The sequence below is a fragment of the Leptospira ainlahdjerensis genome (assembly GCF_016919175.1).
Taxonomy (GTDB): domain Bacteria; phylum Spirochaetota; class Leptospiria; order Leptospirales; family Leptospiraceae; genus Leptospira; species Leptospira ainlahdjerensis.
On sequence record NZ_JAFFPU010000012.1, the window covers coordinates 1 to 57671 of the forward strand.

The 57671-nt window shown below is 42.7% G+C and carries 56 protein-coding genes and 1 pseudogene; 34 read left to right on the forward strand and 23 right to left on the reverse strand.

What is annotated here, in order from left to right; translation table 11 throughout:
- The first annotated feature begins 197 nt into the window (after nucleotides 1-197).
- The 17 genes from JWG45_RS02675 to ilvD all read left to right on the forward strand — a co-directional run bounded on the left by JWG45_RS02675 (nucleotide 198) and on the right by ilvD (nucleotide 9920).
- Nucleotides 198-497, forward strand: coding sequence for a type II toxin-antitoxin system HigB family toxin (locus JWG45_RS02675; RefSeq protein WP_205278246.1), 300 nt, complete (start codon nucleotides 198-200; stop codon nucleotides 495-497).
- The gene (locus tag JWG45_RS02680) at nucleotides 498-893 is read left to right on the forward strand and encodes a helix-turn-helix domain-containing protein (RefSeq protein ID WP_205278247.1); all 396 of its coding nucleotides are present in this window, start codon (nucleotides 498-500) and stop codon (nucleotides 891-893) included.
- 324 nt (nucleotides 894-1217) lie between these two features.
- The gene (locus tag JWG45_RS02685; protein ID WP_205278248.1) at nucleotides 1218-1478 is read left to right on the forward strand and encodes a ribbon-helix-helix protein, CopG family; all 261 of its coding nucleotides are present in this window, start codon (nucleotides 1218-1220) and stop codon (nucleotides 1476-1478) included.
- Nucleotides 1456-1872: a type II toxin-antitoxin system VapC family toxin gene (locus JWG45_RS02690; protein WP_205278249.1), complete on the forward strand. Its 417-nt coding sequence runs from the start codon at nucleotides 1456-1458 to the stop codon at nucleotides 1870-1872. The genes JWG45_RS02685 and JWG45_RS02690 overlap by 23 nt, the downstream gene beginning before the upstream one ends.
- Before the next feature lie 277 nt (nucleotides 1873-2149).
- On the forward strand, nucleotides 2150-2386 hold the full coding sequence (locus JWG45_RS02695; RefSeq protein ID WP_205278250.1) for an AbrB/MazE/SpoVT family DNA-binding domain-containing protein: 237 nt from the start codon (nucleotides 2150-2152) through the stop codon (nucleotides 2384-2386).
- Nucleotides 2380-2721 carry an endoribonuclease MazF gene (gene mazF / locus JWG45_RS02700; protein WP_205278251.1) on the forward strand — a complete coding sequence of 114 codons (342 nt, stop codon included), beginning with the start codon at nucleotides 2380-2382 and terminating at the stop codon, nucleotides 2719-2721. Before JWG45_RS02695 ends, mazF begins: the two co-directional genes overlap by 7 nt.
- 299 nt (nucleotides 2722-3020) lie before the next feature.
- Nucleotides 3021-3266 (forward strand): CopG family ribbon-helix-helix protein, encoded by a 246-nt coding sequence (locus JWG45_RS02705; protein ID WP_205278252.1) that lies wholly within the window; start codon nucleotides 3021-3023, stop codon nucleotides 3264-3266.
- Nucleotides 3266-3685, forward strand: a complete 420-nt coding sequence (locus tag JWG45_RS02710) for a putative toxin-antitoxin system toxin component, PIN family (protein WP_205278253.1) — start codon at nucleotides 3266-3268, stop codon at nucleotides 3683-3685. The genes JWG45_RS02705 and JWG45_RS02710 overlap by 1 nt, the downstream gene beginning before the upstream one ends.
- Nucleotides 3686-4032: 347 nt before the next feature.
- Nucleotides 4033-4314, forward strand: coding sequence for a type II toxin-antitoxin system RelE/ParE family toxin (locus JWG45_RS02715; protein ID WP_205278254.1), 282 nt, complete (start codon nucleotides 4033-4035; stop codon nucleotides 4312-4314).
- A gap of 11 nt (nucleotides 4315-4325) precedes the next feature.
- Nucleotides 4326-4628 carry a HigA family addiction module antitoxin gene (locus tag JWG45_RS02720; protein WP_205278255.1) on the forward strand — a complete coding sequence of 101 codons (303 nt, stop codon included), beginning with the start codon at nucleotides 4326-4328 and terminating at the stop codon, nucleotides 4626-4628.
- 290 nt (nucleotides 4629-4918) lie between these two features.
- The gene (locus JWG45_RS22080) at nucleotides 4919-5179 is read left to right on the forward strand and encodes a type II toxin-antitoxin system HicA family toxin (RefSeq protein ID WP_205278256.1); all 261 of its coding nucleotides are present in this window, start codon (nucleotides 4919-4921) and stop codon (nucleotides 5177-5179) included.
- Nucleotides 5176-5532 (forward strand): type II toxin-antitoxin system HicB family antitoxin, encoded by a 357-nt coding sequence (locus tag JWG45_RS02730; protein ID WP_036097050.1) that lies wholly within the window; start codon nucleotides 5176-5178, stop codon nucleotides 5530-5532. The genes JWG45_RS22080 and JWG45_RS02730 overlap by 4 nt, the downstream gene beginning before the upstream one ends.
- A 281-nt stretch (nucleotides 5533-5813) precedes the next feature.
- Nucleotides 5814-6104 carry a BrnT family toxin gene (locus JWG45_RS02735; RefSeq protein WP_205278257.1) on the forward strand — a complete coding sequence of 97 codons (291 nt, stop codon included), beginning with the start codon at nucleotides 5814-5816 and terminating at the stop codon, nucleotides 6102-6104.
- A 4-nt stretch (nucleotides 6105-6108) separates the two neighbouring features.
- The gene (locus JWG45_RS02740; protein WP_003007010.1) at nucleotides 6109-6309 is read left to right on the forward strand and encodes a hypothetical protein; all 201 of its coding nucleotides are present in this window, start codon (nucleotides 6109-6111) and stop codon (nucleotides 6307-6309) included.
- Between the two features lie 146 nt (nucleotides 6310-6455).
- Nucleotides 6456-6647 (forward strand): type II toxin-antitoxin system VapB family antitoxin, encoded by a 192-nt coding sequence (locus JWG45_RS02745; protein ID WP_205278258.1) that lies wholly within the window; start codon nucleotides 6456-6458, stop codon nucleotides 6645-6647.
- Nucleotides 6644-7030 carry a PIN domain-containing protein gene (locus JWG45_RS02750; protein ID WP_205278259.1) on the forward strand — a complete coding sequence of 129 codons (387 nt, stop codon included), beginning with the start codon at nucleotides 6644-6646 and terminating at the stop codon, nucleotides 7028-7030. Before JWG45_RS02745 ends, JWG45_RS02750 begins: the two co-directional genes overlap by 4 nt.
- Before the next feature lie 1033 nt (nucleotides 7031-8063).
- Nucleotides 8064-9920 (forward strand): dihydroxy-acid dehydratase, encoded by a 1857-nt coding sequence (gene ilvD, locus JWG45_RS02755; RefSeq protein WP_205278260.1) that lies wholly within the window; start codon nucleotides 8064-8066, stop codon nucleotides 9918-9920.
- A 51-nt stretch (nucleotides 9921-9971) separates the two neighbouring features.
- Here the strand turns inward: ilvD and JWG45_RS02760 are convergent, their stop codons facing one another.
- The 3 genes from JWG45_RS02760 to JWG45_RS02770 all read right to left on the reverse strand — a co-directional run bounded on the left by JWG45_RS02760 (nucleotide 9972) and on the right by JWG45_RS02770 (nucleotide 11654).
- Nucleotides 9972-10547 (reverse strand): DUF4256 domain-containing protein, encoded by a 576-nt coding sequence (locus JWG45_RS02760; protein WP_205278261.1) that lies wholly within the window; start codon nucleotides 10545-10547, stop codon nucleotides 9972-9974.
- A gap of 308 nt (nucleotides 10548-10855) precedes the next feature.
- Complete coding sequence (locus tag JWG45_RS02765; protein ID WP_205278262.1) at nucleotides 10856-11338, reverse strand: SRPBCC family protein; 483 nt, start codon at nucleotides 11336-11338, stop codon at nucleotides 10856-10858.
- Entirely contained in the window at nucleotides 11325-11654 is a 330-nt protein-coding gene (locus JWG45_RS02770) for an ArsR/SmtB family transcription factor (RefSeq protein ID WP_205278263.1), read from the reverse strand. The genes JWG45_RS02765 and JWG45_RS02770 overlap by 14 nt, the downstream gene beginning before the upstream one ends.
- 860 nt (nucleotides 11655-12514) lie before the next feature.
- On the opposite strand from JWG45_RS02770, the gene JWG45_RS02775 reads away from it, so the two are divergent.
- Complete coding sequence (locus JWG45_RS02775; RefSeq protein ID WP_205278388.1) at nucleotides 12515-13105, forward strand: YdeI/OmpD-associated family protein; 591 nt, start codon at nucleotides 12515-12517, stop codon at nucleotides 13103-13105.
- Between the two features lie 150 nt (nucleotides 13106-13255).
- Entirely contained in the window at nucleotides 13256-13684 is a 429-nt protein-coding gene (locus JWG45_RS02780; RefSeq protein ID WP_205278264.1) for a hypothetical protein, read from the forward strand.
- Between the two features lie 128 nt (nucleotides 13685-13812).
- On the opposite strand, the gene JWG45_RS02785 is transcribed toward JWG45_RS02780, so the two are convergent.
- The 3 genes from JWG45_RS02785 to JWG45_RS02795 form a co-directional block, all read right to left on the reverse strand.
- Nucleotides 13813-14283 (reverse strand): SRPBCC family protein, encoded by a 471-nt coding sequence (locus JWG45_RS02785; RefSeq protein WP_205278265.1) that lies wholly within the window; start codon nucleotides 14281-14283, stop codon nucleotides 13813-13815.
- A gap of 61 nt (nucleotides 14284-14344) precedes the next feature.
- A complete protein-coding gene (locus tag JWG45_RS02790) occupies nucleotides 14345-14815 on the reverse strand; it encodes an SRPBCC family protein (protein ID WP_205278266.1) in 471 nt (156 codons plus the stop codon).
- Nucleotides 14778-15089 carry an ArsR/SmtB family transcription factor gene (locus tag JWG45_RS02795; RefSeq protein ID WP_232380484.1) on the reverse strand — a complete coding sequence of 104 codons (312 nt, stop codon included), beginning with the start codon at nucleotides 15087-15089 and terminating at the stop codon, nucleotides 14778-14780. The genes JWG45_RS02790 and JWG45_RS02795 overlap by 38 nt, the downstream gene beginning before the upstream one ends.
- 495 nt (nucleotides 15090-15584) lie before the next feature.
- Between JWG45_RS02795 and JWG45_RS02800 the strand changes: the two genes are divergently transcribed.
- The 5 genes from JWG45_RS02800 to JWG45_RS02820 all read left to right on the forward strand — a co-directional run bounded on the left by JWG45_RS02800 (nucleotide 15585) and on the right by JWG45_RS02820 (nucleotide 20445).
- On the forward strand, nucleotides 15585-16067 hold the full coding sequence (locus JWG45_RS02800; RefSeq protein ID WP_205278268.1) for a GyrI-like domain-containing protein: 483 nt from the start codon (nucleotides 15585-15587) through the stop codon (nucleotides 16065-16067).
- 331 nt (nucleotides 16068-16398) lie between these two features.
- A complete protein-coding gene (locus JWG45_RS02805) occupies nucleotides 16399-17583 on the forward strand; it encodes an MFS transporter (protein WP_205278269.1) in 1185 nt (394 codons plus the stop codon).
- Between the two features lie 100 nt (nucleotides 17584-17683).
- On the forward strand, nucleotides 17684-19240 hold the full coding sequence (locus JWG45_RS02810; RefSeq protein ID WP_205278270.1) for an NAD(P)/FAD-dependent oxidoreductase: 1557 nt from the start codon (nucleotides 17684-17686) through the stop codon (nucleotides 19238-19240).
- Nucleotides 19241-19391: 151 nt separating this feature from the next.
- Nucleotides 19392-19844 carry a transporter gene (locus JWG45_RS02815; protein ID WP_205278271.1) on the forward strand — a complete coding sequence of 151 codons (453 nt, stop codon included), beginning with the start codon at nucleotides 19392-19394 and terminating at the stop codon, nucleotides 19842-19844.
- Between the two features lie 31 nt (nucleotides 19845-19875).
- Nucleotides 19876-20445 carry a DUF6817 domain-containing protein gene (locus JWG45_RS02820; protein WP_205278272.1) on the forward strand — a complete coding sequence of 190 codons (570 nt, stop codon included), beginning with the start codon at nucleotides 19876-19878 and terminating at the stop codon, nucleotides 20443-20445.
- On the opposite strand, the gene JWG45_RS02825 is transcribed toward JWG45_RS02820, so the two are convergent.
- The 4 genes from JWG45_RS02825 to JWG45_RS02840 form a co-directional block, all read right to left on the reverse strand.
- Complete coding sequence (locus JWG45_RS02825) at nucleotides 20440-20679, reverse strand: hypothetical protein (RefSeq protein ID WP_205278273.1); 240 nt, start codon at nucleotides 20677-20679, stop codon at nucleotides 20440-20442. The genes JWG45_RS02820 and JWG45_RS02825 overlap by 6 nt on opposite strands.
- 55 nt (nucleotides 20680-20734) lie before the next feature.
- On the reverse strand, nucleotides 20735-21148 hold the full coding sequence (locus JWG45_RS02830; protein WP_205278274.1) for a DoxX family protein: 414 nt from the start codon (nucleotides 21146-21148) through the stop codon (nucleotides 20735-20737).
- A 183-nt stretch (nucleotides 21149-21331) separates the two neighbouring features.
- Complete coding sequence (locus JWG45_RS02835) at nucleotides 21332-23269, reverse strand: long-chain fatty acid--CoA ligase (protein WP_205278275.1); 1938 nt, start codon at nucleotides 23267-23269, stop codon at nucleotides 21332-21334.
- A gap of 464 nt (nucleotides 23270-23733) precedes the next feature.
- Entirely contained in the window at nucleotides 23734-25536 is a 1803-nt protein-coding gene (locus JWG45_RS02840) for a sensor domain-containing diguanylate cyclase (protein WP_205278276.1), read from the reverse strand.
- A 414-nt stretch (nucleotides 25537-25950) separates the two neighbouring features.
- Between JWG45_RS02840 and JWG45_RS02845 the strand changes: the two genes are divergently transcribed.
- Nucleotides 25951-28890, forward strand: coding sequence for an adenylate/guanylate cyclase domain-containing protein (locus tag JWG45_RS02845; protein ID WP_408611591.1), 2940 nt, complete (start codon nucleotides 25951-25953; stop codon nucleotides 28888-28890).
- On the opposite strand, the gene chrA is transcribed toward JWG45_RS02845, so the two are convergent.
- From chrA to JWG45_RS02875, 6 genes are all read right to left on the reverse strand, one after another.
- On the reverse strand, nucleotides 28881-30215 hold the full coding sequence (chrA, locus tag JWG45_RS02850) for a chromate efflux transporter (protein ID WP_205278389.1): 1335 nt from the start codon (nucleotides 30213-30215) through the stop codon (nucleotides 28881-28883). The genes JWG45_RS02845 and chrA overlap by 10 nt on opposite strands.
- Nucleotides 30212-30958 carry a class I SAM-dependent methyltransferase gene (locus tag JWG45_RS02855; protein WP_205278277.1) on the reverse strand — a complete coding sequence of 249 codons (747 nt, stop codon included), beginning with the start codon at nucleotides 30956-30958 and terminating at the stop codon, nucleotides 30212-30214. The genes chrA and JWG45_RS02855 overlap by 4 nt, the downstream gene beginning before the upstream one ends.
- Nucleotides 30959-31002: 44 nt before the next feature.
- Entirely contained in the window at nucleotides 31003-32439 is a 1437-nt protein-coding gene (locus tag JWG45_RS02860; protein ID WP_205278278.1) for a polysaccharide deacetylase family protein, read from the reverse strand.
- A 74-nt stretch (nucleotides 32440-32513) separates the two neighbouring features.
- Nucleotides 32514-33080, reverse strand: a complete 567-nt coding sequence (locus tag JWG45_RS02865) for a tetratricopeptide repeat protein (protein ID WP_205278279.1) — start codon at nucleotides 33078-33080, stop codon at nucleotides 32514-32516.
- Between the two features lie 24 nt (nucleotides 33081-33104).
- Nucleotides 33105-33620, reverse strand: coding sequence for an LB099 family protein (locus JWG45_RS02870; protein WP_205278280.1), 516 nt, complete (start codon nucleotides 33618-33620; stop codon nucleotides 33105-33107).
- Nucleotides 33621-33786: 166 nt separating this feature from the next.
- A complete protein-coding gene (locus JWG45_RS02875) occupies nucleotides 33787-34788 on the reverse strand; it encodes an NDR1/HIN1-like protein (RefSeq protein ID WP_205278281.1) in 1002 nt (333 codons plus the stop codon).
- Between the two features lie 1089 nt (nucleotides 34789-35877).
- Between JWG45_RS02875 and JWG45_RS02880 the strand changes: the two genes are divergently transcribed.
- Genes JWG45_RS02880 through JWG45_RS02905 form a run of 6 tightly spaced genes read left to right on the forward strand, consistent with a single transcriptional unit; the run spans nucleotide 35878 to nucleotide 43188 of the window.
- A complete protein-coding gene (locus tag JWG45_RS02880) occupies nucleotides 35878-36342 on the forward strand; it encodes a DUF1564 family protein (RefSeq protein ID WP_205278282.1) in 465 nt (154 codons plus the stop codon).
- A 42-nt stretch (nucleotides 36343-36384) separates the two neighbouring features.
- Nucleotides 36385-37362, forward strand: a complete 978-nt coding sequence (locus JWG45_RS02885; RefSeq protein ID WP_205278391.1) for an ArsR/SmtB family transcription factor — start codon at nucleotides 36385-36387, stop codon at nucleotides 37360-37362.
- 1 nt (nucleotide 37363) lies between these two features.
- Nucleotides 37364-38674, forward strand: a complete 1311-nt coding sequence (ahcY, locus tag JWG45_RS02890; protein ID WP_205278283.1) for an adenosylhomocysteinase — start codon at nucleotides 37364-37366, stop codon at nucleotides 38672-38674.
- 57 nt (nucleotides 38675-38731) lie between these two features.
- Nucleotides 38732-39031, forward strand: coding sequence for a DUF362 domain-containing protein (locus JWG45_RS02895; protein ID WP_205278284.1), 300 nt, complete (start codon nucleotides 38732-38734; stop codon nucleotides 39029-39031).
- Nucleotides 39032-39074: 43 nt separating this feature from the next.
- Nucleotides 39075-42815, forward strand: a complete 3741-nt coding sequence (metH, locus tag JWG45_RS02900) for a methionine synthase (RefSeq protein WP_205278285.1) — start codon at nucleotides 39075-39077, stop codon at nucleotides 42813-42815.
- Between the two features lie 43 nt (nucleotides 42816-42858).
- Complete coding sequence (locus JWG45_RS02905; RefSeq protein ID WP_205278286.1) at nucleotides 42859-43188, forward strand: hypothetical protein; 330 nt, start codon at nucleotides 42859-42861, stop codon at nucleotides 43186-43188.
- Between the two features lie 571 nt (nucleotides 43189-43759).
- On the opposite strand, the gene JWG45_RS02910 is transcribed toward JWG45_RS02905, so the two are convergent.
- A complete protein-coding gene (locus JWG45_RS02910) occupies nucleotides 43760-44707 on the reverse strand; it encodes an LIC_20087 family outer membrane protein (protein ID WP_205278287.1) in 948 nt (315 codons plus the stop codon).
- A 109-nt stretch (nucleotides 44708-44816) separates the two neighbouring features.
- Between JWG45_RS02910 and JWG45_RS02915 the strand changes: the two genes are divergently transcribed.
- Nucleotides 44817-46112, forward strand: coding sequence for an ATP-dependent 6-phosphofructokinase (locus tag JWG45_RS02915; protein ID WP_205278288.1), 1296 nt, complete (start codon nucleotides 44817-44819; stop codon nucleotides 46110-46112).
- A 531-nt stretch (nucleotides 46113-46643) separates the two neighbouring features.
- On the opposite strand, the gene JWG45_RS02920 is transcribed toward JWG45_RS02915, so the two are convergent.
- Nucleotides 46644-48392: a GAF domain-containing SpoIIE family protein phosphatase gene (locus JWG45_RS02920; RefSeq protein WP_205278289.1), complete on the reverse strand. Its 1749-nt coding sequence runs from the start codon at nucleotides 48390-48392 to the stop codon at nucleotides 46644-46646.
- 274 nt (nucleotides 48393-48666) lie between these two features.
- Nucleotides 48667-49539, reverse strand: coding sequence for an acetylglutamate kinase (gene argB / locus JWG45_RS02925; RefSeq protein WP_205278290.1), 873 nt, complete (start codon nucleotides 49537-49539; stop codon nucleotides 48667-48669).
- A 78-nt stretch (nucleotides 49540-49617) separates the two neighbouring features.
- Between argB and JWG45_RS02930 the strand changes: the two genes are divergently transcribed.
- A complete protein-coding gene (locus JWG45_RS02930; RefSeq protein ID WP_205278291.1) occupies nucleotides 49618-50373 on the forward strand; it encodes an SDR family NAD(P)-dependent oxidoreductase in 756 nt (251 codons plus the stop codon).
- 74 nt (nucleotides 50374-50447) lie between these two features.
- Here the strand turns inward: JWG45_RS02930 and JWG45_RS02935 are convergent.
- From JWG45_RS02935 to JWG45_RS02945, 3 genes and pseudogenes are all read right to left on the reverse strand, one after another.
- Nucleotides 50448-50985, reverse strand: a pseudogene (locus JWG45_RS02935) (DUF1564 domain-containing protein).
- Nucleotides 50986-51273: 288 nt separating this feature from the next.
- A complete protein-coding gene (locus tag JWG45_RS02940) occupies nucleotides 51274-52995 on the reverse strand; it encodes a M61 family metallopeptidase (RefSeq protein WP_205278292.1) in 1722 nt (573 codons plus the stop codon).
- Entirely contained in the window at nucleotides 52996-53475 is a 480-nt protein-coding gene (locus JWG45_RS02945; RefSeq protein ID WP_205274873.1) for a peroxiredoxin, read from the reverse strand.
- A 206-nt stretch (nucleotides 53476-53681) separates the two neighbouring features.
- On the opposite strand from JWG45_RS02945, the gene JWG45_RS02950 reads away from it, so the two are divergent.
- Nucleotides 53682-55859 carry an adenylate/guanylate cyclase domain-containing protein gene (locus JWG45_RS02950; protein WP_205278293.1) on the forward strand — a complete coding sequence of 726 codons (2178 nt, stop codon included), beginning with the start codon at nucleotides 53682-53684 and terminating at the stop codon, nucleotides 55857-55859.
- 17 nt (nucleotides 55860-55876) lie between these two features.
- On the opposite strand, the gene JWG45_RS02955 is transcribed toward JWG45_RS02950, so the two are convergent.
- Nucleotides 55877-57112, reverse strand: coding sequence for a hypothetical protein (locus JWG45_RS02955; RefSeq protein WP_205278294.1), 1236 nt, complete (start codon nucleotides 57110-57112; stop codon nucleotides 55877-55879).
- Between the last annotated feature and the right edge of the window lie 559 nt (nucleotides 57113-57671).

A 57671-nucleotide genomic window follows, 5' to 3' on the forward strand; every position in this document is an offset into this window, starting at 1 on the left:
TTTTCAGAAATAGAAGTTCGCGACCCTTTCGCGCGCAGGCGCTCCGGGACGCGACGTCGTCAAGCTTCTGTCGTTAGCCGCAAGTTTTGGGCCCAATTCTCACTAGTCTTTCAGCGAGCTTCCGTGCTCGCGCTTCATGGAATAAAATATAGAAAAAAGAATTGTTCCCAATGTGGTAACATTGTATATTTGTTCCTGTGAGGGTTATTTCCAGGAAGATTTTGAGAGATTTCTATGAAAATCCGAAATATTCCGATTCCAGAACGTCCATTGAAATCTGGTATAAAGATGCTTCGAAATCTATCTGGGCTTCGCCAAGTGTAATCAAAGAAAAGTATCGAAACGCGAGTATTTTAAAAGATAATAGGGTTGTCTTTAATATTCACGGAAACAAATACAGACTAATTGTAAAAATACATTATAACTTACAAACTGTCTTCATTCGCTTTATTGGGACACATGAGCAATATGATAAAATTAATGCAGAGGAAATTTAAATGGAAATCAAACCGATAAAATCTGCTAAAGATCACGACTTAGCTCTTAAAGAAATTGAGAAGCTCTGGGATTCCAAGAAGAATACACCTGAGTATGATAAATTAGATATTTTAATCACTCTTGTGGATTCGTATGAGAATAAGCATTTCCCGATCGAGAGTCCGGATCCGATAGAAGCCATTAAATCAGTAATGGAAGAAAAGAACTTAAAAAATGTAGATTTGGGAAACTGGATAGGTGGTCGGAGTAGGGCGACTGAGGTTCTTAGCAAGAAGAGAAAATTGACGTTAGAAATGATTAGGAAGATCAATAAGAACTTAGGAATTCCTACAGAGATTTTGATAAAGGATTATAAAATCAAAGCCGGCGCTTCAAAAGCCAAAGTTAGAGCTTAGTAGAGGCGCCATCCTTGGCTTAATCTTTTGCAATTTGGGCCCAAAACCAACGGCTAACTTCGGCTTCTCGCTCCGTTCGTCACTCACGGTTCCCGCTCGGACTCACTTCGGGCTTCGCCACATTCGCTTTGCCGTTCGGCTTGTTATCGCTCGCTAAGGCTCGCTCAAGCCTCCGTCAATCCCACCGCGCACAAGCGCTTCGGGAGCGCAAACGTCGAGAAGCCTCTTTCGTTAGACGCAAGGTCGCAAATCGCTTAGGAATAAAAGTATTTTAATTTAAATAAGCTTCTTGACTGTAATACTTATCTGTGATACATATTTAATATGATAAGTTTACGTTTACCACCGGAATTAGAAAGAAAATTAGATTCTTTTGCGAAATCTGAAGGTAAAAGCCGTTCAGAAATAGTTAAAGATTCTATCTTGGAGTATATTAAGAATCATGGGAGTTTAAAAACTCCATTTGAATTAGGGGAGGATTTATTTGGAAAGCATTCATCCGGAGTTCCAGATTTAGCTCAAAATCGGAAAAAATATCTTCATCAATCAATTAAGGGAAAGAATGCAAAACGTCGCTCTAATTGATTCCGGTCCGATTGTCGCTTTATTTAATTCTAACGATAAATTTCACAAAACAACTTACAAATTTATTAAATCCTATAAAGGTTCGCTATTCTCGTCATGGCCAGTAGTTACGGAAGTTGTTTATTTGCTTTCATTTTCGATAGAAGCTCAATCTGATTTCTTAGAATGGATTGAAAGAGGAAGCATACAAATTTTAGATATAAATTTAGAAGATCTTCGATATATAAAAAATCGTATGAAAAAATATTCCGACTTACCTATGGATTTAGCTGATGCTTCTTTAATGTGTATTGCAGAAAGGGAAGGGATTGAACGGATTATTAGTATCGATTCTGACTTTTCTATTTACAAAACATTAAAAGGAAAGTTTTTACAAAACTTGTTAAAAGTATAAACGCGACCCAGCGTCTAACTTCGGCTTCTCGCTTCATTCGTCACTCACGGTTCCCGCTCGGACTTACTACGGCCTCCGGCACATTGCTTTGTCACTTCGGTTCGCGAGCCGGCGCTAAGGCGCCTCGAACCTCGTGTCAACCGCGTCGCGCACAAGCGCTTGCGGACGCAACGTTGAGAAGCCTCTTTCGTTAGTTGCCATAGCCCGGAAATTAATTTTCATATTAACGCATTTAAAAAAATGCTGACAAGATTTTAATGGTATATACAATGTATATATGGAATCAATTGTTCAAAAATGGGGTAATAGCTTAGGAATTAGAATTCCAAAAGCAATGGCGATTGAATTAGAAATAAATGACGGTAGCCACGTTGAATTGCAATATGAAGGCGATAAAATAGTTATTTATCCGATGCGAAAGGCATCTCTTGAAGAAAAGCTTTCAAAAATTACTAAACAAAATCTTCATTCTGAAATTTCAACAGGTAGCTCAGTAGGTAATGAAGCTTGGTAAAGAGTAGTAAGTATATTCCTGAAAAAGGAGATATTGTCTGGCTAAATTTTACTCCGCAAGCTGGCCATGAACAAATGGGTCGAAGACCAGCGCTTGTGTTATCGCCGAAAGAATATAATTCAAAAACTGGTTTGGCCATATTTTGTCCAATAACAAGTAAAGTAAAAGGATATCCTTTCGAAGTGGTTATTAAATCTAAAAAGCTAAACGGAGTAATTCTTTCCGATCAAATAAAGAACTTGGATTGGACTATTCGGGAAGTAGAGTATATAGAGTCGGTAAGTAAACCTTCTTTGAAAGAAGTTTTAGATAATATTAAACTATTAATATTTTGATAACGGGCTACAGCAACTAACTTCGGCTTCTCGCGGCGCTTCGAGATTGCTATCGCAACTCTCGCTTGCCCTTCGGCACATTTGCTTTGTCACTCGGCTTGTGATCGTTCGCTAAGGCTCACTCAAGCCTCGCGCCAATTCTTCCGCGCGTTTAGCGCGCTCCAGAAACGCAAACGTCGAGAAGCCTCTTTCGTTATGCGCAATTGCGGGGAAGACGCCACATCCATGTGGCGAGAAGTAGGGGCGAAAAGGATAAAATTAGGTTGACAAGCATACAATCTTTGTATATTATTTAGATTATGAATCAGACTGTTAATATTTCCTTTGAAAAAGCACTTTTAAAAGAAATCGATAAAATTGCAAAGAGGGAACACAGGTCCAGGTCAGAATTGATTCGTGAAGCCGCTAGAACGTATATTGAGAAAAAAACTAGATGGCAAGCCATCTTTGACTTCACTTCAAAAGTTACTGATCGAAGTAATGTTTCTGAAAAGGATGTTTTTAATGAAATTAAATCCGTTAGAAATAAAAGAAATGCTTCTTAATGTTGAAGGTATTATTAGATACTAATATTTACATCTCTGCTATTTTATTTAAAGGAAAACCAAGGCTTGTTTTCCAAGATTTAATTGATGAAGTTTTTACAGGATATATTTCGAAGGAAATATTAGCTGAGATTGAATCTACGCTCTCTAAACCAAAATTCAAACTTGATGATAATTTTATTCAGATTGTCTTATCTGAAATCAGAGATATTACTGCGCTTGTTAAAAATAAACCTATTCAAGATTATTTAGAGTTAAGAGATAGAGATGATTATCACATTCTGGAGTCTGCTTTTGCAGCAAAAGTAGACTATTTAATCACTGGAGACAAAGATTTATTAACTCTTCAGAAAATTAAGAACTTTAACATCATTACTCCAGATGAGTATTTAAGTATTAAAGAAAGAAACGAAACTTAATTCAGCGACATCCGTGTCGCGAAATCCCGCAACTACGCCTAACTTCGGCTTCTCACGGCGCTTCGAGATTGCTTCGCAACTCTCGCTTGGCCTTCGGCACATTTGCTTTGTCACTCGACTTGCAAGCCGTTCGCTAAGGCTCACTCAAACCTCGTTCCAATCCCTGCGCGCACAGGCGCTTCGGGAACGCAAACGTCGAGAAGCCTCTTTCGTTAGACGACATTTTGAGAACATTTCCCGGATTAAAGATCCCGACCGGGGAATCTTAGATTGATAAATTATAGCTAAAAGGCAACGTAAGGAATAATATCGATTGACAATACTCTTGGCTTCCAGTAATATTAATTGTGATTAGCTCTTTTAAATCCCAAGAAACAGAAAAAGTCTGGAATCAGGAATTTTCTAAGAAATTACCTAATCAAATTCAAAAGATTGCGTATCGAAAACTAGTAATGATAGCACGATCAAAGAGTATCGAGGATTTAAAGATTCCACCTTCGAATCATTTAGAAAAACTGTCAGGTAACAGATTAGGTCAATATAGTATTAGAGTTAATGATCAATGGCGTATTTGCTTTAAATGGAAAGAATCAAATGCTTACGAAGTTGAAATAGTAGACTATCATTAGGAGAATACTATATGAAAAAGATTTCAAATGTTCATCCAGGTGAAATATTAAACGAAGAGTTCTTACTTCCAATGAATATAACTGCCTATCGCTTAGCAAAGGAAACGAAAATAAATCCGACTCGAGTGAGTGAAATAATTCATGGGAAGAGGGGAATAACTGCTGATACTGCTTTGAGATTTTCAAAATTCTTTGGAAATTCAGTAGAGTTTTGGATGGGCATTCAAGACGAATTCGAAATTAGAGAAGAGCGCGATAAAATATCAGCTGAACTTAAAGAAATTAGAAATTATAAAGAGCTTATTAGCGCTTAGATATCTCAAAACGTCGTCTAACGTCGACTTCTCGCTTCGTTCGTCACTCGCGGTTCCCGCTCGGACTCACTCCGGGCTTCGCCACATTCGCTTTGACGTTCGGCTTGCGAGACGGCGCTAAGGTCGCTCGAACTTCGTCCCAACCGCGTCGCGCACAAGCGCTTGCGGGCGCGAACGTCGAGAAGTCTCTTTCGTTAGCCGAAATGTGGCTTCCTTTTGCATTCGAAATCGGACTGAAAATGTCACTAAAAATTAGTTGCAATTCTGAGAATTTACTTTAAAATAGGATTGTGTCGAAGGGCGAAAAGTTAGTAGAAAGATTCAAAGGAAAACCAAGGGATTTCTCTTACGATGAGCTTAGAAAACTACTCTCTATCTATGGATATAATGAAAACAATTCCGGCAAATCCTCTGGTTCAAGAGTCGCTTGGATTCATTCAGAAACCAAACATATAATAAGACTTCATAAACCTCATCCTAAAAATATTTTGAAGTCGTACCAGATAAATCAAATATTAGACGAATTAAAATCGGAGGGCTATATAAAATGAAAGATATTATCGAATATAACGGCTTCTTAGGCTCTGTTCATTTTGATGCAGATGATGAAATATTTTTTGGAAGAATAGAAGGAATTGAAGATTTAGTTTCCTTTGAAGGTGAATCAGTTAAACAATTAAAGAAGGCATTTCAAGAATCAGTAGATGATTATTTAATTTTATGTCAAAAAGCTAAAAAAAGTCCAGAGAAATCTTTTAAAGGTTCATTTAATGTTCGCATACCGACAGAGCTTCATAGACGCGTCTATAGAAAATCTTTGAGAGAAGGTATCTCTTTGAATCAATTAGTTCAGAGAGCTTTAGAAAAAGAAATTACTGATCTCAAAACGCCACACTTCGGCTAACTTCGGCTTCTCGCTGCGTTCGCGACTCACGGTTCCCGCTCACTCCGGGCTAAAGCCTCATTGCTTTGTCACTTCGGTTCGCGAGACGGCGCTAAGGCGCCTCGAACCTCGTGCAAACCGCGTCGCGCACAAGCGCTTGCGGACGCAACGTCGAGAAGTCTCTTTCGTTAGGCGACAGTGGCGGATATCAAATCTTTTATACGGCAATCTTTAAAGTAAATCAATTGGGACACCGAAAATAAAGACTTTACATATATATAGTATCATTATTAATTATTTAAGTGCGTTTTGAATGGGATATCGAAAAAGAAAGAATAAATATTCAAAAACATGGCCTCTCATTTGGAGAAGCCTCATTGGTTTTTGCGGACCCAAGAACTATTTACATTTCTGATCCAGATCATTCCATTGGCGAAGTCAGAGAAATTGCACTTGGCACGATTGAAAATATTACTATTGCAGTTGTAATTTTTGTTGATCGAACGCAAAATGATGGAGAAATAATAAGGATTATATCAGCGAGACCGGCTTCGACTTCAGAGAAAGCTCAATACTACTCAACTGATATTTAAAGATATGAGAGAAGAATACGATTTTTCAAAAGGGAAGCGCGGTGTTTATTCACGAGACTTAAAAGATCTCCATTTTCCTGTATACCTCGATCCTCAATTGGAAGAATATTATAAAAAAATAGCTCTTAAAAAGAATAAAGATCTTAGCACGATTATTAATACAATTTTGCAAAAAGAAATGGAATTACACGATTCCTTAATCTAATTTTTTAAAACGCCACCATCGTCTAACTTCGATTATTTTTTCGAAGGGAATTTTGTAAGAATTAATTTGGTTTACTTACCAAAAGCATACGGCAACCTGAAAATAAGATTTGACGATGTATACAAATTAAACACTTTACGCGTATTGTGAGAACAACAGTAGATATCCCAGAAGAATTGTTTTTAGAGGCGATGAGATTAACTCGTTTGAAGACTAAGACGGATGTAATTAAGGAAGGGCTTGCTTCTTTAATCAGAAGAGAAAAATTGAAAGATCTGGAGAAATTCAAGGGATCCGTTCCTCTTGGAATTAATTTAGATGATTTAAGGAAGCCATGAGCCGTATTCTATTGGACTCATCTGTTTGGATTGAGTATTTTGGGAACAGGAATGCTTCAATTTCGTTCAAAGTCGACGAGTTAATTGATGCGGAGAATATTTATACAAACGATCTTATTTTGTCAGAGTTGATTCCTTTTCTAAAATTGCGAAAACATCCAAAAATAATCGCTTCCTTAAGATTTTTAGAACGGCTCCCATTAGAAATTGATTGGGAACAGATCATTGAGTATCAAAACTCTAACCTCAGAAATGGGATTAACAAAGTTGCGATTCCTGATTTGATCGTTGCTCAGAATGTAGTTCAAAATAGGGCGATGCTCTTTACGCTAAATAAGAACTTGAAACTTATGAGCAAGAACATTCAACTAAAAGTATATTGACTTATCGACATTACGTTAACTCCAGAAATCCATTTCTTGAAACTAAAAATCATTCTTCGGAGAAGGAATGGAAAGATGGGAGTCGAACGAACCGATCAATTCTGCAAGAATCAATGAAATACAAAAAGAAATTTGGAATTCTCTACTTTGAACAAGGAGATATTAGAATTTTTAAATCCTGAAAAAACCTCCGAAAGAATGCCAGAGAATTCGTTTAACTTCATCTTTTTTCCACAAACGGTTTCGTATAATGTTAAGTCTGGGGTTCTTATAAGTCTTCTCCGAACACGAAGGCGTTTTAAACCTCAGTAAACATTCTTCTTTCAATTCTCCAATCCGTCGTTGTATCTTTAGCCAGAATTCATCTTCGAAATCCAAACTCCCTGAACTTCTGACCGAGAGATTGGCGCTTCCATACACGTGCAAATCCGGTCTTCACCTGCTTGGGATCTCATATTTTTTCCGAAACTTCTCCGTTTCAAAGGCAGGAGCTACCGAACGAACTACAGGTGAATCACTTTTTTGCAGAGGATCTAAAAAAGAAAAAATTCACCCTCTGTTTTACAAGACTCAAATCGATCTCGTAAATAAGTGTAAGGATCGAACTTGAGACCTTTGCATTTTAAAATGAAGAATAAAATCCAAAGCGCCTGCGGTTATCATTTGCGGACAAACCGAGAAAAGCCGGTTCTCTCTTACGATTCGAAAGGGTGAATCTCATTCTCAACGAAGTTCGTTTCAAGTTGCAACAGGAGAGAATCCGAAAAGATCGGAACTTTTTTCCCTGGACCGGAAAGAATCACCAAGGCCCTTTTCCAGTCGAAATTTGAATTAACTTTCATTCTATGTTTGTACATCCAAGAACGAGCCTAGTCAACGATACAGTTTACTTTGTTAACCCGGCTGGCCTCCGAACACCTTTTCTTCCCGGACGAAAAACTCCTAAAAAAAAATTCCAGAGACAGGACAATCAATCTCTGCCTGGACGGTGGAAATTACTCGACGTCTCCTATTTGTCCGAAAAAGGTTAATTATGCCTCAGTATAGATCCCGTACCTCCACACATGGACGCAATATGGCCGGCGCAAGAGCCCTTTGGCGCGCGACCGGCATGAAAGATAATGATTTTGGAAAACCGATCATCGCCATCGCCAACTCTTTCACCCAGTTTGTTCCCGGTCACGTACATCTAAAAGACTTGGGTCAACTGGTTGCCCGCGAAATTGAAAGAGCGGGGGGAGTGGCAAAAGAATTCAATACCATCGCCGTAGACGACGGCATCGCGATGGGTCACAGCGGAATGTTATATTCTCTTCCTAGCCGGGATCTAATTGCTGACTCCGTGGAATATATGGTAAACGCGCATACGGCCGATGCGTTAGTCTGCATCTCAAATTGCGATAAAATCACTCCGGGGATGCTGATGGCAGCTCTCCGCTTGAATGTCCCGACCGTCTTCGTTTCCGGCGGTCCGATGGAAGCCGGAAAAGTGACTTGGGAAGGAGAAGTTCGCAAACTCGATCTGATAGACGCGATGGTGGAAGCGGGGAATCCGAATGTCTCTGACGAAAAAGTAGCCGAGCTCGAACGTTCCGCTTGTCCTACCTGCGGTTCCTGTTCCGGAATGTTTACCGCAAATTCTATGAATTGCCTAACGGAGGCTTTGGGTCTTTCGCTTCCGGGTAACGGTTCCACTCTTGCCACTCATTCCGACAGAAGACAATTATTTCTTACCGCAGGCAACCTGATCGTCGAACTTGCGAAACGATACTATGAGCAAAATGACGAATCGGTTCTTCCCAGAAACATTGCAAGTTACGAGGCATTCCAAAATGCGATGAGTCTAGACGTCGCCATGGGAGGATCCACAAACACGGTTCTTCACATCCTTGCGGCCGCAAACGAAGCTGGTATTCATTTTAAGATGGAAGATATCGATAAAATTTCCAGAAGAACCCCCTGCATTTGTAAGGTTGCCCCCGCGAGTCAGAAATATCACATGGAAGACGTACATAGAGCGGGTGGAGTCATCGGAATTCTTGCAGAATTGGATCGAGTCGGTCTGATCAATCGAGACGTTCCTACGGTTCATTCTCCTACATTAGGAAAAGCTTTAGAAGAATGGGACATCGTTCGTCAGGCTTCCGGGTCCAAGGCTTTCGCTCTATTCTCCGCGGCTCCGGGAGGAATTCCCACCACGGAAGCGTTCTCCCAATCCAAACGTTGGCCGGAGCTCGACTTAGATCGAGTCAACGGTTGTATCCGCGAAGTGGAACACGCGTATTCTAAAGAAGGTGGACTCGCTGTTCTTTATGGAAATATCGCTCCCGAAGGTTGTATCGTCAAAACCGCCGGGGTGGACGAATCGATCTGGAAGTTCAGAGGAAGAGCCCGCGTCATGGAAAGTCAGGAAGAGGCAGTCTCCAAAATTTTAGGAAACGAAGTTGTGGAAGGTGATATTGTCGTAATCCGCTTTGAAGGTCCCAAAGGCGGTCCGGGGATGCAAGAAATGTTGTATCCTACCACGTATTTAAAATCCAAAGGTTTAGGAAAAGCTTGTGCTCTTCTTACCGACGGAAGATTCTCCGGAGGAACTTCCGGGCTTTCGATCGGCCATGTTTCTCCGGAAGCCGCCGAAGGCGGGGCAATCGGCCTTGTGGAAGAAGGAGACACGATCGAAATCGACATTCCCGATCGATCCATTCATCTTAGAATCTCCGACGCCGATCTTGCAAAACGCAGAGAAGTGATGGAAGCCAAAGGTAAAAACGCTTGGAAACCGCAATCTCGGAAGAGAGTCGTTTCACCCGCGCTCCGCGCGTATGCTGCGATGACAACTTCCGCGCATACGGGTGCGGTGAGAGACGTAAGTCAGGTAGAACCTAAGTAAAAAACACCGAGGAACGACCTTCACTTCTTTCGTAAGGTTCGCTTTGCAGATTCAGACCCTGAGGGAACCACGGAACGCCCTTACCGCGTAATAGGAAGGAGCGCCGTTGTGATACACAAAAACTTTGCCGTATCTGCGGTCTGCAAAGAGCGCTCCGCCGAGCTTTCGTATATCCGATGGAGTTTTGATCCAACTTGATGTTTTCTGATCAAAACTCCCGAGTTTTTGTAGCTCTCTGTATTCTTCTTCCGTTAAAAGTTCGATCCCCATCTCAGCCGCCATCTCGACCGCGCTATTTTCCGGTTTATGTTCTTTTCTGGATTCGAGACCTTCTTGATCGTAACAAACACTTCTTCGACCTTTGGGGCTTTCCTCCGAACAGTCATAAAAAACGTATTCGCCTGTCTTTTTATCTTGAGCGACCACATCCGGTTCTCCTCCGGTCCTTTCCATTTCCTGGAGGGACCATAGTTTTTCGGAATTCGCTTCCAACCTCGCTTTTACTTTGATCCACTCCAAATCCTTATGGCGTTTCCTGTTTTTCTCAAAACGGACTTTCAGGATTTCAAGCAACGCTTCGCGTTGTTCCGTTGGCAATTCTTTCCGATTTCGATGGGCTTTGTTCATAGTGGAATAGGATCTCTCTCAGTTGCGGAAACTTGTCAAGCGTATCCGGATCGGGATTCTGCTTCGAGCTTTCGATACGATCCGTTGGGAGGGACCGTTCCGATAACTTCCTCTTAAGAATGCTTCGCTCCATTGCAGTGCCTTAAAAACGTTATCGTTCTCGTCGCCATCCCAACATTCTCTCCGAAAACTTGTATCGTCTCATCGTTGTATTCGGGTCTGGTGATTGAGACAAAGAACGTTTTTGCGGATGGAATTTTAAAAATTTTCCGGAATCCATCGACGGGATACCGCAATGACTCTTTTTCCTATTTTAAGGTTTCTAGATATTTGCTCAGATTTTCGACGTGTTGTTTACCGCCTTCGATCGCGCCGTATTTTTTATTCACTCTTTCCAGTTCTTCTTTGCTCGGGAAAATTTGTTCCATGGTTAAGTTTGTTCCTTCCCCGGCTTCTTCAAAGATGATTTTCGTTTGAAAGTCTACGTCTTCGGTTCCTTCGCCGTCACCAAGATGTTTGTAAAAGATGAGACGAGGCTTCTGGATGTCTATGAATTGAATTCTGTTTTTGTAGTCATGTCCGTCCGGACCGTGCATGATAAAATCCCAGATTCCACCGTTTGTAAAATCCAAACTGTGACTCGTCAGAGTAAAACCGTCAGGTCCCCACCATTCCGAAAGATGCTCTTGAGACGACCAGGCTTCAAAAAGAAGATCAATCGATACATCGAAGTATTTTTTATAGATGACCTTGTTGCCATCGATGATTGTTTCCAAGTTATTTTTTATCACGAGATTTCTCCTTTTTAATTTTTAGAACATATTTCTCCAGTTTATCCAAACGTTTCGCCCACAGATCCCGAATATCCCGCAACCAATCTTCCATTTCCTCGATCCCCGAATCATTCAGTTTGTAGATACGTTTTTGAGCCTCTTTCTTCATAGAAAGAACTTTCGCCTCTTTTAGCACTTTTAAGTGTTGCGAAATGGCGGGAGGACTCATACGAAAATTTTGGCTTATCTCGGTCGACGTAAGTTCTCCGTTTTTGGCCACCAGCCTTACGATTTCCCTTCTCGTGTCGTCTGCAAGAGCGGCAAATGCGTTCATGCTTTATATTTAAGAAATAACTTAATTAAGTCAATACTTAAATAAAGAGAAAAACAAAATTCTCATAGAATTTTGATAGGTTTTCAAGAAAAATCCCGTGGGAAAAACCTAATCTTTTTTAACATGACCCTCCCATACGCTGCCTGGATCTTCAGAAGAACCTGTCGGAACTACGACGCCCTTCCGTGAAAGTCGCGCGCCCCGCCCAAATTTCGGGTGGAGGGGTGGGTGGCGGGAAAAACCACTGCGGACTTTCCTATATCACAAAATTCTAATTTTCCAAGCGCAAATTCCCGTGTAGGAACTCACACAAAATCTTTTATAGCAGAACCATTCCTGTTTCCGTTTTGTTACAACTTGCGGGCAAGGTTATGCTTTTTAAGGGAGATTCCGAGATTTTTGAAAATCGGGAATACAAATTCATTCCCGAAAAAAAGCTTTGAAATCCGAATCGGAAAAATGAGAGAAGTAGAATCCGCTTTCCCGCCTAATAACAAATATTGATCGTGTCCTTCGTCTTTTGGGAGAATCGGAGTGGATTCTAAATCCCTGAGAAAGTCCGAGTTTGTTTGAACGATGGAGAAAAATTTCCTATCTAAAAAAGGCGGCGACAATCAAAGACAACGTGCGATCAAGGAACTCAAGCCGTCCGAAGGGAATAGACCGAGTCGGAATCGTCAAAATCATAAATTTTAGAATTCAGTTGCACACGGAGATTCCATTCCGTAAATAGGTATTGCCCAAAGACAAGATCTCACTTCGGAACTCAGTGTAGGGTTTGAAAAATCAAAACGACTCGACCTCGTGATATTTTTGAGCTGCGGAGAAAATAGGATTTCAGTGAATTCAAAATGAAACAAATGAATCCAAAGGTGAATTTTTATTTTGACAAAGCCGAGAAGTGGCAAAAAGAATTGGAGAAGTTGAGAGCGATCGTTCTAGATTCTAAACTAACCGAAGAATTAAAATGGGGCTCGCCTTGCTATACATTCGAAGAAAATAATATAGTTCTCATACACGTATTCAAAGAATATTGTGCGCTTCTTTTTTTCAAAGGCGCATTGTTAAAGGATCCGGAAGGGATTCTTATACAACAAACAAAAAATACACAAGCCGCGAGGCAGATTCGGTTCACCGATGTCCGCGAAATCGTAAAAATGAAATCGATCTTAAAGACCTATATTCGGCAAGCGATTGAAATAGAAAAAGCGGGATTAGAAGTTAAGTTTAAAAAAACTCAAGAATTCGATATTCCTGATGAATTCAAACGTAAATTGGAGGAACTCCCCGAACTAAAAACCGCCTTTGAGCGTTTGACGCCGGGAAGACAAAGGGCTTACATTCTTCATTTTTCCGCACCCAAACAGTCCAAAACCCGCGAGGCACGGGTGGAAAAATGTATGGAACAGATTATAGGCGGGTTAGGTTTGAATGATCTTCGAAGGCGATAGAAAAAATCAACTCCTACAGGTTGAAAAACGACTAAAAATGGCAAGGAGTTCGGAAAAAAAATTCGCATAACGTTCCTATTGGATCGTTTTTCCCGTTCTCTTTTGAATGTGAACCTTTTCTAAAAAACCATCCGAGTCGATTTTCAAAGTATGCATTCACATATTACGGTAATCATTCCCAATTTTACGAATAACATTTACGCGGAGCTGAAACGGATCATCGAGCCGCATCGCCTTGACGACGATGATATCAAGTCGATTCGTTCCCGCCATTTCGATGCTTGGTATTTCCCTTCCGATCCTCTTATCGACCAAGAGCTAAAAACGAACTATCCAAAAGATCATGAGGAAATTCTTAATCATTCTTGTTACGTCAGAAACTTACCTGAAATTTATCATACTTCCGGAGTGATTCTTCCCAACGGTTCCTGGATCGATCTTCAAGACTTCGGGTGGCGTCTGCTCCACGAACCCTCGCAAAAAAACGAATCTGCATGGAAACAATGGTTAAAAAAGTTTCAACAGCTGATCGACGTTCATAAAGAACAGATCTGCACACAAATCATCGTTCATAGTTGAAGCCCGTGATGAAAAAACCATTCTCTCCACGAGTCGAAACGGTCATTTAAAAAAAGAAGGATTAGCGTGATGATCGATAGGACGGAGTTTTACGCATGGAAGAGAATCCGACCATGCGTCTTTGAGCTCTAATTCAAATCGTCAATTTTCAAATCGTCCGGAGCAGGTCGGCCATGCCCGACCTCAACTAGGTCTTTTAGACTGAGTAAGAACGTCGCCCATTTCATACTACAGTGAGCCGTGAACTCGCTTTCCTGTTTCCAATCCTGATGCCGAAAATAAAGAATCGTCAGTCCTTCTCCATCCGGAGCTTTACCCGCATTCCATTTAAAGTCGATCCGAGAACCGATCCAGTCGTCCGGTCCGGAAGTGCATTCCCAAAGAACTCTTTGTGGAGCGACATCTTTCACTTTCATTTCCATGTTCGCCTTGTGTCCGAATCCGAAACGAATCGATTCTCCCAAACCGGAAACTCCTCCGGAAAACGGTCCTTCGACTTCTCTGGTCCACCATCCGGCAAGGCCGGCTTGTGTCGTTAGAGCCCGGAGCACTTCTTCCGCTCCGGAACGTATTCCAATTTTGTGATAGATTCCGTTCATATTTTTATCCTTCCTCATTCCTTTAATTTTTCTTTCCGGCTTTGCCGATAAAAAATTCGTTTTAAACTTTCTCGTTCAACCATTCCGAATAGGCGTCGAGAATATGGGTCCAGCCGTAAGTGTGGGATTTGATTTCCGCTTCGTTTGCGAGGCGCTCGTGAATCAAAGTTACGAGTGTCTGCGGTTTTTGAAGCACGCCATTCGGACCTTCCACAGTCGTTTCCGGCAATGCGGTAAAAGTGATAGTAACCAGAGTGTCACGGCCTCCGGTCGCATGAGAACGCCAAGTGAAGACCAACTTGTTCGGCTCTTCGATGGTTTTGTATTCTCCTTCGTGCGGGAGATTTGTTCCGTTGAGGGCCATATCGATTCGAAATTTTCCCCCGGGACGAGGATCGATAGTGACCGATTCTACGATCGGATCCCCGCTTAAAAACCAGCGGGTAAAATTTTCAGCGTCGAGCCAGGCGCGAAACAATCTGGTTCGATCCGCGTTAATTTTTTTTTCTATTTTTAGGACGGGTCCGTTCATTCTTTTGATCCTCTTCTTCTATAAATGTTTCGAGTCGGTCGAGTTTGTGAGTCCAAAACTCCTGATGGTAGGTAAGCCATGCGAAAGCTTCGGAGATAGTTTTGTTTTGCAACTCGAGCCTGAAACTTCTTCCGTCCTCCGGCGCTTTTACCTTGCGAACGAGCCCGGCCGCGTTCAAAACATCGATATGTTTGGCGACTCCGGCGAATGACATGGAAAACGGCTCCGCCAGCTCTGAAATCGTAAGCGAGCGTTCTCGTAAACGTTCCAGCATCTGCCGTCTCGAGTGATCCGCAAGCGCAGAGAACACCCGATCTAACTTCTCTTCGTTTTCAATTAATTCAACCATCTGGTTGAGCAAATGAGATTATCAGAATTTGTCAAATATTAAACCGTTTTGTTGAATACTTTTTGGAAGTTTTAGCCTCGATCTCGACTTCGAGGTTCTATGTCCTTTCAGAATCAGCGGCCGGATGGATTCTAAAGAATCCGTAAAATCTCGAAAAGTGTAGGAACTGCTACAAAGATTAAACTACAGAAATGCCGGATTCTTAGGAGCTTCTACAATGAATTCAATTTCTAAATTGCGTTTGAACCAATTCATCGAACTTTCGAGACAAGCTCGAAATCCCGATCTTGGATGAGAAGGAAAAGAATCGAAAAAGCGGACCTTTCTCGAAATCGAAGGAGGATCTATTTTTTTTTGGAAGATTGGGATTCTTCTGAATTCAATCTTGAAATCGATTGAAGGAGAAGAATTCTAAACTGAATGCAATTTCGTATCGAAACCTTAACCGAAAAAAAACTTCTCGGAATGAGAATTCTTTTGTCCCTTTCCGAAAATAAGACCCGAGAACTTTGGAAGAGTTTTATAACAAGAAAGGGCGAAATTCGGAATCGAATCGGGACCGAATTCTATTCGATGCAAATCTACGATGATTCTTATTTTAATAATTTTAATCCGAATACAAAATTTGAAAAATGGGCGAGTGTGGAAGTCCCCGATTTTGATCACGTTCCAAAGGATATGGAGACCACCATTCTTCCCGCCGGTCTTTATGCGGTCTTTTTCTACAAAGGTTCTTCCGCAGAGGCGCCGAAAATCTTTCAGTATATTTTTGGGACTTGGCTACCTGAATCGGATTTTTCCTTGGACAACAGACCTCACTTTGAGGTGTTAGGAAATCAATACCACAATGACGATCCGAATTCGGAAGAAGAGATCTGGATCCCGATTCGGTTGAAATCTTAGAAATCAATTCTGAATTCAAAATCACTTGCAGTTTTTATAATATTTCTCCCCGAATGTCGGAAAGGAGATGCGTGATTGCCATACAATATCCCGACTTGGGCCGAGTTTTAACAACGTAGACCAAAAACGGGGAGTCTCCGTCTTTGCAGAGAACGTTCCGCGTAAACGATTCCGCTTTGTAGGATTCGTGTCGAGATCAAGGGAGACGGAATTCATTGTTTTATAATTGTATGGATTTTTGATCGTTATTTGCAAACGAATTGGTTGCGCTCCGAGAAAGTTCTTCATTTTTGGAAATCAAACCCTTGGATCCGTGTAAGGAACGATTTTTATGTTTAAAGATCAAAAACATCCTCTTTTTGTCTGTATTCTTTTGGGCTGTAGTACCGTTCTCGGTCTTTCGGGAATCGACTTGGTGCTTCCCAGTATTCCCAAACTTCCCGAATTTTTGGGAGGGGATCAAACTCTTTCGCAGTTTGTCATCGCGTCCTTCGTGGCCGGAACCGCTTTCGGAATGATTCTTTTCGGAAACGTCACTTCTCGCGCGAGCACTTCATCCATTCTTTTTTTATCTCTTTCCGCTTATTCGATCACGTCCTTTCTTTGTTCCTTTTCACCTAATATGAATACGTTGATTGTACTTCGATTTTTCCAGGGACTTTCCTCTTCGGCTGCTGCGGTTTTAGCTCCTGGGATTTTCAAAAGTCTTTTTGATGAAAAGGGGGCAGCAAAAGCCTTGGGGATTTTAGGAAGTGTGGAATCGTTGGTTCCAGCCTTGGCGCCCGTTTTAGGAGTTTGGTTTTTGACAATCGGCACTTGGAAATATTCATTTTTTGTAACGTCTTTTTTTGCCTTTGTATTCGCGATCGTATTCTTAACGATTCGTTTGAACGGTTCGATACAAACCTCTTCCGTTGTAAAATCGGGATCGTATAAAAAACTTCTTCTTTCCCCCGTCTTTCAAAGATATTCTCTGAGCCAGGCTCTCAATCTGGGCGGTCTTCTCGTTTTTGTTTTCGGAGCACCCGTCATAATCGTCAATACTATGAATTCTGATATTCAGAAGTTTGCCCAGATGCAGACGATCGGCGTCGTCTTTTTTATCATCGGCGCGGTTTTATCTTCTTCTTATCTCAATCGCAAAATCGACTCGGAACTTCTCGTTTCGATCGGAACCGGGCTTTGTCTTCTGTCCTCGCTTTTACTAATTTTGGTCTCGGTTCTAGGGGAGAATCATCCGACTTCGATTCTTCTTATTTTTCCGCTCATGAATTTCGGACTGGGGCTTCGAGGCCCGAACGGTTTTTTAAAGGGAATCATCGCCGCTAACGGGGACGACAATCGCGGCTCATCTCTGATTCTTCTTTCTATCATCTCTGTTTCAGCCGGAGGCACGGCGATCATCGCTCCTTATCTGAATCATGGTCTTTTTGCTTTGAGCTTGTTTGTCGCGATTCTCCATACGATCGCGTGTTTCCTTCTGATCTTTCTTCCTCCATTGGCTTCCAAGTCCTAACAGAGAGGAGCTTCGATCGATTCGGAAGACATCGCGCAAAAAGGATTGACGCACCCGGTTCGGAATCGAACTCTTTGGTAAGAGAAGTTTGATTCCGAATATGATCCATGAACTGCAACTTCGTGTCGCTCCTTCTGTTGCGGGACAAGAAGAAGAACTTCGAGCCTTTGTTTCAAAAACTCTCAAAATCAATTCTCAAGAAATTCGTCATATAGAAATCGTAAATCGTTCGATCGACGCGAGACAAAAAACGATCTATGTAAATCTCAAAGTATTGGTTTTCATTCACGAAAGCTTTGTAGAAAAACCGATTTTTCTTCCCGATTATCCGAACGTCGCAAACGCGGAGGAAGTAATCGTCATCGGAGCCGGCCCGGCCGGACTTTTTGCATCTCTTCAATTGATCCTCTCCGGAAAAAAACCGATTCTCCTGGAAAGGGGAAAGGACGTAAAAAACCGTCCGCTTGATCTCAAAGAAATCAACATTCATCACAACGTAAACGAGGATTCGAATTATTGTTTTGGGGAAGGAGGAGCGGGAACCTATTCGGACGGAAAACTCTATACGAGATCCAAAAAGAGAGGCAATGTCCGCGAAATCTTAGAACTCCTCGTAGGTTTTGGCGCGAGCCGAGACATCTTGATCGAAGCCCATCCTCATATCGGCACCAATAAACTTCCGAAAATCGTCCGAAATATACGGGAAAAAATCATAGAAAGAGGCGGGGAAGTTCATTTTAACCAAAGAGTTACCGACTTTTTGTTGAATGGAAATCGAATCGTAGGAGTGGAAACCAAAAACGGAGATAAGATACATGCAAAAAATGTAATTCTTGCGACCGGACATTCCGCGAGGGACATTTTCGAGTTGTTAAACCGAAAACAGATCGAAATCGAACTTAAACTTCTCGCCGTCGGAGTAAGGGTGGAACACAAACAATCCCTAATCGACTCGATTCAATACAGATGTGAAACCCGCGGACCTTATCTTCCGCCTTCTCCTTACAGCATCGTAAAACAGATCGAAGGAAGAGGGGTTTATTCTTTTTGTATGTGTCCCGGAGGAGTTGTAGCGGCGTGTGCGACCAAACCGGAAGAGATCGTCACCAACGGATGGTCTTCTTCCAAAAGAGCTAGGCCTTCCGCAAATTCCGGAATCGTAGTCGAATTAAAACACGAGGACTTTAAACCCTTCTCCAAATACGGAGCGTTAGCCGCGATGGAATTTCAAAAGTCGATCGAACACAACGCTTGGGTCGCGGGTGGAAAAAGACAAACGGCGCCGGCTCAAAGGCTCGTCGATTTTGTTGAAGACAAATACTCCACGGATCTTCCGAAAACTTCCTACACTCCAGGAATTACTTCCGTAGAATTAAAAAACGTACTTCCCGATTTTATCGTTCGATCCTTACGACTCGCATTCAAAGAATTTGATAGATCCATGCGCGGTTATCTCACGAACGATGCCGTAATACATGCCCCTGAAACCCGCACATCCTCTCCCGTGAGCATTCCGAGAGATCCGGAAACTTTACAACACGTTAGAATCCGGGGTTTGTATCCTTGCGGAGAAGGCGCGGGTTATGCGGGGGGAATCGTTTCGGCGGCGATGGACGGAATTCGCTGTGCTCTTGCCTGCGCTCAAACCGAATTCTAAAACTCATCTATTTATAAGAATCGGCCTTTCGGTCGGTTCGTTCTCTTTTGATGTGTCTCAGGAACGGTCGGAGTAAAAAGTTAGAATTTTGTTTCTTCCGGCGATGTAAGATCCATTTATGGAGAATCAGATCCTTCGGAGATTCCATAGAATGAAATTTAATACGGCGTTTTATCCGTTCCTATTTGCTTCGATCGCCGCGATCGGAAATGCGTTCTTTGCTTACGGTCAAAAAAAATCCACGGCGATCAACGCTCCGTTCCTGTTTTTAGTTCCAACTCTTTTGATTTGTATCTTTCTTTTGATCTTTTCGCTTTTCTTTTACAAACCCGAAACTCTCAAAGAATATCTTTTTCAGAATTGGACTTACTTTATCATCAGCGGCGTAGGATTGTATTTTACTTTTTTGGGATTTTATCTTCTCTACAGTCGTTTTGGAGCTTCGTATTACATTTTATATGCGGTATTTTCGATTCTTACCACTTCCATTTTCGTAGGGGTGATCGTATTTTCAGAAAAGATCAATCTTTTTCATTATCTTTCGATCCTCTCCGCATTAGTCTCCATTTTCTTTTTCAACTACGGTCAGAACGCAACGAAGTAATATCAAAAGTATCTTTTAGAACGGGAAACGGATGACCGAGCCGGACGGAATTCTTTTGGATCGACTTCGAAAGTTAAACGCGGAGAAGTTCGAACACATACACGGGGATTTACTAACCCATCTTATAGGTACGTTTCGAATTTTGGCGGATTGGGGCTCCCCGCCGGTTTTGTATAACGCCGGTCTCTATCACGCGGTTTACGGAACTTTCGCTTATCAAAATCCTCTGATTGGTACGGAAGCAAGAAAGGAAATCGCTGAAATTTTAGGGGAAGAATCGGAAACGTTAGTCTTTCTTTACGGCTCTTCTGACAGAGATTATTTTTATTCCCAGTTCGGAAAAAACGAAACCGTAAAACATAAGAATTGGGCGACGAGGGAGATCCAAATTCTCACCAGAAAAGAAACCGAAGATCTCTGCGAATTGACCGCCGCCAACGAATTGGAGCTCGCTTTGGCAAACGATTCCTTCTTAAAAAAATACGGCGAAGAACTGAAGAATTTGTTTGAAAGAATGCATCCTTACCTTTCGAACGTAGCTTTTTCAGAATGTAAAAATGTGTTTCGATCGAATACATTCCGAAACACCGGTCTATTATAAATTCATAAACTGTTTGTTGAGTGTTTCCAAATCCCGGATGAGATCTACAGGCTTTGGTTGAATCATTTTCGCCAATTTCATCCCGTCGTCGATTAGATCCAAAATCAACTTTTTCTCCGCGATCGCACGCGCGTTCGGCATGGACTTTCTTTCGTTTTTATAGATAGAAGCCTTTTCATCTATGATGGAAACGATCTTGTTCAACGCGTGAATCTTTGCTTGTTCTTCTCCCATGAAAATTCCTCCTCTTTTTGGAGAGACGTTAGAGAAAGGGAAGGAATAGGAAAGCTTATTTTTGCATCCTTTTTTGTAAGATCTCCGTCAACTTTTGTCTTTCCATCCAAAGAAGTGAGAAACAAGCCGCCGCGCTTGCCAGCGCAAGGATGAATAAAAATCCTCCGTCGCTTTCCTGTTCGATTCCGATCGCAAAAAGGTGAGAAAGAATCGCACCGGACATGAGTCCCGCTCCGAGCAAGGCCCCAGACCAACCAAAACCTGGAATCAAAAGAAGAACGGAGGCGATCAATTCGAGAACTCCGGTTCCAATTCGTCCCCAGGGTTCCGCACCTAACTTTGAAAAGATGGCCACCGATTCCGGTGCGCCCGAAAATTTAAAAAACAAAGTCTGAAGAAAGATCAACGCGACGAAAATCCGCAAACCGAAGAGAATTAATTTTTTTTTGGGAAGATGGAATGGTGACAAGAAAACGCTCCTAAGATTCTGTTTGAGTGATTCGGTTTTGCTCTAAAAAAGTTACACGATTCTCGTTGATTTTATAAGAATCAGGAAACAAAAAGCCCGCTTTGAATAAGCGGGCTATCATAGTCGAAACACTCGGCTCTTTTTTTAAAAAGCAGACGTCGGTCAAAAAAGAAAAATTCGATTCTATTTGTACATCTCTTCGATTTCTTTTTTGTATTTGTCAGCCACGACGTTTCGTTTGATTTTCATCGTTTGGGTGAGTTCGTCTCCGGGTTCAAACTTCTTGTCAAGGATTCGGAAACTCGATACTTTTTCGAAATTCTTAAATCCGTTTTCGTTGGATATCAAGGATTTAATCTCGCTTTTGAATAGACTCAAAACGTCTTGATCCACGTTTAAATTCTTCACTTCGCTTAACATTTTAGAGCGAAGTTCCTTCAGATATTTTTCCAAGGCTTCCTCGTTCGGAACGATCAACGCGCCGAGAGTTTTTTGATCGTGTCCTACCACCATTGCCTGGTGGATAAACTGACTGCGGACCAAGGCGAATTCGATCGGTTCGGGTTCTAAATTCTCCCCTCCCAAAAGTACGATCGTATCCTTTGCTCTCCCTGAATATTTTAATTCTCCGGAGGTGGTCCAAGCCAGAAGATCTCCCGAGTTCAACCACCCGTCCGAACTGAGAATATCCTTCGTTTTTTCGGGTTCCTTATAATATCCCTTCATTACGTGATCGCCTTTATGCCAAGCGATCCCTTTGATTCCTGGCTCCGTAATCTCTTTTCCCTTTTCGTCCATAAGTTTGATTTGGACTCCGGGAATACAACGGCCCAAGGTTCCCACCGAAATTTCGCCTAAAATTCTTCTCGTGGAAATTCCGGATAACTCCGTCATCCCGTATCCTTCGAGAATCGGAATTCCGATCGCGTTAAAAAACAAATCGATGTATTGGGGCAGAGCCCCGGCTCCGGAAAGTGCGAATCTCAATTCTCCTCCCAATCCGTTTTTGATTTTGTTAAACGCGAGTTGCGCGATCTGGTTCGGCAACCAGAGAAGTAAAACCATCCAAAAGGAAATAAATTTTTGCCAGATAGATGCAAACGTGGATTGTTCGGCGAGATGAAATTCCAAACCTTGCAGTCTGGAAACGTGCTTGTAGTAAGTGATCGCGATCTCTTTGAACAATCCGAATAACGCCTGTTGTGCGGGAGACGAAGATCGAACCTTATCGTGGATCTTATTGTAAAGACTTTCCCAAACCCTCGGAACCGAAAGAAGAAGGGTAGGTTTGATTTCGGCGAGATCTTGGCTGAGAGTTGATATCGAAGTAAAAGCCTCGGCTCCTCCGGCTCGGATACAAACGGTTTCGACAAGTCTTTCGGCGATATGCCAAGGCGGAAGATAAGCCATACTTCTATCGGTCGGATAAATTTTGAGATCAGTTCCTTCCAACGCGCTGTCTACGTTAAAAACTATATTCTTATGAGTGAGCATAACACCTTTCGGTTTGCCCGTGGTTCCGGAAGTGTAGACGATCGTCGCAAGATCCTCTTCTCTGATCGCGGAGCCTCTTTTATGAAACTCGTCTTTTCCTTTCGATTGAATCCATTCTTTTCCTTTTTGAATCAGGTCGCTTAACAAAATGACTTCGAACGGATTTGTGTCGGCGATCCCGCCCTTTCGATCGAAAAGAATTATTTTTTTCAAATGAGGAAACGCTTCTTTCTGATTGAGAATTTTTTTCAGAGCGATTTCGTTTTCTAAAAATGCAATCGAACATTCCGCGTGATTGAGAATATAACGCAGATCTTCCTCGGTGGAATCCGTTCCACGAGGTACGTCCACACAACCGATGTTCGTAATTCCCATACTACACCAAATCCAACGAGCCCCGGAATCCGCGATCAGCCCGACCGGAGTTCCAGGTTCCAGTCCCAAAGAGATCAAACCGGAACCGATTTGTTGGACGTTCTCGTAGAGATTCTTAAAACTCAGGGGTTGGTAGTTTTTACCATCTGGTTTGTAGTATTGCGCTGTGGAATCCGCGAACTTCTCCGCGGAGGCTTTCATCACATTGTATAAGGTTTTGGATTGTATGGGGGGAATTTGACTGGTTTTCATAGCAGGGGAGAATTGTACGAAATCCTAGCTTTCAGTCGAGAAAAAATTTGATTCACAAACAAATTCTTAGCAATCTTGATTAAAACCGTCGAATTATAAATAACAATCGATATAAATCATTGAAAAAGGGGGTTCCTTGAGATCCTTCTGCGTTAGAGTTCCCACACAAAATAGTCTTATCCTTATATGAGGAATCGCAAAAGAAAGTCTTTCCAAAGAAAGGAGAAGTTTTGTAGGAATTCCTACACGGGGATTTCTTCTTGTAAAAAGTTTGATTTTCTGATAGAGAAAAGCCTCCGGAGATTTTCCGCCACCCACCCCTCCACCCGAAAATCGGGTGGGGCGCGCGACTTTTACGAAGGAGCCGTCGTAGTTCCGACAGGGTTTCTCTAAAAGCAAAACAAAAGAACATGGAAAAAGGTAGTAGCATTTTACCCCGAATTTTTAGGGCAAAGATTCAGAAATCAGTGTTGGATATGATTTCTACCGGAGCCTTTGGCTTCGTAGAGATTTTTATCCGCGATCGAGATCAAATCCTGTAAGGATTGAATCGAAGATTCTCCATTGCAAGAGATACCTATGGAAACCGTGATTTTTGAAAACTCACTTTTGAGATGAACGATATTGAGCGCTTCCACTTTTTCGAGAATATTTAGCGCAACTACGACGGCTCCTTCGATCGGAGTATCCGGAAGAATCACCGCGAATTCTTCTCCTCCATAACGAGTCACCATATCGTTGGCACGTCTGAGACTCGCTCGAATTTCTCTCGCAACCGAAATCAAAGCGCGATCTCCTTCCACGTGTCCGTATGTATCGTTGTATTGTTTGAAAAAATCAACGTCGATCATAAGCAAAGAAAGGGGGGAATGATGTCTGGAAGAACGACCCCAGGCAAGTCGAATCTGTTCGTCAAAATATCTTCGATTGAAAATTCGAGTGAGCGGATCGAGATAGGAAAGTTCTTCCAACTTCCCCGCGTATTCCGCGATTTCGTCCTTTTCCCTTCGGATCGAACGAATCCTCTCGGAGAGCGCAAGCGAAAGGAAAAGAACACTGAGTATGATTCCCGTCTGCAAAAAGGGAATCGCCGTTCCTTCTTTTAAAAAGAATCCGAATTTACTCAATGCAAAAACAAGTCCTCCTGAAAGCGTAAAAAACCAAGCCGCCAAAAAGATAAGAGCCCTTTTATCTCCGCGTAACACTTTCAAAAATGAAATCGTAAAGATAACGCTTATCTGAAGAAGAGGCAATAGGGAAGTAAAAGGAATCAGATAACGTCCAGGAAGAATCGGAATCAAAAATCCGAGAATCACCGCGGCGCCCAGGGAAAGTTTTAGCAAAAGATTGAGTATGGAAGGATTCTTTTTCGTTTCCAAAAACAGGGAAAGAAACAGAGCCATAAAGATCATCATAAAGACGATCGATTCCAAGTGAAGTTGATTGATGAACTTAGGATGATTTTGGAAGAACCATTCGAACGCATATCCCGGAAGAATGATCTGGTACAAGAGCAAGGAAAGTATAAGAAATGAGTAATATAATAAATACTTCTCCCTCAATCCCAAATATAAGAAAAAATTAAAAAATGCCATCACCGCCAAGGCGCCGAAAAACGCGGCGTCTTTTGCAAGATCATAGTTGGCTTCCCGAATTCTCGCCGTATTTTCAAAAACCGTCATCGAAAGACTGATCGCACCTTCGGTCAAAACCCGGACAACGATCCTTGTTTTCCCTTTTTTCTCCAAAGGAACCGGAAACAAAAACAATCGATTCTCGATCGGTCTGGATAAAAACGGAAGCGTATCTCCCGTATTAAATTCTCCCCGTACTCCATCCGCTCCGCGGTAATACAAATCGATTTGGTCCAAGTGAGGATAATGGAAGGCGAGAGTGAATTCCTTCGAAACGGTTTCGAGCGTTTCTATCTCAAAAACGAGCCAATAGGGAACCGGATCGTATCCGAATCCGAGAGTCGTGTTTTTTATTTCTTGAACCGGAATCTTTTGAAGTTCGGAAAAAAAACTCTCAGCTCTGTACGAGTAGTTCGGATCCCTTACGTAATAGACGGATTGAACCAGATCTTTTTTATTCGAAAAATCCGGTTTGAGGACGAGCGCGGGTTCGATTCCGAAAATCGATTCTGTGAATAATAAAAAACCGAACCAAAAAATTCTGAATTCAGTTTTTCTAAAGAAAACGAAATCAAATTTTAATTTTAGAATGGTGTTTGTCGAATCTGCTTTTTTTAGAATTCGCTTTTTCATAAAAAGAATTAGAAGTGATAGACGATAGAATCTACGATTTCACTCGGAAAGTTCTTTTGGATTTATAACAGAGTAACGCAAAAACCCGGAATTTACGCTCGTTTAAAATTCTTCTTTTCTTTCTTCTCCCTAAAATCGAAGTAAGGCGAAAAAAAGAATGTCAGTTGAATACTCTCCATCTAAAAATTTAGTCAATTTCTTTTTCTGAACGGCAAAGATTCCAGCTAAATCCTAGGTTTGCTTGAAGTCGGATAATCTTTTTGAAATCCAAGACCTTCTTTTTTACCAAGTAAAATACGCAAAATCCAATTTCTCAGGATCGAAAATTCGACGTTTGGAAAGATTATTTCGTGACTATAAGACGAGGTAAGTTTCAGATAGGAGAAGAACTACTTATAAAAGGATAACTCCGCAGTGGATACTACAGATCCGATCAATCCAAACAAATCCGGTCCAAATCCGATTCTTCAGAAGATCAAAAAAGGGTTCGGTTTATTGATCGAATTCAGTCATGTTTTCTATTTAGGGATCAGAGCCAAGTTAGCCCTTTTTACCGGCACCCTTATCGCGTTCACGGTCTTTATTCTTTCCACAATCGACGTAAATCAGCAGACCGAAATTCTCACACAGAGTTATGAAAAGGAAGCCGCAATTTCCAGACATTATATCTCCGGTCTCGTATTAGAATTGGAAAATATTTCCAGCAGTCTGATCCGCGTAGAATCCTTTCGAGAAAGAGTAAAAAGACAAAGCCAAGCTCTTCGAAAGTATCGAACCAAGGTCGTCACCCAAGAAGAAAAACAAGTCAGCCTTTTCGGATTCAAAACGAAACTTTTCGGAGTTCTCGGAAAAGAAAAAAGGTCGTCCGTCAAGGACACTTACTATTCCGTTTATCTTTCCAAAGACGACATCGAGGAATTGGAAAAGAATACAAAGTATCTTCTCAAAGATCCGAATGGTCTCGGAATTTCGGACGCGATGTATTCTAAACTTCTAAAGTTGGCCCAACAAGCCGCGATTCTCGAAGCCGATCTCAACGAACAAAAACAGAAATGGGACGAGTTAGGCGCACAAGAAGGTGCAACGGAAAAGGACAAATTGCCCATCGAACAAAGGATGGAACTTTTAAAATCGGGAATCGAAAAGGCCAGAAATCAACTCGATCATTCCATCTTAGAACTCGCTCTTCCGAAACAACACAGAAAGATAGAAGAACTGGGACTCAACATGTCTCAGTATCGAATTCAAACGTTTCCCGTTCTTACCAATCAATGGAAGGAGAATCTAACACCTTCTTTCGACACGAGAATTTTCAAACCGGACGGACCGATCAACGGAAACGAAATCCTTCCCGTGGTAAACGTGGATCTAAAAGAATCCATCTCCCGGGTTTTGTCTCTGGATTTCAGAATGGAAGCGGAGGAAAACGCATACACGATCGGTAATATGGAACTGCAGACGCTGTATTCTCCGATATTTCGAAATCAGAGTTCCACCGAAAGGGCACATCGAATCCGGGAAAAAATTCCGGACTTTACGAAACGTTATCTGCAACAGGACTCGGAAATTTCAAAACGAATCGCAGAACTTGTTGGACCTTTGAAAAAAAGAATTTCCGAACTTAAGGAGAAAAAACCTCCAATTCCTCCCTTTAAGGATAAAAATTTCAACAATCTTTATTCCAAGTATTCAAAACTCGTTCAGGAAAGGGACGCCGCATTTGAAAAATTTAGAAACGAGTTCTCTGAGGATAAGAAGAATCAGGAAGCGACCTCACAAAAGATAAAAGCGGGCAAGACCAAGTCTCCCAAAGAAAAGATATTCTTTCCCATCCAAAGCGACACGGATCTTTTGATAGACGCGTTAGGCGAAATTAGAAATGCGGGATTGGAAGATCTGATCATTTTGAGATTTAGTCAAAACTCGGGCGCGTATTTGGATTACCTGAGAGATCCGAAGATACAGTCTCTCTCCAAAGAAAGATGGGCCGCGATCCGGGAATGGATCTATTCCGGCAAAAGTGAAACCCCGACCCCTCAACTAAAAAAATTGATCTCCGACGGAATCATCGCAAACTCAAGAGGAGAAGCGGAGGAAATTCTTTGGAGTTTAGATTCTAAACCGCTTCTTTCCGAAACCGGAGACGAGGTTAGCTCCAATCTTCTTTCCGCAAACCTTTCCGGAATTTCAAGAACCCTCGTGGATCGAACGGAAGGCCTGGAGATGATTCGGAAAAACCGGAATTCGGCGATTGCGACGGCGATGCTCATCTGCGCGATCGCGATTCTTCTTGCAATTTTGATTTCGGGTTTTGTAGTTCAGAAAATCAAACGGATCATCTTTCACGCTCAGGAAGTGGGACACGGAAATCTGGAAGTTCATTTCGAACAGGGTGGCCAGGATGAGCTGGGAACTCTCACGGAGGCCCTCAACTCGATGGTTTACGGTCTCCGAGAAAGGGAAAAGATAAAGAATATTTTGGGAACGATGATCGATCCCGTGGTTGTCAGCGAAGCGATGGTGGATCTTGCGGCATTAAAACGCGGGAGTGAAAAAAGAATCACCGCTTTTTTTTCGGACGTAGCAGGTTTTTCGAATATTAGTGAAAAGTTAACTTCCGTCGAATTAGCGTCTTTGTTAAACGAATATCTTTCCGCGATGACGATCGTCCTCAAAAAACACGGAGGTGTTTTGGATAAATACATCGGGGATGCGATCGTGGGAATTTTCAACGCACCGGTGGAAATAGAAGACCACTGCCTCAAAGCCGCTCGAGCCTCCGTTGAGATGATCGAAAAACTCGATCTTTTACGCCAGGATTGGAAGGCGAAAAAAGCTTATATCCAGGAAGCGCAAGAGATGACCTTTCGGATCGGACTCAACACCGGACTTGCAAAAGTAGGTTTTATGGGGACCGATTCCATTTCGGCTTACACGATGATGGGAGATACCGTCAATCTCGCGGCAAGACTCGAGGCCGCGGGGAAGGACTACGGAGTTAATATCCTCATCGGCGAATCGGTTCAACACGAGATTAAGGACGAATTTTTCACAAGGCTTTTAGACGTAGTCCGTGTCAAAGGAAAGAACGAACCCGTAAAACTCTACGAACTCGTGGGAAAACACGACAAAATTTCCGAAAGAGTCGAAGCCGCCGCGCTCGAATTTTCAAAAGGATTCGAAGCCTATCTCAATCGGGAATGGTCTCTCGCCCAGGAACTTTTAGAAAGTTCGCAGATAACGAGAGGAGCAAAAGATAAGGCGGCGATTCTGCTCATCGAACGTTGTGAAGATTATAAACTCAACCCGCCTGAAAAAACCTGGGACGGAGTTTACACAAGAACTCACAAATGAAAAAGAACATCGGCGGCCAAGAAAAAAAGGCCGCTGAAGAATATCCAAAAAATGGAATATTCTTTTTTGAGTTTGAGAAAAACAAGGCTACAAACCGTCCAAACCACGGGCGCCCATCGAATCAAATAAAGCGGGTTCTGAAATTCAGATCCCGCTATTCCTTCCTGCAAAAGAATCGACTTTGCAAAATAAATTCCTAAATAGAGAATCACTCCGCAGACGCAGGCGGTCACGTAACTTAGTGCAAACTTTAGAAGCGCCGATTCTTTTGTTTTTTCCACAAGACTCGCACCGCCGAGGATAAAGATAAATGAAGGCAAAAAAGTATAATACGCCGTTAAGGATAAGCCGAATAAACCCGCGGTCACACTTTCAAATCGATAAGCTCCCGCCAAAAAACCGATAAAGGTCAGAACCATCACAAGCGGGCCCGGAGTGCTTTCTCCAAAGGAAAGACCGTCTAACATCTCTTTGTTGGAAATCCAGCCGGCCTTGTCGACGGCAAAGTCGGCAACGGTGGGAAGAATCGCGTAGGCTCCGCCGAAGGTCAAAAGCGCGGTTTTTGTAAAAAACAAAATCAGTTCTTCCCAAAATCGGAAGTCGGATTTTAAAAAGAGTAAAATACCGAGAATCGGCAAAACCCAAAGGATCAAACCGACACTCCCGACCTTACTTATCTGTTTTAAAATCTTGGAGTTTTGTTCCCTTCTTTGATCCAACCTCGATTGTAGGTCGATGATTCCGGGAGGAGAGTGTAAAGCCGACGTTTGTAAAGAAGCGCCGGATTCTTTTTTAGAAACGTAAAAAGAAAAAATCCCGAACGTCAAAGAAGACAGAAGAAGATACGGATAAGGAATCGAAAAAAACAACATCCCAGAAACGGTAATTAAAAAACAAAATTTTTGTCCGTTGGATCTTAAACTTTTAAGAAGCAGATTTGAAAATGCGAGGAGAATGATCGCAAGAATCGCCGGTTTGACTCCGTTTAAAAACGAAATTACGTAAGGAATTTGTCCATAATAATAATATAATATACTAATCCCGATAAAGATAAGAACGGAAGGAAGAATAAAAAAAAGGCCCGCCAAAATTCCTCCGCGAACGCCGTGAAGAATCCAACCTAAATAGGTGGCGAGTTGTTGCGCTTCCGGACCGGGGAGAAGCATACAATAACTCAATGCGTGCGAGAACCTTTCTTCGGAGATCCATTGTTTCTCTTCCACAAGGGTTTTGTGCATTAGGCTGATTTGCCCGGCGGGTCCGCCGAAACTCAACCAACCGAGTTGAAACCAAAAACGAAACGCTTCTCCAAGAGAAGGAATCAAGAGGGAAGTCTCCCGATACGAAAGAAAAGGGGCCATTCCACGGTTCTTGTGTTTACTTCTCCCCAGGCGGAACGCAAATCGGATTCGATCAAAATTACCGGATCACTTTCGTTTTTTTGAATGTATTTTTGAACGCTCGACCAGGTTCTTAAATACCCGAGGACTTGATCGACTGTCCATTCTTCTTTCATGCTAAACGTAGGGGTGGGGACCTCTTTAAAAGGGAAGGAGATCGTTTTGTATTCCTCTTCCACGTATTTTCTTTCGGGGGGCCAATAAGCTCCTACGATTTCTTCGTAGAGTTTATCCACGAGAACGTCGACTTCCGGCGAAATTCTATGCATTCGATATCCCCAGATCGCGAGAATCCCGTTCTTCCTTCCCACACGTTGTGCTTCTTTGAAAAACGGTTCAAAATCGAACCAGTGAAAGGCTTGTGCGACCGTGATCAAATCTACTTCATGATTTTTTAATGTAGATTCTTCGGCTTTTGCGACGCGGTATTCGACGCGAGGATGAAATTCTGCGTTTGCGATTTGATTCGCGCTGGGATCGGTTGCGATCACCTTGTCGAAAAATTCTGCGAGAGAAACCGCGGCTTGACCGTTTCCGGTTCCACAATCCCAGACGACCTTTCCCTCAGGGGCAAGACCTTTTAGATAGGAAAAAAGTTCTCTTGGATAACCGGGGCGGTATTCGGAGTAAGACGAGGAGTGGGAAGAAAAATGATCTCTGAAACTCATACTCTCAAGATTTCAGAGATCATCACAAGGACTCAAGTCGGTTTTTAAAAAGTTCCGTCCGGATGTTTTTTAAATTCTTTTTGATTGATAAAAAGATATTGGTATTGAATCGGTTTTCCTTCCTTGGTCTTCGCTTGAATCATCAAGGGAAGAAACGTGGATTTTTTCGCAAAGTCCGGAATTCGGATCGTATAGTCCGGAGATTTGTTTTCGGAGATCACATCCTTACTTTTGATTTTGATACTCACCGACTCCGGCTGTACTCCTTCGAGATGAATCTTAAATTCCTGACCGGTTTTTACCCAAGATCCGTCCGCAATGGAAATGGAAATCTTAGGAGGAGGGGCCATCGTTAGTATCGCATTGAACGCGGACTGGGATTGTCCCCAAGGAACCAATGAACGATGCACGTTATAGACCGGGGTTCCTGGAACGTTCTTTCCGGGATTGACCGTAAAGGCCATTCTGTAACCGATTTCTTTTGCCTCTTCGATCACACGAGGATCAAAAAGCCCGAAAGGATAGGCAAGATCCACGACCTTTCTTCCGGTTTTGGCTTCTAGGATTTGTTTGGATTCCAATAGCTGTTTGCGAATCAACGCGCGACTCATCGTAGGAAGTTTCGGATGATACAATGTATGAGAACCCAAATCCAAAACCCCGCTGTCGAGAGCGGTCTTCAGTTGTTCCCAGGTCAAGTAGTACTTCTTACCGGAAGAGATGATCGTAGGATAGATAAAGATCGAAGCTACAAAATTATACTTCTTTAAAAGAGGAACCAACTGCTCGAGATGTGTTTTAGAACCGTCGTCAAATGTAAGAAGAATCGGCTTCTCCGGAAAGTCCGCAGGTTTTTTACCGGAAAGATACGCATAGAATTGATCCAAACGAATCGGTTTATAACCTGCCGCCTTGAGGAACTTAAACTGTTCTTCGAGAAGATTCGGATGAAGATTGTATCCGCCCATAGGACCGCCTTCCGGCGCCAAATGATGATAACAAAGAACGGGAACTCCACCCCCCGAAACGGATTCGATTCCTTTTGTGGAATAACTCGGAGTAGAGGGAGTGTCGTCCTGAACCGTGGGAAGGGCGTCTTCGTATTTTTTCTTGGATTTAGAAGCGTTGGATCTCTTCGCTTCCTTGTTGTCTTGAATCTTAGAATTTCTGGATTTTTTACGAAGTTTTTTTTCTTCCGATTTGGAAACACCCGCACCTACGTCGACGGTTTCCGTTTTTTCTTTGGGTGTTTTTTTGGAGACGATCTCGGGAGAATCCTCGGAGGAGGAAGGACGCTCTTTCACAGAACGTTCGGACTCCGATTTTTGAGAAGTTGAAGGAGGAGCCTTTCTTTTTTTGGGGGGATTTAGAAAATCATCTACGGGAGAAGCCGTCAAAATCGCCGGGATCAAAAGGAAAAGAAGCCCAAAGATAGAAAGAGTGGTTTTTACATTTTTGGAAATAAATAGTTTTCGTTGCATTCCGGAATCCGGGAAAAGAGTCTTCGGTTAGTCTTTTGAAGCCCCTTTCCCAGGCAAGCCATTCCCGGAGATTTCTAATGGCAGAATTTAACGACAGATTTCGCCGCTTCTCGATGTCCTAAAGATTCGGCTCGTTTCCAATCTCCGCATGCGTTCTTCTTTTCTTTGACCGCCCAGTTGGCAACCGCACGATTATTGAGGGCATTGGAATAATTCGGTTTAAAACGAATCGCCGAATTGAAATCCTCGATCGCGCCCCGATAATCCGAAATTTCGATTTTTGCAAAACCTCGGTTGTTGTATGCGATCGCGTAATCCTGCTTTTTTTCGATGGCTTGGTTGTAATCCGCAATCGCACCTTCTTCATTTCCGGACTTACTTTTGGCAAGCCCTCGGTTGTTGAGTGAGGAAGGATTGGCCGGATTCGCGTCCAAGTCCCTGGAATAAAACTCGATCGCAGAAGGGAAGTCCCCGTTCTTAAACTTGGAATTCCCTTCCTGAAAAGGGTTGCGATTCGATTCTCGAAAGGAAACCGATTCTTCCGTCTTCTCCTGTTCGGAAGAACAAGAGAAGAAAAGAAAGAAAGTTAGGCAAAACAGGGGCTTTGCTAAAAGTTTCGATCGAGAAACGAAAGGGTCCATACAAAATAAGTCTCCGAAAGAAGCTTATTTCCCTTCCTTCTCCCGAATCAATCTCTTTAAGACGGATTCACTGTGTGCACAGAGCTTCAAAATCCCCGTTTTGGCGGGTTTTTGTCTGTCCAATTCCAGGAGTTGGCTTGCAAAGCGGAATTTGCGACGGATGTGATTCACTGCAGGGATGGAAGTTTTGAAACTTCTCGCCAACTCGTGATCGGTCAGACCTTTCAAGTTGAGATCGAAAAACTTCGCGAGCTTATCCTTATCCCAAACAATCTTCTGATCCGTTCGGTAATAATTGTGTTGTTCTAATCGTTTGCTGTTGCGTTCGTAAGAACCTTGATTCCTCTTCTTTCGCCAGAAGGGATGTCGGTTCCTCGCATACTTGATATCATCGATCGTATATCCGGTGGACGTAAGCCATTCCGAAGTGATACTAGATTTTTTTGGACCGGTAAGCTTTGACTTAATCGATAACTCGATGTATTGCTCCGGTGTTGATGCTGAAAGTAGTTTCCGTTTTTCTTTTTCGTAGATTTCCATATCTTTTTACGCTCATTTAATCATAATCTAGAGAGTTGGTGCTCTCCAAACTCAGGGACTATTCTTATCACAATATCGTTAACTTGAAAACATTTTTCCGAAAGAAGAAAGAAAATATCTCGAATGTATTTGTAAGAAAAGAAATACATTCGAAGGAACAGAATACTTACCAACGAAAGTTACCTTCCTTTAAAAAACCAAAACCGATCGAGTCAGTTGAAACACCCGGACATACAACTGAAGCCTTACCGGAAAGACGAAAGGAAGAACTTCTTTTTGTAACCGCGTTTGCAATCGAGTTGGAAACCGACTTGAGAGGAAAGCTCGTCTTAATCGTAAGAATCGATTCTTTGCCGTTGTTCACGATGTTCACAGGAGAACCCGTTAGGAACTTATCGTTTTCGAGAAAGAGTTCGAAGTTGAGATCTTGAAACTTCAAGTCGGAAGCCGCTTTGTTGTTTAGAACCAATTCAAATTCAGTATCGATGGAAATATCGAGAGCTTCGAGACCAGCGTTTAACGCGGAGCCGGGAGATTTTCTATTCTTAGGAGAAAGAAGCGCGTCCAAAAAGGAAACGGCCTTCTTCGCAATCTCCGCGCTGTTAGCAGATTCGGTGATCTTTGCGACGTCCGGTTTTATGATTTTAAAGTTGCGAATTTCGATATTGGGCAGAACCGCAGGTATCAATCTTTCGTCTTGAAACGGGAATTTGAGCGAATCTGTACCGGCGATGACCTTGTATTTTTCAGGGATAAGAAGACCGGCTTCTCCTTCGATGCGGATGAGCAGTTCCTTTTTGCCGGGGACTTTCTTGTAGAGGGTCGCGAGATCGGAATACTTGAGTTTCACTTCGATCGGGAGTTGTTTTTTAGAAGAACCCGAAATCGTTTCCAGGCTGAGTTTCACCTTGCTGAATTGGGTTCCTTCGATTTTCACATCCAGGTCCAGGCTGGAAGCCGGGAGAGTAATCGGATAAGGGTTACTCACTTCGGTTTGAATGAGAAGTTTTATATCTTCGAGAGTGATTTCTGCGATCTCGACCCGATCAAAAGAAATTTCGGGCGTTTTGATCTTTCCTTTGATCGTTTGCAGTTGAGCGCAACCGGAGAAGAGAAAGGGGAAAAAGAAGACAAAGGGGAGAAGGAAAAGTGCAAATATAGATTTCAAAAAAATCCTCCAGAATCGGTAAATACTGATTTAGAAGAATGGAATCTGATTGGAAAGAAAGATTTTAGAAAAGAAGAAACCTTTATTTTCAAAAAGGAGGACCCAAAAAGGCGCTACAAGAAAACTAACGTGGATAGGGAAGGAAACCCTATAAAATGTGAGTCAAGACTCGGATCTAAAACATAAAAAATGAATTTAGAAAGTCCTTTGGGCGATTCGCTCGCAAAAATTTTCCAAAAAAAGGCTCGCGACCGCGCTTTCCGCTTCAATTCCTCTTTGGCGGGATCTTGATTTAGGGAAGGAGGGATTTTCCGGATTCTAAAAAAATAGACGAAAAATCCACGCCAAAGAAGGAATTTCCGCTACAATCGCTATCGCACGCATTCGAAAAGAAATATATAAGAACAAAAATCGGAAAAAGAGGATTCTTAAGAATAGAAATGAAAAGAGGCGATTTAGGAACTTTAGGAACTTTAGGAACTTTAGGAACTTTAGAAAATTCTAAAACAGATTTTGTATCCTGATTCTCAGGAAATCGCTTTTTGCAAACCAAAGGGCTCCCAAAAACTTCTAGGGTCTTTTGGAATTGAGATCGGGGATCGCCTCATCCGTGCTCGCTTTGCGAGAGTGCCTGTTTGTTTTGAGAAAAAAGATCCTTTGTTCGAAGAACGCTCGGCTGGGATACTTTAGAAAAAGATCCGATTCGATGAGGATAACCTTGAGGTAAGAATTTATCGTTTAAAATCCAGATGAATAAGAATGGATAACGGATCCAAATCCTTGTTCTCGGAGATTCCTTTTTCGAAAAATCTCAATTTTGCAGGTCCGCACTTATAGACGGCTCCTCGAGATATTTTTGAAAACTTTTGTGATTCGCCTGTTGATTGGGATCGAGGTTTGTTTCAGCGGATCGTGGTCTATCACGGGGTTTTGTAGGAGGTGTAACAAAAAGAGACAATTTTAAGTAGGAGCTCTTACAGAATTCTTCAGAGAATCCAAAAAAGTAAAAAAAAACGAATCGCAAAGAAAAAATCCAAAAAAGAAACCATTTTCTAGTCCGCCTGCTCTTTCAGAAGAACCGTCTTGGATATGGTATCAAACAAAACAGTCAGCTCTAAGAGAGAAATTAGTCTTCGCAAAAAAGGAGCGCCGGTAACATTACTCATTCCGGAACAAATCATTCGAAAGAGGAAGCTTCAAGCAAACAAACTGAATCAGGAATTGAGCTTTCTCTTGCAAAAATACCAAAAAGCTGCGCTTAAGAAAAGGTTTTTAGGAAAGAATTTTCCGGCCATCAGCTATCAAAGCAAAGGACTAAAGCTGAAGAGGATGAACTTTCGTCCAAATGAGAAAGAATGGGTGGAATTGGGCATTCTTGCTCTTGGTTTAGGGGTCTCTCGCTGCCTCCTCTTTGCAATTCTGGAAGAATGGGAATGTAATCAGGAGGTCCCCCCTACAGAAGTTGGAGGAGTTCTTACAAAAATCACCCTCCTCAGAAAAATCCTCCTTTCCCAAGACCAATTCCGCACTCAAATTTTCCAATCCCCCTCCTAAAAAGTCTTGCAGATATCAAGATATCTTGATATCTCAGTTCTAATGGAGCTTTTAGAAGCCAAAATCTACTCAGGAAACCGACCGAGACAGATTCTCTCCGCCCTAAAAGCGCTTTCTGATGAAACGAGAATCCGGATTCTTCACATTCTCTCTCTTTCCCCTCTGAATGTTCAAGAAGTCACCGAGGTCTTGAGAATGGGTCAGTCCAGGGTTTCCAGACATCTCAAGATTCTGACCGATGCAGGATTTCTCATCCCGGAGCGAGAAGGTTCCTGGGTTTATTACCGAATCCCCGAAGAAAAAAAGATTCCCGATTTTTCCTCGGAAATTACCGACCTTCTTCTCGCTTACAAAGAAGACCTTCCTTTTCGAGAGGAGGATCAAGTACAGATTTCGGAAATTCTCTCAAGAAGAGATCAGAAAAACACATTCTATTTTAATAATGTAGCTCAGGATTGGGAATCGATTCAAAAAGACGTCTTAGATCCCGCACTCTATCGTAAAAAAATTCTTTCCTATCTTCCGGACTCTTCCTCCGTCATCTACGATTTGGGCTGCGGGCCGGGAGGTCTGATTCCGTATCTGCTCACAAAATCGGATCAAGTCATCGGAGTGGATTCTTCACCCAAGATGGTGGAAGAGGCTCAGGTCGCGTTCGCAGGAAATTCTCACGTATCACTGATTCATTCTCCACTGGAGAATGTGGCTTCTTCTGCGACCAAACAAGCCGATGCCGTAGTAGCGTCGATGGTCCTTCACCATCTTTCCAATCCTCCCGGAGTTATACGCGAAATTTATAAAATACTAAAGCCCGGCGGAACCTTCTGCCTGGTGGACCTAAAAAAACACAACCAAGAGTTTATGAGAGATAATTTCTCCGATCTCTGGTTGGGGTTTGACTATTCTCTTCTTCAAGACTGGCTTGAGTTCTCAGGCTTTACCGTGAAGGCACATGAAGAATTCGATACAGGAAACGTTTTCAAAATACTAATTATTCAAGCAACGAAAAAGGAGGACTAAAATGTCCGCAATTACACAGGAAAAAGGCTTAAGCTATAAAGTAAAAGACCTCTCTCTCGCAGACTGGGGAAGACAGGAAATCATCCTGGCAGAAAAAGAAATGCCGGGTCTTATGGCTTTAAGACAAGAATACAAAGGTAAAAAACCTTTGGCTGGAGCAAGAATCGCAGGTTCTCTTCACATGACGATTCAAACTGCAGTTTTGATCGAGACTCTTATCGAACTCGGAGCGGAAGTGAGATGGTCTTCTTGTAATATCTTCTCAACTCAGGATCACGCAGCGGCGGCCGTTGCAAAAGCGGGAATTCCTGTATTTGCATGGAAAGGCGAAAGCGAAGAAGAATACTGGTGGTGTATCGAACAGACCATCTTCTTCGGAGACAAAGGACCGAACATGATTCTTGACGACGGCGGAGACTTAACCGCTTACGTTCACGAAAAATATCCTCAATTGTTAAGCGAAATCCGCGGTATTTCCGAAGAAACCACTACGGGCGTCAAGAGTCTCTACAAACTCCTCAAAAAAGGAGAATTAAAAGTTCCTGCGTTTAACGTAAACGATTCCGTTACTAAATCCAAGTTCGACAACCTCTACGGATGCCGTGAATCTCTCGCTGACGGAATCAAGAGAGCGACCGACGTTATGCTCGCTGGAAAAGTAGCTCTCGTTTGCGGTTTTGGAGACGTCGGAAAAGGTTCTGCGGCTTCGCTTCGCAACTTCGGAGCACGAGTCATTGTAACCGAAATCGATCCGATTTGTGCACTTCAAGCTTCTATGGAAGGATATCAAGTCCTTCGTGTGGAAGACATCATCGAACAAGTGGACATCGTAGTAACCGCAACCGGTAACGACGATATCATCACTCTCGAACACATGAAAGCGATGAAAGACGGAGCAATTCTTTGTAACATCGGGCACTTCGACACCGAAATCCAAATGTCCAGATTGAACGGAGAAAAAGGCGTAACCAAAAAAGAAATCAAACCGCAGGTGGACAAATATACTTTTGCAGACGGTAAATCGATTATCGTTCTCGCAGAAGGACGTCTTGTAAACTTAGGTTGCGCTACCGGTCACCCATCTTTCGTAATGTCTTGTTCTTTCACGAACCAAGTATTGGCTCAGATTGAACTCTATAACACGAAGTATGAACTGGGAGTTTACACTCTTCCAAAACATCTGGATGAAAAAGTTGCGGCTCTTCACCTGGAACAATTGGGAGTTCGTTTAACAAAATTGAATCAGAAACAAGCCGACTACTTGGGAGTTCCGGTCAACGGACCTTTCAAACCGGAGAACTATAGATACTGATCGAAACTTTTTCCGGGATCTAAGACGGTCCCGGAAAATCGGTCTTCTCGAAAAACGATGGCCTACGTTGTCACGGAACCTTGCAGAAGTTGCAAATATACATACTGTGCGGCGGTTTGTCCAGTGGAAGCCTTTCGAGAAGGAGCCGATTGTCTCTATATTGAACCTTCTGTCTGCATCGATTGTAACAAATGCAGACCGGAGTGTCCGGTGGAAGCGATCTATCCGGATTTCGAAGTGCCTTCGATCTGGCAGAGCTGGATTGCGGAGAATGCCCTGAAATCAAAACATTTTCCGGCGATTATAGACGTGAAAGTCCCTCTCAAAGGTCAAGGTTGTATCAACTCTGAATATTAGAATACCGTAATTATATTTTTTAGAATACACAAAGAAACGAATTATGACTCAGAAAGCTCACAACTACACAAATCCAAAAGCAAAAGAACTCCTCTCTCTTCTCGAAAAACAAATCTTAGTCATCGACGGAGCGATGGGAACGATGATCCAAAGATTCCCTTTGACTGAAGACGATTTCAGAGGAGATGTTTTAAAAAATCATTCTTCTCCCTTAAAAGGAAACAACGAGCTCCTCTGCCTCACGCGTCCGGACGTAATCGAAGCGATTCACGTAAAATTTTTGGAAGCGGGGGCAAACATCCTTGAGACAAACACCTTTAGTTCCAACCAAGTTTCTCAGGGCGACTATAAAACCGAATTCTTAGTCGCAGATCTAAACAAGGCCGCGGTTAAATGCGCGCGTAACGCGATCGAAAAATTTCAAAAGACGAACCCAAGTCATCCTTGTTTTTTAGCGGGAGCCATCGGACCGACGACACGAACAGCAACATTGTCTCCCGATGTAAATAATCCCGCGTTTAGAGCGGTAACGTTTGACGACTTAGTAGCCACCTTTTACGAACAAGTAAGAGCCCTCGTGGAAGCAGGGGTCGACCTTCTTCTTCCCGAAACAAATATCGACACCCTCAATTTAAAGGCTGCCATCTACGCGATCGAGCAAGTCTTTGAAGACCTTCAAGTTCGAATCCCGGTTTGTCTCTCAGTGACGATTACGGACGCTTCGGGAAGAACTCTTTCCGGACAAACCGTGGAAGCGTTTTACAATTCCATCGCTCACGCAAAGCCGTTATCGGTAGGAATCAACTGCGCGTTAGGCGCTGACGAGATGAGACCTTATATCGAAGAACTCTCCAGAGTAGCATCGTGTATGATCAGTTGTTATCCGAATGCTGGGCTTCCAAACGCGTTCGGGGGATACGATCAAACACCGGAAGAATTCGGGAAGTACATTCAAGAATTTGCAAGTTCCGGTTGGTTGAATATTGCCGGCGGTTGTTGCGGAACAACTCCGGAACACATTGCCGCGGCCGCAAAAGCGGTTCAAGGGAAAAAACCGCGAGTCATTCCTCAAATCCCGGAAGTCACAAGACTTTCCGGACTCGAACCTTTGAACATCACTCCGGACAAGGGATTCTTACTCATAGGAGAAAGAACGAACGTAACCGGATCTCCTCGTTTTAAAAAACTCATCATCGAAGGCAATTTTGAAGAAGCGGTTTCAGTCGCTTTACAACAAGTGGAAGCCGGAGCCAATATTATCGATATCAACTTCGACGAAGCCTTGTTAGACGGGGAAGCTTCGATGAGGCATTTCTTAAATCTCATCGCGGGAGAACCGGATATCGCAAAAGTTCCGTTTATGGTGGATTCTTCCAAATGGACCGTTTTGGAAGAAGGCCTAAAATGTATCCAAGGAAAGCCGATTGTGAACTCGATCTCTCTGAAAGAAGGAGAGGAAAAATTCTTAGAACACGCGCGGAAAATCCAGAGATACGGCGCGGCCGCGATCGTGATGGCCTTTGACGAACAAGGCCAAGCCGCGACCAAAGACGAAAAAGTTCGTATTTGCAAACGAGCATACGATCTTCTCGTAACAAAGGCTGATTTTAATCCGGTGGATATCATCTTTGATCCGAACATTCTCACGGTAGCAACCGGGATCGAAGAACATAACAATTATGCGATGGACTTTATCGAAGCCATCCGAGAAATCAAAAAACTCTGTCCCGGCGCGAAAGTCTCCGGCGGATTATCTAACGTGTCTTTTTCTTTCCGAGGAAACAATCCTGTTAGAGAAGCGATGCACTCCGTATTCTTATACTACGCGATCCAAGCTGGAATGGATATGGCGATCGTGAACGCGGGGATGCTCGCCGTTTACGAAGAAATTCCAAAGGATCTTTTAGAATACGTGGAAGACGTAATTTTAAACAGAAGACCGGATGCGACCGAACGTCTTGTGGAATTTGCGGAAAACGTAAAATCCGGAGATAAGGCCGAGAAAAAAGAAGAGACTTGGAGAGAAGGGACTTCCGTAGAAGAAAGGCTTTCTCACGCTCTTGTAAAAGGAATCGTAGAATACATAGATCAAGATACGGAAGAAGCACGCCTCAAATACGGACGTCCGTTAACCGTCATCGAAGGCCCTCTCATGGATGGAATGAAAATCGTGGGAGAACTTTTCGGCGCGGGAAAAATGTTTCTTCCTCAAGTTGTTAAGAGCGCACGTGTAATGAAAAAATCCGTGGCATATCTTTTACCATTTATGGAAGAGGAGAAGAAAAACAATCAAGACACTTCTTCTCGTCCGAAATTCTTAATCGCAACGGTCAAAGGAGACGTTCATGATATCGGAAAGAATATCGTGGGTGTGGTCCTTGCTTGTAACAACTACGAAGTGATAGACTTAGGGGTGATGGTTCCTGCTGATAAAATTTTAGAGGAAGCAAGAAAGATCAACGCGAGTATCATCGGCCTTTCCGGGCTTATCACTCCTTCTTTGGATGAGATGGTTCACGTCGCATCCGAGATGAAACGGACCGGATTCAATGTCCCACTTTTAATCGGAGGCGCAACGACAAGTTCCGCGCATACTGCCGTTAAAATCGCACCCGCATACGATCAACCAGTGGTTCACGTTGTAGACGCGTCGAGGGTCGTAAACGTTGTCAATCAGCTTCTTCATCCGGATCTAAACGAAGCGTATTCTAAAAAGATCAAGGAAGATCAACACGCTGCGAGAGAGAATTATTTCAGCACAAGAGCGGAGAGAAAACTTATCTCCCTCGATCAAGCGAGAGAAAACAAAGAAGTGATCGATTGGTCTACGACCCAAATCGACAAACCCGCGTTTACCGGCGTAAAAGTTTTTGATGAGGAAATTTCGTTGGAAACTCTAATTCCTTTTATCGACTGGACTCCATTCTTCACCGCTTGGGAATTGAAAGGAAGATATCCCGCAATTCTTGAAAGTGAAACAACCGGAAAACAAGCGAGAGAACTCTTCTCGGATGCACAAAAACTCATGAAGAAGATTACGGATGAGAAATTATTCCGAACCAAAGGTGTAATCGGAATCTTTCCGGCTAACAGCGTAGGCGACGATATCGAAGTCTACGAAGACGAATCTCGTTCCAAATTGCTCACAGTTTTTCATACCTTGCGTCAGCAAATTCAGAAAGAAGACCCGACGGAACCTAATTACTGTTTGGCGGATTACGTAGCGCCGAAAGAATCCGGAAGAATCGATTATATCGGTGGATTTGCGGTAACGGCCGGACACGGAGTGGAAGAATTCGCAAAAGAATTCGAGAAGAATCTCGACGACTACAATTCCATCATGGCTAAGGCGTTAGGCGATCGTTTCGCAGAGGCGTTCGCTGAATACATGCACTTCAAAGTTCGAAAAGAATATTGGGGTTACGCAAAAGACGAAAATCTCGCACCGGAAGATCTGATTCGAGAACGTTACAGAGGAATTCGTCCGGCCGCCGGATATCCTGCGTCTCCGGATCATACCGAAAAGAGAGTTCTCTTTGATCTTCTACAAGCCGAAAAAAATACAGGGATCACGCTTACGGAACACTTTGCGATGTGGCCTGCGAGTTCGGTAAGTGGATTGTATTTTGCACATCCTCAATCGAAATACTTCGCGGTCGCAAAAATCAGCCGCGACCAAATCGAGGAATACGCAACACGCAAAGGAATGACGATCGAAGAGACAGAACGTTGGTTGGCTCCGAATCTCGCCTATGATCCGCTCGCGGTTTCGATCGCGAGATAATACTGAAAGAATGAATCTATTTTCTTTCGTCTAACTAGAGGCTATGAAACCGGCAGTTCCCAATCATTCTTCGGTGCACAATCACGGTCCCGTCTTTTCGGAGACTCGAAAGGCAACCGAAGAATTTTCGTTTCATCCGACTTTGATTTCTTGGCTCGCAGGTCCGCTTCATCTCAGTGGCAACGAAATTTTGAAACTCACAGAAATCGGATGCACGGACAACTCCTGTCCTGTGATCGAAACCTGTTTGGAAGTATTTGATTCTAAGGAGAATCCGGAAGCGAAAACGATGATTCGTTTTGGAAGAGCCAAACATTTGATCAGCAAGATGGATCTCGCATTCTCTCTGAAAAAGCAAGGAATCTTAGAATAATCTTTCGATCCTCGTCTTCTCGTCTCAGAGGCGGCTCTTTTGTGCGATTCTTGTAGGAGCTCTTACGTTTTTTAAAATCCATTCTGATTTGATCATAGAAGAACAAAGGTCATCGCCTGAATCTTGTGTAGGAACTCTTACAAAAGGATCGACTGGAATCTTAAATATTCAAATGCGCCGTAAATGATTTCGTCCAAACGAGGCGAATTAAGAGTTCACACAACCGATTTATCGACACGCGTAGAAGCTCTTACAAAAGAATGCGTTCTAATTTGATCACAAATTCTTCGCATATTCTTACCCATACTTGAAAAAGCTGAAACAAAAATCGCCCGAAAGAAAAGACTTTGTAAGAGTTCCTACACGATAATTTTTACTTGCAAAATTAGAATTTTGTGATAGAGGAAAGTCTCCGAATTTTTTCCACCACCCACCCCTCCACCCGAAAATCGGGCGGGGCGCGAGACTTTTACGGTAGAATTGTCGTAGTTCCGACAGGATTCATCCTGAAACAAAAAAACTAGCGCACCAAAATTGCCTTTTGCTATTGTTGAACAGAAAAGGGGTCGGGCTACTTAGGAGAAGTTTCAGAAAAGCTGTATTTGATCCCGAGAAGACCTTGGATCTCTTGCATCCAAAGTTGTTGTTCTCCGGATTGAAGCTGTGCCGCAGTCGGAACCGGAACTCGAACCATACCTTCCAAACTTAGGTTTCTGGAAGAAAAAGAAATTCCAGGATTGAGATAATACTCATAAGATCTCAAACCGCGAGCATTATTCGTTTGTGGATCGCTAAGTGAAAAAACTCCGCCGTTTCGATCCTGAAAACGTTTTACGCTCGAGAATTGAACAAAAAAATTCATCTTGGAACTTTCTCCGATTTCGGGAAAAACGGAGTAGTTGAATGCGATCGTAGATTTTGCGGATTCTAAAACCGCAAGACCTGCTTGGTTTCCAATCATTCTCGCGTTAAAATCCATCTCCAAACCTGCGTGACGTTTCATATATAAGAACATAACCCCGGAACTACTTCCGTTCTGAAGCGGGTTCGAATTCCAATTTGACAATCCAAACCCTTGGATCTGATTTCTGGAATCTGTAATCCGATCCATCGTTCTTTTTTCTGAAAAGGCGCCGGAAAGAAATTTTCCGGATCGATGAGGAGCCTCGTTTACAAAGACAGTTTCGGAAACCGGAAGAAAATTTACGTTCTCACTCGGAACCACCGAAAATAAAAAGGGCTGAAACATCCCGGAAAAGGATAGGCCTGGAGTTACGGTGAAAATCGGAGCCGGAGATTTTGTCTCCTGAAAGGATTGCGATTCCGGACCCAATTTGAGTTCCATCGGATCCTTGTACGGAATGGCGACTACCTGGAGATATTTCTGACGATTGAGATCAAAATCTCTGGAAAGATGATAGGGTTCGAACGGGCTGAAAGAAGGGTCTTCTACGGAAAAAATGGAAACCCCGAAAAGGAACAAAAATAAAGATAGAATGAGTGATCTTTTTCCGTTCATTGTACGTTCTCTTTGTAAGACTATAGAAATAGAACAGAACTGTCAGTATAAAATTGCAAAATGAGATGATTTTTCCCGGAATTCCCTAAAAATCAACGCGAGGATAAGAATGGAGACAAAGATAAAAAATTTCGGCGAGTGTACCGTACCAAGTCCTGCGGATTACGAATACTATACGAGCGATTCTTCTAGATTGTTGTTTCGAACCGTTTTTCAATCCAAGGAAGATTGGAATTCTTACGTTGAAAACGGACCCGACTTTTTCGAACAAGCCGGACCTCGTGAAAAAATTTTTTTCCGCCCAAAAGAAGTAACCGCAGGGATCGTAACGTGTGGAGGCCTTTGCCCCGGAATCAACGACGTGATCCGAGGCATCGTCATGGAACTTTTTTATCGTTACGGAGTCTCCCGAATTCTCGGGTTTCCTTACGGCTACCAAGGCCTTGTCAAAAAATATTCTCATAAACCGATCGAACTTACTCCGGAACGAGTGGCGCATATCGTAGAAGAAGGGGGTTCCATGCTCGGTTCTTCCCGAGGAAATCAGTCTCCCGTGGATATGGTCGATTATCTTAGTCTCTACGGGGTCAAGGTTCTCTTTTGTATCGGCGGGGACGGAACCCTTCGAGGAGCTCGAGAGATCGTGGACGAGATCGCCAAACGCGGAGAAGAAATTTCGGTCATAGGAATTCCGAAAACCATAGACAACGATATCAACTATGTCCAAAAAACATTCGGTTTTTCTACTGCGTTTTCCAAAGCGATGGAAGCTGTGGAATGCGCTCACGTCGAGGCCAAAGGAGCGCCTAACGGAATCGGTCTTGTAAAACTTATGGGAAGACACTCCGGTTTTATCGCGGTGAACGCGGCCCTCGCTTCACGAAACGTAAACTACTGCCTGATTCCCGAAGTCAACTTCGATCTCCACGGAAACGGAGCCTTCTTAGATGAACTCAAAAAAAGAATTCAAAAAAAGGGCCACGCCGTGATCATCGCAGCCGAAGGAGCGGGGCAACATTTTTTTGAAACCACGGGCGAAAGAGATCCTTCAGGGAATCTCAAACTCAAGGACATCGGAATTTTTCTCAAGGACACGATGACAGAATTTTTCAAAAAGGAAAACATTCCCGTAAATATCAAATACATAGATCCGAGTTATATCATTCGTTCGATTCCCGCCGACCCCGAAGATTCGGTCTTCTGCGGTTTTTTGGCTCAGAATGCGGTGCACGCCGCTATGGCCGGTAAAACCGACATGGTCGTAGGAATGTGGAACAACGTCTTTACACATCTTCCGATCTCGGTCGCAATCCAAGAAAGAAAAGTCTTACAACCCGATCGAAGTACACTCTGGAGGTCGCTCCTCGCTTCCACGGGACAACCGGCGCATATGTTGGCGAAATGACCTCCTTGATCCGATCCGTGTCTTCAACTCCTTCCTATTCGTGTTCCGCCAAACTTTGAAAGAATGACGCACCTTCAGAGTTTGAAAAACGTAGGAACTCACACAAATTGAAGAAGGCAAAAGGACCATTCGAATTTCGAAAAGGTCGACGAGATCTTATTAGTAGGAACTCACACCAGATCGATTCGAATTTTTTAATATACGATTTCATTCTCTTTCGATGTTTTCGGAATTTTGTTTTTGGGAACGAAGGATGCGTCAGCGATGGGGAGGGCGCTTTTTGCGTCCCGAGCGAATATTAGAATCTTACCTTTCTTTTAAGAATCAAGCGAGCGAGGGATGAGTCGCTTTGCGACGAACCCGGACCAAGCGCGGTCCTTCCGATGGGAATCGGAAGGGGACGCCCAAACTTTCTCCGTGTACAACTTTCCCTGCTCGAAGCAAACCTCAGGACCGGATGATTTCGATGTCGTAAGAGAAGAATTTTGTTCGAAGTCTTTCTTTGCTTCCCTGCAAAGAATATTTTTCTTTTTAAGGAAGACGGACCATAAAGAGTGTGTAGTCGTCGTGCGGAGCGGCGTCTCCACGAAACGCGTCCGTCGTATCGATGATCAATTCTTTGAGCGCGCCGAGAGGCATTTCTCCGTTTCTTTCGATGAGCTTCGTGAGATTTTCGAGTCCGTACATCTCGTTGGATTCGTTCATCGCCTCGCTCACTCCGTCGGTATAAAGTATGAGAAGATCTCCCGGTGCATAATCGATTTCGTGTTCGTCGATTTCGGATTCCTTGATTCCGAGCGGCATTCCTTTTCCGGAAAGGCTCGTTACCTTTTTGTCTTTCGCCTTGTAGAGAAGTTGTTCGTTGTGCCCGGCGCTGGAGAATCGGATTCTTCTTTTCGCCATGTTGATCCTCGCGAGCATCACAGTGACAAACAAAAAGTAACCGGACTTTTCTTGAATGATTCTGTTCGCGCTCATCAAACTGATGCTCGTCGAAGAATTTCTGGAAACTTCTCCGGAAATGATCGTCTTCGAAAACTCCATAAAGAGCGCGGCGGCGATTCCTTTTCCGGAAACGTCCGCGATGAGAACGCTCACTTCATCGGGATTGTGATAGATAAGATCGTAAAAGTCCCCGCCGATTTCCTTGGATGCGATATAACTCGTTTCCAATTCCAATCCTTGGATTTTTTTGGGAATGTTCGGCAAAGAGTTTACTTGGATCTGGGACGCGATCTGCATATCTCTTCGGATCGAATTGAGTTTTTCTTTTTGATCCTTGGAGAGTAGAGAATTGTAGGCCTCCGCGATCTGATTGGAAATCGTACTCAGAATGTTTTGATCCGCGTTGTTAAAACTGTTCCCCGATGTTTTATCTGCGGCGTTGAGAATTCCTATGATCTTTCCGTCTTGTCGGATCGGCACCGAAATAAAGGACTTGGTCTTATATCTTTCCGGGCGCACCCAATCTTCCGCAAGAGCAGTGGTATTTTGTACTAGGATGGGGATTCCTGTTTCCAAAATCTTACTGATCACACCTTCCTTCTCGTTGATGAAATGTTCTTCCTCTTCGAGACTAAAACCGATGCTTTTTTTGAGTTCGTACTTCCCGCTCTTCGGATTGAAGAAAATAAGAGAAACTCGTTCCGCTCCCATCACTTCCGAAATCGAATGTACGGTCAGGTTTAAGAATTGATCCATCTCCGCTATGTTCGAAATCGCTTGGCTGAGTTGAAAGAGACAATCCAATTCGTTCGCGCGACTTTTTAAATCGCCGATGAGTCTTCGATTTCGAATCGCGATCGCCGCAAGATCCGAAAGATATTGAAGAACCTTAATATCTTTATTTGTAAACTCTTTTCGACCCAAAGAGTTTACCGCTTCCAAAACACCCTGGATTTCTCCCTGAGTGCTCATAGGAACGCAGATGAGATTGTTTGTCACGAATCCTACCGTCTCGTCGATGTTTCTATAAATTCTGGGATCGTTTGCCGCGTCGTTTACAATCACAGGTTCCAGAGTTTCCAGAACCATTCCCGCGATTCCCTTTCCTCGGGGAACCTTCAGAGTGGCGAGAGATTCTCCTTTCGTTCCTTTCGCCACATTGAAAACAAGACAGTCTTCACTCCGATCATAAAGAAGTAGGGAACATCCTTCCGAATTGAGGACATCCTTTGTGGTTTCTATGATGATACCGAGGAGTTCTTCCAGGTCGTCGGTCGAGTTGATTCTCGCCGTTATATCGGAGATTAGGGATAAGGATAGTTGCCTTTCACTCATAAAGGGGGTTGACGGACCATTCTAAAAGAAGAATTGAATCATTGGATACAAGAAAGATTTCCCTGTCAAGGAGTTTCACTAACAATTCAAGCGAGGGAAAATTGCAAAAAAAAATCGAGAAAGATGTTTTTTTGATTCTCCGGAGAACTTTCGAAACGTCACAAGAGGGAAGTTTTTTCCTTTCTTCCCGTCTTCTCAAAAACCGAAAGATTCGGTTTTTTAAAGAACACCTTTTAAAAAGAATTTTGAAATCCAAACTCGCAATGAAAATACTTCATTCGATTAGAGAGCCGATTCCTTGATCGGTAAAAATTTCGATCAAGATAGAATGGGGAACTCTTCCGTCGATGATATGAGTTCTTCTCACTCCTTGGTCGATCGCCGTGAGACAACATTCTACCTTTGGAATCATTCCCCCGGAAATTTCTCCCTTTCGAATATAATCTTTTACCTTCCCCCGGTTGAGTCCGGTTGCAAGTTTTCCGTCGATCAAAATTCCTTCCGTGTCCGTGAGAAGAATCAACTTCTCGGCTTTGAGCGCGCCCGCGACTTCTCCGGCAAAAGTGTCTGCGTTGATGTTGAGACTATCACCCGTGGCGGATTCCGCCACGGGTGATATCACGGGAATGAATCCTTCTTTCTGAAGATTGAGAAGAATCTCCGGGTTGATCGTTTCGATCTTTCCTACAAGCCCGACGTCGAAAAGTTGTGTTTCTTGTCCTTCGAGTTCTATTTCGATCGGAGCCTTTGTTGCCTTGGCAAGATTTCCGTCTTTTCCGGAAATTCCCACTGCGTTCCCACCTTGTGCATTGATCATGGAAACGATTTGTTTGTTCACCTTTCCAGTGAGAACCATTTCCACAACATCCATGGTTTGCGAATCGGTCACTCTATGTCCGTGAACGAACTCAGTCGGAATTTTTAGACTCTCAAGAAGACGATTGATTTCGGGTCCCCCTCCGTGTACGATCACGGGATGAATTCCAACATATTTTAAAAGAACGATGTCTTTCGCAAAAGATTCTTTCAAATCGGCTTTCGCCATCGCGGCACCGCCGTACTTGATCACGACCGTCTTGCCCGAATATTTTGTGATGTAAGGGAGGGCTTCGAGGATATGATTGACTCTTTCGAAAAGTTTTTCCATGAGAAACAGAGAATTCCTTGTGCCGATCTCTGTCATCCAGAAATACGGGATAGAAGTTAGAATGGAGATTCAAGAAGAATGTCTGTAACAAAGAAAGAATCGGAAAATAAAAAGAATGTAATTCTCACAGGCGGTAGCGGTGGTTTGGGAAGGGCGATCGTCGCGTTACTCGTTTCCGAGGGTTACTCTGTTACGAATTTTGATTTAAAACATCCGGAGAATCTGTTGGATGGAGAATTCTTTCTTCCCACCGATCTAACTCAGGATAGGGAACTCTATTCTTCTCTGGGGAAATGGAAAGAATATGTTTCGTCTGAAAATCTAACTCCTTACGGCTTCATTCATTGTGCCGGCTACGGCGGCCCGTATCACAAAATTACGGAAGTGCGCGAGGAAGAATGGGATCGAATTTTTTCGATCAACGTTCGATCTGCGTTCCAGATCACGAAGTGGATTCTCCCTATATTCATAAATTTGAATTTAGGAAGACTCTTGTTCATCGCATCTTCTTTGTCTCTTAAGGGATCTGCGAACTCCGTCGCCTATTCTTCTTCTAAACACGCGCTGATCGGTTTTGTAAAATCTCTCGCGGATGAATGGGGGAATTTAGGGATCACCGTCAACGCGATCAGTCCAGGATATATGGAGACAAAAATGGGGATTCAAGAAGACCAAGTGGACGAGCATAGGAGAAAAATTTTAGAGATGACTCCTTCGAAAAAAATTGCGGATCCTTCGGAGATAGCGAGGGTGGTTCTCTTTTTGATGAATCCAGGCTCCGGTTATATCAACGGCGCAAACTGGACGGTGGACGGTGGAATTACTGCGGTCTGAAAAAGGATGAGTTAGGTCCTGCCCCTTTTTTAGGCGCTTTTTCGTTTCGATCGGTGAAGAGGAGGGCTGTTTTTTTAGGTTTGAGTCTTCTCGAATTCGAATGTGTATCGACCGAAAAGTGGGTTCGGTTCGACCTCCAGCTCTCTGGAAATCAGATTTTGTCGTAAATCTAGGGTCCAGATCATTCTGTAGGTCCCATGAAACCTAGGAACTCCTTGGTTCATAGTTTCCACGATAGAATCCCCGACTCCGACATCATCCAACCAAAGCATATAATTAAAAAGAAAACACCGCGAAACCCCGTGAGCCGCAGCAAGAGCGCCCAAAACGGCCCAAGCTCCCCGTATTTACCCGAATGCTCATCTTCTTCATTCTCCCTACACCTCGATTGTACTTGATCTTCCCCGCTCTCCAGTGAAGCCTCTTCAGACAACTCACATATTTCGTATATCTCCTCAACAGATAAGGTAGTTTTCTCCGAAGTAACTTTCTTTCTCCCTCGTCAAGTGCATCCCAATAGGAAAGGGGAACAAGAATCGAATCGTTCCCAATCCGACCTTCAATCAACGCCGACTCAATTTTTCTCTCAGAACTAAACGATAGAGTTTCCATACATCCTCTACGGTTCCTCTCTGTTCACCTCTGAAATGGATTTGGAAAAAAGAATTTAAGAATTCGGATTTTTTTTAGAAAACCGATCGGGAAAGAAAATCTTCTCAATCCGAAAAGAACCAAAGAAAAAAGTTTCGAATCCTTGAGAGACAAAAAACTTAAAGAAAACTCAAAAACAAAAATTTTAAAAGAATATTCTTCCAAAGGTGATTCGCTTTACAGATCGACTTCAAAAAAAACGATCCCGTCTTCCCAAATCGAAAGTCTCTCGTCCTCTTCAAAAAAAGTTCAACTGCGACCGAAGAATTGATCTCTCAGTTTCTTTTGTTCTTCCGACGGATGTTCTTCGAACTTAAATTGACTCGTCTGAAAACGTTTTGAGAGTTTCATTTTTCTCTTCAGAATTTTTCCTTTCCTCGCAATCAGAAGTTCGATCTTATCGCCCGCCTTAAACGCCTTCAAAAGATCTTTCCGATTCCCTGAATGGATCCGGTTTCCGTTCAAAGAAATCCATTCATCACCCTGGCTTAGATCGACGGAAGGATCTAAAATTTTCCAATCGATCTTACTAATCACAAGATTTCCTCTTTCTTCTCTTGTCCCAAAACCAAGTTCCACTCCGGGATTCGAATCCACCCGTATAACGCCGATTTTATGAAAGTAACGTTCGATCGGAATTACAACCGGTTTATCAAGATAAGTTCCAAATTCTAATTTTAGGTCCACGCCGGTACTTCTTTTGGCGGCTTCGAAGAATTCGGACTTTGTAAAACCTCGTTTCTTTCCCCGATGAAAAAATTGATAAACTTCTCTCATCACGTCCAAAAGTGATTTTTTACCGGAGGTTTCCGAAAGAAGAAAAAGATCCATCGCAAGCGCGAGAATTCCACCTTTAACGTAATAAGAAATTCCTGTGTTCCCCGCGTTCGGATCGTTCGGACGATTGTAGAATTTAATCCAAGCCGTGTAAGAAGAATCTTCTAAACTCATCCAAGATTCTCCTTCCGATTTTTCCAGACTCTGAAGATCTTCCATCACCTTCGCGAGATAATTCTCCGCGTTCAAATGTTTCGTCTTCACTAAAAAATAGGCGTCGTAAAAAGAAGTAATTCCTTCCGCGATCCAGAGTTCCCGAGTCAGATTCGGCTTTTGATAATCGAACGGGCCGAGCGCGATCGGACGAATTCTTTTAACGTTCCAGAGATGAAAGTATTCATGAGAAAGAAGTTCTAAAAGTTTGAGATAACCGTCCTTGCTCAAAGCCTTCAGAGGGTCATACATATTTACGGAAGAATTCAGATGTTCCAATCCCCCGTAAGCCCCTTCCGAAAGAATCAGAACAAACAGATAACGAGAGTTAGGTGCTCCTCCCAAAGAACGAATCTGTTCTTCCGTAATTTTTTGGAGATCACGAATCAGATTCTTCTGAACAGACTTGGACAATTCTCCTTCGAGAACGATTTCGTGTTCACAACCGCCGGAAACAAACGGAATCGACGAACGACCGGACAATAAAATCGGAGAATCCATCCATTCATCCAAGGACGCGGCGGAGCGTTTTTTCCCTTTTCCGGAAAGACCGGAATGACAAAACTCGAACGGAAGAGAATTCGATATTTCTAATGTGATTTCGGAAATCTCGGAATCTTTCGGATAAAGAAACAAAGCGGGTGGATGCAAAAGACAGAATTCGGTAGTAAAATAATTGGAACGGACCGAATAATCAAAACCATAGACCACATAACGAACTCGAAACGATTCTCCCCCGGAAACAACTTTCCAAGAATCCAATCCAATCGGATCGATTTCCAACACCTTCCCATTTTTCCCGGAAACAAAGGCTTCTAATTTGTGAATATGCCGGGAATAGTCTCGGACCATATACGATCCGGGAGACCAAACGGGGAGGGAAAGAACGGTTTCGTTTTCGGGAGCGACTACCTCCAATTCTACTTGAAGATAGTGTCCCGTGAGTTGATATTCTTGAACAGAAAAGCGAAGTTTAGACAATCATTTACCGCTTGCTTTGGAAATCTCCTGGAGAGTTTCTTCTACCGTGGTCGTCGGGTCAACTTTTCTCCAAACCTTTTGTATTTTCCCTTCCGGAGAAATCAAAAAAGAATCCCGAGAAAGACCTTTAAAAACTCTTCCTTTCCATTCTTGATCCCCATAAACTCCCAGAGCTTCGCTCAGAGAATGATTCGGATCGGATAACAGAGGAAAGTTTAAAGAATACTTTTGGATAAAATTCTCATGCGATCCGAGGTCGTCCAAGCTCACGCCGTAGACCTTGGCTCCGATCTTTTTAAATTCTCCGATATTATCTCTATAACTACAGGCTTGTTTTGTACAACCCGGGGTATCATCTTTCGGATAAAAATAGAGTAGGGTCCAAGAACCGGCGATGTCCTCCGGTAGTTTTACACTTTTTCCTTCGGTACTTTCCAAACTGATTGCGGGAAGAGACGTTCCTAATGTTGGATCTGACATTCAAATTTCCTCATCAAATTGTTTCACTCCGGAAACCCGGATACTTGAAATAATATTAGAATCGAAGGACTTGCAACCGCTTTTCAAAACGGATCGTAAGAATTGAAACGAATCCGGAATAAAAATGTCGAAAATTGAACAATCTAAACTTCTAATCCCTATACTTCACAGAGAAACAACCATTTCTCTAAACGGAAAAACCAACTTTGAAAACGATCCTATTCTCTCTCTTCGTATTCTTCCCTGCGTTTCTTTTTTCTGAAACACAAGAAAATTGGAAACCGATCGACCTTCGAACCGGCACTTGGTTCGCAACGGAAGGTTTTCATAAAAATAATCTGAGCGGATTGGATTCTTCTTCGGAGAACGTGAGGAAGATCGTTTCGTTTCCGATCGTAATGAACGAAATTTTTGAAGTTCCGATCGGAGAAGGTTTAAAAGAATACACTTTGCAAACTCGTTTTTCCTTGGAAGGAAACCTTCAAGAAACCAAAATCTACAAACCTATCTTTCTTTATTTAGAATCGATCGGTGAAAACTGGGAAATTTTTCTGAACGGATATTCTCTGAGTAAAGAAATTCACCTGGATTCTTCCGAAAAAAAAATGCTCCTAAGAAGAACCGTTCGGAATTTTCGTTTGCCTATCGACTCCAGTCTTCTGCAAAAAGGGGAAAATATCCTTACGTTTCATCTAATCGGAGATTCTCCGGCGACCGCTCTTTCCAAAAATTTGGATCTCGGTTTTTATATCGACGGAGACTATTCCATCACCGCGGAAGAAAAACTTTCGGGTGAAATATCGTCGCTTGTCAATCTCTGTCTCAATACGATCTATATCTTTTTCGGTTTGTATCATCTTCTTATCTATGCAAAAAGAAGGGAGGACCGTTATACGCTCTATTTCGGTTTTTTTAGCGTTTTTATGGCCGTATATTCTCTTTCTCGGTCCACTTATGCTTTCGAAGTGATTCACGATACAACATGGATTACAAGAATTGAATATGCTTCCGTGACCTTGCTCGCGCCGTTGTTCTTATTGTTTATGCAGGATTATTTTTACGGAAGAGCGAAGTTTTCTAGAATTCTTTTCGGCTTCTTTATCTTCAATCTCGGTATCGCGATCGTTACCCTTTTAGAACCTTTCCGTTATACGATGACAAGTTTGAGAATCTGGCAGTTTTCGGTCCTTCCCACACTCGTCTACCTCCTCTATTTTATGGGGAAGGCCGTTTATCTCCGAAAAAAAGACGCGACCGTAATGGCCGCGAGTATATTCACCGTCGTGTTTATCGCGGTCTACGATGTGATCGATTCTATTTTCTTTCAATCGGGGTTTCGATTTACCCACTTTGCTTATTTTTTCTTTGTAGTAGCTCTTACAACGATTCTTGCAAATCGATTCATCTCTTTGTATCGCCAGTCCGAAGATTTGAACATCGAACTCAGTCAGCAAAAGCTCGAACTCGCAAGACAGAAGAATGCGTTCTTCCGTTTTGTTCCGGTTCAATTCCTAAACGTCCTTGGAAAAGATTCTGCGGTCGAAGTCAACCTAGGAGATTCCGTTCTCAAAGAGATGAGCGTTCTTTTTACCGACATTCGTTCGTTTACAACGATCTCCGAACAGATGACGCCGGAGGAGAATTTCAAGTTCATCAACGATTATCTCGCGAGTATGGAACCCGTGATCCAAAGACACGAGGGCTTTGTGGATAAGTTTTTGGGAGACGGAATCCTCGCGCTCTTTTCCGGGGAAGGGGAAGCGATGAACGTGAGTCTCCACGGAAAAACCTCGGCCGATAAGGCGATTCTCGCCGCTATCGAAATGAAAAAGAGAGTGCAAACGATCAACGCGGAGGCAAAAGATTCTTCTCATTTCAAAGGTCTCAAAATCGGAATCGGGATCAACACCGGCAATCTTATGCTCGGGACTGTAGGGAGCCGTTCCAGACTTGATACTACAGTGATCGGAGATACGGTCAACGTAGCTTCTCGTCTGGAAAGTTTGACCAACCTCTATCGCGCTGATATCCTCATCACAAAGAATACACTTTCTTCGATGACGATCGGAGACGAACTTGCGATCCGTGAAATCGATTCCGTTGTTGTAAAGGGTAAAACCGACCCGATTATCATCTATGAAGTTTATGAGGCAGACGCTCCGCATATCCGCAAACTCAAGGACACAACTTTACCTCTGATCACAAGAGGAATCATTCTCTACAAAGTGGCGGACTTTCAAGAAGCGCTGATTCATTTCGAACAAGCTCTCAAAGTATATCCTGAAGACATTGTTTCGATTCTTTATCGGAAACGTTGCCAGGAATACATCGCAATCCCGCCGATCGGGAATTGGATCGGCGTTCAGCACCTTCTCGAAAAATAATCCTTAATTCCGATTCTTTAATATCTTAAGGTTGCCGCGATCGAAATCTGCGATCTTATGTCGCGGGTCGAAGGTAGCGGTCCAAGTGCGGGAGCTCCCGAAAAGTAAAACCCTAACAATGCAGAACTCATAGATGCGCCTGAGGTGGATGAACTTCCTAACATCGAGGAAATTAAAGTTAGAGGATTTGCCGTTTCTTTTACTTTCGATTCTGTAACAGTATGAGTTGCATCCCAATATCCGTAAGAAAGATTTAAACCTAATAGTTCCGTAACTTGATATGTATAACCAAATTGAAATCTGTTTCCGACGAGTTCCGTAGTTGCCCCTCCTTTAACTTTTGTCGTAAAGGGTATTAATAATGGACGACTCGTTGCGCTGGATGAAGAACTAGAACCAAACGTAGAACCCAGGTTTACAAATGCTTTTACTTCCTCGGAGTATTTTCCGGTATTGGCCATACTTTCAAAGTGTTCTACGCTAAAAAAGAATTTGTGCTTTTCCTTTAGTTCAAGTGTATAACTTAAACCAATAACACCGTTTACGAATGCCTCATAATAATCGATTTTTCTTTGAGTCAAAAAATCGATGGAATTCAACTGGGATGTTGTAGACGCACCTGATCCTGTTGATGCCAATAGTTCAGAAGAATAAACGTTATATTTAGAATTAAGTTGAGCGGAATTTCCATTTAATTCCAACCCAAATCTGAATCCGATATTCGAAAGAAATTTATTCGTATTAGCATGCCAAGGTAGAATTTCCCCTACGTAACCAATCCGCGCGGTCCTTAATTTATTGTTATCATAAAAATAGTCATCAAAGGACGTTGTAGTGATCCGACTAGCAGTCGCCCCTGATCCAATTGCTAATGTAGATTTTTCGTACTCAAGATTTTGAAATCCGTCAGCCTTAAGACCCGCATAAGATACTAAAATATTACTTTTATAGATCCCATTTTGAATGCCCATTCCCCAATCAAAACCCTTTCCTCTAAAGTTTTCCGTACTAGGAAAGGACATGAAGCTAGTTCCTCCAAATGCCTTATTCATCAATAAAGAATTTTGAGTTAAAATAGCATTTTTTGACGTCGCAGAATTGATATTATTATCAGTAATTCTGAAAAACATTTCAACATTTCTTTCTTTTGAGGGGGGCGTTGACAATGAAGCGTCTCCCTGGTTTTGTGCAACGATGCTCGTAACGTTAAGCGCAAATATTCCAAATAGAACTAAATTCCTTTTAAAATTCACGTAAAAAATCTCCCAACCAGTATTTTCACAATCGAGATACATCTCAATTCGAAGCCTATACGCAGCGAAATCTTGACGATTTTAATATAGTAAAAATTTGTAACAAACATCCTTAAAATAGCGTTGCTTGCTTCAAATTTTTTACTTTAGAAAAAATATCCCGTTTGTGATTTATTTTAGACACAAAAATCACAAAATCATACAGCGCAAGAATAATTTCAAACGGCAGGGCATAAAAGAACGTTCACTTGCGATATTCAACTGTATTATGAGATAAACTTTGGGGACTAATACGACAGATTTCCATAGTCAATCGCCCCTTTAGCAAAGGCAAGAGTGGGATAATGAAGCGCGAATTTTTGATACAATTCATAAAGAAACCTTAAATTTCTTAAACATTGGGTTTAGATTCAGGAAAAAAATGGCCATTTTTGGGAAGTCAGCAAGATTGCCAAGGGCTTTTCTGCCGGACTAAATTCGACGAACCCTGTTAAAAGACCTATTTCATGGATCAATGAGGGCTCCATTTAATTTGTGACCTCAATCCGGTACTCACAAT

Excerpts from the sequence above, each read along its gene's own strand:
- JWG45_RS02870 (WP_205278280.1), bottom strand. The coding sequence starts at position 33,620 with ATGGAAATCTACGAAAAAGAAAAACGGAAACTACTTTCAGCATCAACA.
- JWG45_RS02775 (WP_205278388.1), top strand. The coding sequence starts at position 12,515 with ATGAATCCAAAGGTGAATTTTTATTTTGACAAAGCCGAGAAGTGGCAA.
- JWG45_RS02805 (WP_205278269.1), top strand. The coding sequence starts at position 16,399 with ATGTTTAAAGATCAAAAACATCCTCTTTTTGTCTGTATTCTTTTGGGC.
- JWG45_RS02740 (WP_003007010.1), top strand. The coding sequence starts at position 6,109 with ATGAGAGAAGAATACGATTTTTCAAAAGGGAAGCGCGGTGTTTATTCA.
- JWG45_RS02695 (WP_205278250.1), top strand. The coding sequence starts at position 2,150 with ATGGAATCAATTGTTCAAAAATGGGGTAATAGCTTAGGAATTAGAATT.
- JWG45_RS02750 (WP_205278259.1), top strand. The coding sequence starts at position 6,644 with ATGAGCCGTATTCTATTGGACTCATCTGTTTGGATTGAGTATTTTGGG.
- argB (WP_205278290.1), bottom strand. The coding sequence starts at position 49,539 with ATGGAAAAACTTTTCGAAAGAGTCAATCATATCCTCGAAGCCCTCCCT.
- ahcY (WP_205278283.1), top strand. The coding sequence starts at position 37,364 with ATGTCCGCAATTACACAGGAAAAAGGCTTAAGCTATAAAGTAAAAGAC.
- metH (WP_205278285.1), top strand. The coding sequence starts at position 39,075 with ATGACTCAGAAAGCTCACAACTACACAAATCCAAAAGCAAAAGAACTC.
- JWG45_RS02930 (WP_205278291.1), top strand. The coding sequence starts at position 49,618 with ATGTCTGTAACAAAGAAAGAATCGGAAAATAAAAAGAATGTAATTCTC.
- JWG45_RS02825 (WP_205278273.1), bottom strand. The coding sequence starts at position 20,679 with ATGGGAGAAGAACAAGCAAAGATTCACGCGTTGAACAAGATCGTTTCC.
- JWG45_RS02840 (WP_205278276.1), bottom strand. The coding sequence starts at position 25,536 with ATGAAAAAGCGAATTCTAAAAAAAGCAGATTCGACAAACACCATTCTA.
- JWG45_RS02880 (WP_205278282.1), top strand. The coding sequence starts at position 35,878 with ATGGTATCAAACAAAACAGTCAGCTCTAAGAGAGAAATTAGTCTTCGC.
- JWG45_RS02855 (WP_205278277.1), bottom strand. The coding sequence starts at position 30,958 with ATGAGTTTCAGAGATCATTTTTCTTCCCACTCCTCGTCTTACTCCGAA.
- JWG45_RS02920 (WP_205278289.1), bottom strand. The coding sequence starts at position 48,392 with ATGAGTGAAAGGCAACTATCCTTATCCCTAATCTCCGATATAACGGCG.
- JWG45_RS02780 (WP_205278264.1), top strand. The coding sequence starts at position 13,256 with ATGCATTCACATATTACGGTAATCATTCCCAATTTTACGAATAACATT.
- JWG45_RS02860 (WP_205278278.1), bottom strand. The coding sequence starts at position 32,439 with ATGCAACGAAAACTATTTATTTCCAAAAATGTAAAAACCACTCTTTCT.
- JWG45_RS02770 (WP_205278263.1), bottom strand. The coding sequence starts at position 11,654 with ATGAACGCATTTGCCGCTCTTGCAGACGACACGAGAAGGGAAATCGTA.
- JWG45_RS02760 (WP_205278261.1), bottom strand. The coding sequence starts at position 10,547 with ATGAACAAAGCCCATCGAAATCGGAAAGAATTGCCAACGGAACAACGC.
- JWG45_RS02710 (WP_205278253.1), top strand. The coding sequence starts at position 3,266 with ATGTTGAAGGTATTATTAGATACTAATATTTACATCTCTGCTATTTTA.
- JWG45_RS02720 (WP_205278255.1), top strand. The coding sequence starts at position 4,326 with ATGAAAAAGATTTCAAATGTTCATCCAGGTGAAATATTAAACGAAGAG.
- JWG45_RS02945 (WP_205274873.1), bottom strand. The coding sequence starts at position 53,475 with ATGTCAGATCCAACATTAGGAACGTCTCTTCCCGCAATCAGTTTGGAA.
- JWG45_RS02820 (WP_205278272.1), top strand. The coding sequence starts at position 19,876 with ATGACCGAGCCGGACGGAATTCTTTTGGATCGACTTCGAAAGTTAAAC.
- JWG45_RS02885 (WP_205278391.1), top strand. The coding sequence starts at position 36,385 with ATGGAGCTTTTAGAAGCCAAAATCTACTCAGGAAACCGACCGAGACAG.
- JWG45_RS02730 (WP_036097050.1), top strand. The coding sequence starts at position 5,176 with ATGAAAGATATTATCGAATATAACGGCTTCTTAGGCTCTGTTCATTTT.
- JWG45_RS02915 (WP_205278288.1), top strand. The coding sequence starts at position 44,817 with ATGGAGACAAAGATAAAAAATTTCGGCGAGTGTACCGTACCAAGTCCT.
- JWG45_RS02795 (WP_232380484.1), bottom strand. The coding sequence starts at position 15,089 with ATGCTGGAACGTTTACGAGAACGCTCGCTTACGATTTCAGAGCTGGCG.
- JWG45_RS02815 (WP_205278271.1), top strand. The coding sequence starts at position 19,392 with ATGAAATTTAATACGGCGTTTTATCCGTTCCTATTTGCTTCGATCGCC.
- JWG45_RS02790 (WP_205278266.1), bottom strand. The coding sequence starts at position 14,815 with ATGAACGGACCCGTCCTAAAAATAGAAAAAAAAATTAACGCGGATCGA.
- JWG45_RS02705 (WP_205278252.1), top strand. The coding sequence starts at position 3,021 with ATGAATCAGACTGTTAATATTTCCTTTGAAAAAGCACTTTTAAAAGAA.
- JWG45_RS02785 (WP_205278265.1), bottom strand. The coding sequence starts at position 14,283 with ATGAACGGAATCTATCACAAAATTGGAATACGTTCCGGAGCGGAAGAA.
- JWG45_RS02680 (WP_205278247.1), top strand. The coding sequence starts at position 498 with ATGGAAATCAAACCGATAAAATCTGCTAAAGATCACGACTTAGCTCTT.
- JWG45_RS02905 (WP_205278286.1), top strand. The coding sequence starts at position 42,859 with ATGAAACCGGCAGTTCCCAATCATTCTTCGGTGCACAATCACGGTCCC.
- JWG45_RS02835 (WP_205278275.1), bottom strand. The coding sequence starts at position 23,269 with ATGAAAACCAGTCAAATTCCCCCCATACAATCCAAAACCTTATACAAT.
- JWG45_RS02895 (WP_205278284.1), top strand. The coding sequence starts at position 38,732 with ATGGCCTACGTTGTCACGGAACCTTGCAGAAGTTGCAAATATACATAC.
- JWG45_RS02690 (WP_205278249.1), top strand. The coding sequence starts at position 1,456 with ATGCAAAACGTCGCTCTAATTGATTCCGGTCCGATTGTCGCTTTATTT.
- JWG45_RS02800 (WP_205278268.1), top strand. The coding sequence starts at position 15,585 with ATGCAATTTCGTATCGAAACCTTAACCGAAAAAAAACTTCTCGGAATG.
- JWG45_RS02810 (WP_205278270.1), top strand. The coding sequence starts at position 17,684 with ATGATCCATGAACTGCAACTTCGTGTCGCTCCTTCTGTTGCGGGACAA.
- JWG45_RS02865 (WP_205278279.1), bottom strand. The coding sequence starts at position 33,080 with ATGGACCCTTTCGTTTCTCGATCGAAACTTTTAGCAAAGCCCCTGTTT.
- JWG45_RS02910 (WP_205278287.1), bottom strand. The coding sequence starts at position 44,707 with ATGAACGGAAAAAGATCACTCATTCTATCTTTATTTTTGTTCCTTTTC.
- ilvD (WP_205278260.1), top strand. The coding sequence starts at position 8,064 with ATGCCTCAGTATAGATCCCGTACCTCCACACATGGACGCAATATGGCC.
- JWG45_RS02685 (WP_205278248.1), top strand. The coding sequence starts at position 1,218 with ATGATAAGTTTACGTTTACCACCGGAATTAGAAAGAAAATTAGATTCT.